Origin of the sequence: Brevundimonas sp. NPDC007368 (genome assembly GCF_042869015.1) — a bacterium.
GTDB lineage: Bacteria > Pseudomonadota > Alphaproteobacteria > Caulobacterales > Caulobacteraceae > Brevundimonas.
Genome location: NZ_JBIAFA010000001.1, coordinates 667,251 through 722,538 on the forward strand (window position 1 = coordinate 667,251; position 55,288 = coordinate 722,538).

The window sequence follows — 55,288 nt, forward strand, 5'->3', positions numbered from 1 at the left end:
GCTACGGCGTCGGCGATGCCGTCGCCCACGGCCTTCTCGTTCTTGTAGATCCAGGCCGTGTCGATGTGGCGATAGCCGATGCGCAGGGCCTCCAGCACCATGCGCCGGGCGTCGTCGGCTTCCAGCTGCCAGGTGCCGAAACCGAGAAGCGGAATCTCCACGCCCGAGGCGATGACGGTCGGCTGATCGGAATAGGGCATGGGAGGCTCCGGCATTAAGGAGCGCTCGATATAGGCGCTCGATCAGGCCTCGCCATTGTCCAGCCAGTGGAAAATCTGATCCCACAAAGGCTCCATGCCCTTTCGGAAGGCGCCCTCGTGGCCGATACGCCGCGCGCCGAAGTCGGCGGGGGCGTGGACACTGATCTCGGACGGGGCCTTGGGGTAAACCGTCAGCAGGTCGCGCGCGGTGCTCGGCGTGGCGATGGGGTCGTCGGTGAAGATCCAGGATCGGATGGGCGCGGTCACCGCCTCGTAATGATGGGGCCGCAAGCTCGTTTCCAGCTCGCGCGAGAAGTATGCCCGCTTCAGGCACCAGCGCCGCCAGGTGGTGAAGACGCCGCGCGGCAGGTCGGTCCCGCCCCACAGGCCGCCGCCCTTGATATAGCCGTGCCGCATCAGGCTGAACGGGCCGAAGCCCAGCCAGAAGAAGAGCTCCAGCGGATTGTAGCTGCGGTGGTGCCCGCCCCACCATCCGGTGCCGACCGAGACGAAGGCGTGGCGGTCGATCCGGTCCTGATTGGCCATGAAGCCCAGGAAATGCCCGCCGACGCTGTGGCCGACATGGACGACGCGCAGGCCCGGCGCCGCCGCGATCAGGGCGTCCAGGGCGGCGGGCATGTCCAGCCGGCCCCAGTCGGGGTAGTCCATCGCCATCGCCTTCAGGTCATCGGGCCGCGACCCGGCGATGCCGCGAAAATCATAGGTCAGCACCGCCGCGCCCTGGCTCGCCAGATGCCGCGCGAACCGCTCATAGAAGCCCTTGGGAAAGCCCGTCCCCGACGACACCAGCACGGCGATGCGCGGCTCCGCCGCCGACACCAGTCGCATCGACAGCGGATAGCCGTCGGGGGCCGGGGCGTGAAAGTCGCGGGTCACGAGCTCGGTCATAGGGTCCGTCCTGTTTGGAAACGAACTCTAGGCGATTGACGTGGCGTCAGGTCAAGGCTTGGCGGGTTCGGACGCGGTGGTCGGGCCGAGGGCGAGGACGCCGTCGAAGGCGCCGTTGCCATAGGGCTGGATGACGACGCCCCGCGCGGCGGCGTCGTAGGTCTCCGGCAAGGGATTGGCGCCGCAGGCTTCGCCTCTGCAGTTCCAGGCGGTTCCGCCCTGCGGAACCGCATAGAGGCTGACGACCTCGGCGGACGGTAGATGCACCACCGCCGGGGTCAGGTTGAAGCTCTCGATCATCTTTTTCTGCGCATGAATGTTGCCGACCAGGACCAGCATCCGGCTGTCCGGCGCCTTGCGCGCGGCGGTCGCCAGTCGATGACCCATGTCCAACTCGGAGTAGGATTGGTTGAAGCCCTGAACGCGCGGGCTGTCGGGGGCGAAGGCGACGACCTTGAGGCTGGGCGTCTCGCGCTGCATCGCCCGCAGGCGCAGCAACAGGTCCAGAACGGCGACGCTGCCGCGCCCGTCATGATGGACGAAGGGGCCGTGCGGATAGGCGGCCAGGATGGCGCGCGCTGCCTGCTCGCTTTCGGCCGCCATGAAGGCGTCCATCATGGGCTGCATGCCTTCCGAGAATTCGAGCGCGACCGTCACCGGTCCCTTGTCCCGCGCGGCGCAGACCATGTCGGCGAAAGCGGCGGGGGTCTCGGCCGTGCCGTGCATCTCGCCGACGACGACGTAGCGGATCTCGTCCTTCCACAGGGCTTCGACGCCGGGAACGGGCGTGCAGGCGGCGGGCGCAGCGAGGGCGGCGGCGGCCAGAAGGGCGGCGATCATGGCGTTCTCCTCAATAGGCCAGGGCGTTGCCGTCCTTGCGCATCTCGGTGGCCGCGCCGTAGGTCCAGCGGCCCTGTGCGTTTATCTGCTTCATGACGTTCTGATAGCCGCCGAAGCCGCCGTCGGGCGGGCCGAGGTCCCAGCCCATGGCGGTCAGCTGCTGCCTGGTGGCTTCGGGCACGCCGGTTTCCAGGTGCAGCTTGCCGACGCCCTCGGCGGGCTGGCCGGTCGGCTCGGACGAGCCATAGTGCTGCCAGCGCGGGCTGTCCCCAGCCTGCTGCGGGTCGAGGCCATAGTCGACCATGTTGATGATGATCTGGGCCTGCCCCTGGGGCTGCATCCCGCCGCCCATGACGCCATAGGCCAGCCAGGGCTCCCCGTCCTTGCAGGCGAAGCCGGGAATGATGGTGTGGAAGGGTCGCTTGCCCGGCGCATAGACATTGGGATGGCCGTCGGTCAGGGCGAACAGCTCGCCCCGGTCCTGGAACATGAAGCCCAGGGTCCCGCCGTCGGGACCATCCGGCGTCAGGCCCGAACCCATGCCGCGATAGTTGGACTGGATCCAGCTGACCATCATCCCGTCCTTGTCGGCCACGCTGAAATAGGTGGTGTCGCCTTGGGTCGGGGCGTCGCCGGGGAAGACCCGATCCATGACGCGATCCGGGTTGATCAGCCTGGCGCGCTCGGCGGCGTAGGCCTTGGAGTTCAGCCAGGCGGTCGGGGCCTTGGCGAAGCGCTCGTCGGCGAAGTAGCGGGCGCGATCCTCGAAGGCCAACCGCTTGGCCTCGGCCTGGACGTGGATCGAGGCGGCGGACTGGAAGCCCATGGCCTTGAGGTCGAACTGCTCGCAGATGTTCAGGATCTGGTTGGTCGACAGGCCCTGGGTGTTCGGCCCCAGGCTATAGACCTCGACCCCGCGATAGGTGGTCATCAGCGGCTCGACCCATTCGGTGCGGTGGGCGGCCAGGTCGGCGCGGGTCATCCAGCCGCCGATCCGCTTGAAATAGCGCTCGATATGATCGGCGATGGCCCCGTCGTAGAAGGCGTCGCGACCGCCTTCGGCGATCATCCGATAGGTGCGGCCCAGGTCCGGGTTGGCGAAAATCTCGCCCGTCTTCGGCGTGCGGCCGTCGGGGCGGTACACCTTCTTGCGGTTGTCGTTCTCCTCGATCTGGGCGCTGGCGCGGTCGAAGCCGGCCATGTTGCGTTCCAGATACCAGGCGATGACCTCAGGCACGGGCACGCCCTGTTCGCACAGTTCGGCGACGGGAATCAGGACGTCCTTCCAAGGCAGCTTGCCGTAACGCTGGTGCGCGCTCCACCAGGCGTCGACCGTGCCGGGCACGTTGACGGTCACGGCGCCGTACTTGGGCAGATAGCCGTCCACGGCCTTCGAGCGGGCGGTCGCCAGCGACAACGCGAGAGGACTATTCCCCGAACCGTTGAAGCCGACGACCTTCTTCTGGCTCGGGTCCCACATCAGGCAGAAGGCGTCGCCGCCGATGCCGTTGGCGGTTGGCTCCAGGAAACCGAGGGCGGCGTTGATGGCGATGGCGGCGTCGATGGCCGAGCCGCCGCGTCGCAGGGTGTCCAGACCGATCAGGGTGGCGGCGGGATGGGCCGTCGCTGCCGCGCCGTTTGCGCCCCAGACGGTCGAGCGGCCGACGAATTTCGGCCCTGTCACCCGGTCGCCGATGCCGACGCCGGCGTAGGGATCTGCGGGGCGAGACGAGGCGGAGGCGGCGGCTGCGGTGGCGGGCGCCGGCGTCGTCTGGGCGGCGACCGAGCCAGCCCCGGCCAGAAGGGCGCCCGCAGGCAAACTGGACAGGAAGGTGCGGCGACGCATGGCGGATTCCCCCGAAAACTGACGGTCTGCATCAAGGACCGGCATTGTCTCGGGGGCAAGCGGGGATGGCGTTCAGGCCAAGAAAAAGGGCCGCTCCCGGAGGAGCGGCCCTGATTCATTGAGAGCGGAGCTAAGTCCTACTCGATGTCTTCGTTCAGCAGACCGACCTTGTAGAAGCCGTTTTCCTGAAGCTTGTTCATGACTTCCATGAACTGGTTGTACTTCACTTCCGGCTGGGCGCGGACGAAGACGCGCTCTTCGCGGCAGTCCGTCGTCACGTTCTGCGCGGCGCAGACGTCGGCCGGGAGGGTGGCGACCGAGGTTTCTTTCTCGGCGATGTAGATGCTGCCCGACTCCTGGATCGTGACGTACACGGGTTCCTTGGGCTTTTCATTGGTTTCGCTGGGAACCGCCGGCGGCAGGTCCAGCTTGATCGACACGGTGGCCAGCGGCGCGGCGACCATGAAGATGATCAGCAGCACCAGCATGATGTCGACGAACGGCGTGACGTTGATGTCAGCGTTCTGTTCGATCGTTTTGCCACCCTGGCCCGCGGGACCGGAAAGTTTAGAGCCCATACGCCGTCGTCTCCATCACAGCTCGCATTCTCCGGCGAGCAGCACTCAAAGGTATGGATCGTCTCTTGGCGTCCCGCGCCGGGCTTGTAAAGCCGTCTTGCGTGACGAATTCGCGTCAAAGGGCAATAAGATTGCCAAATCGGTCGTTTCGCAGGTGCGAGACGACCGGATCAAACCCCTTGCGACTCAGCCTCTTGTCCTCAGCCCCTGGCCAGCTTGAGGAAGCGGTCGGCCAGGGCCGGGTCGTCCTTGAAGGCGCCGGTGAAGCGGGTGGTGATGGTGGTGACGTGGCGGTGATGAACGCCGCGCGTGGTCATGCACTGGTGCGCCGCATCGACCAGGACGGCCACGCCGCGCGGCTGCAGGTGCGATTCGATGGCCTCGATGATGTCGTTGGTCAGGGTCTCCTGGTTCTGCAGGCGACGGGCGAAGATCTCGACCACGCGCGCCAGCTTGGAGATGCCCACGACCTTCTCGCCCGGCAGGTAGGCGACATAGGCCTTGCCGAGGAAGGGGGCCATGTGGTGCTCGCAGTGGCTCTCGATCTCGATGTCGCGCAGGATGACCATGTCGTCATAGCCGGTCACGTCCTCGAAGGTGCGCGACAACTCCTTGCCCGCATCGGCGTCGTAACCGTCGAACCATTCGCCATAGGCGTCGACCACCCGCTTGGGCGTGTCGATCAGGCCGGGGCGCGAGGGATCGTCGCCCGCCCAGGCGATCAGGGTGCGCACGGCCTCCAGCGCCTGTTCGCGGCTGGGGCGCACGACGGCGGTCTCTTCGGTGACGAGGACGGGCTTGGCGGGCGAAGTGCTCATGAACTGATCCAGCGGGGCGGGGAGACCGCCAAGGCTACCTTTTACCAATCAAGTATGACTGTGTATCAGGCCGCTATATGGGACACGTCGTCCGTCCCGCAAGAAAACTCGCAAAAGACTGTCACCCATGCCGTTGCACATCCACGACACCCTTCGCCGTGAAAAGCGCGCCTTCACGCCGCGCGATCCGAACCGGGTGACGCTCTATGTCTGCGGTCCGACGGTCTATGACTACGCCCATATCGGCAATGCGCGTCCGCCGGTGGTGTTCGACGTTCTGGTGCGACTGCTGCGCCGGACCTATGGCCCGGACAAGGTCATCTACGCCCGCAACGTCACCGACGTGGACGACAAGATCAACGCCAAGGCCGCCCGCGAAGGCGTGGCCATAGGCGAGATCACGGCGCGGTACGAGGCGGCCTACCTGGCCGACATGGGCCTGCTGAACGTCAGCCCGCCGGACATCGCCCCCCACGTCACCGACTACATCGAGGCGATCACGGCCCAGATCCAGGCCATCATCGACGCCGGCAACGCCTATGCCGCCGAGGGTCATGTCCTGTTCGATGTCTCGAGCTATCCGTCCTACGGCGCACTGTCGGGCCGCAACCTGGACGACATGATTGCCGGCGCCCGCGTCGAGGTTGCGCCTTATAAAAAGAACTCGCACGACTTCGTCCTGTGGAAGCCGTCCAAGGCGGACGAGCCGTCCTGGCCGAGCCCGTGGGGCGAAGGGCGTCCCGGCTGGCACATCGAGTGCTCGGCCATGATCGAGCAGACCCTCGGCCTGCCCATCGACATCCACGGCGGCGGCATCGACCTGGTCTTCCCGCACCACGAGAACGAGATCGCCCAGGGCGTCTGCGCCCATGGTCACGCCCACGGCGACCAGGCCCACGACGAATACGCCCGCTACTGGATGCACAACGGTTTCCTGACGGTGGACGCCGAGAAGATGTCCAAGTCGATCGGCAACGTCCTTCTGCTGCATGATCTGGTGAAGGCCATGCCGGGCGAGGTGGTGCGCTGGGCCTTGCTGAGCGCCCACTATCGTCAGCCGCTGGACTGGAACCAGACCCTGCTGGATCAGTCGCGCAAGAACCTGGACCGCCTCTACGGCGTCCTGCGCGACGCCGACGCCCGGCTGGGCGATTTCGATCTCTCCGTCCTGGAAGAGGCCGAGATGGAGCTGGCCGAGAACGCCCTCGACCCGGTGCTGGACGCGCTGGAGGACGACCTCAACACGCCGGGCGCCATCGCCCAGTTGTTCGGGCTGGGCAACGCCCTGCGCGACCTGCTGAACGATGCTGAGGCCGACATCAACGACGTGGCCATGGCGCGCTGGAGCCTGGTCGAGGCCGCCGGCCTGCTGGGCGTGCTGGCCCTGACGCCGGACGAATGGTTCGAGGGCGGCGATCCGGCCTTGAAGGCCGAGGTCGAAGGGCTGCTGGAGCAGCGCGCCGTCGCCCGCGCCGAAAAGAACTGGGGCGAGGCCGACCGTGTCCGCGATCGCCTGAATGAACTGAACGTCGTCGTCATGGACGGCCCGCAAGGCGCGACCTGGCGGGTGAAGGGGTAAGGGGAGGCGGACGACGCGCGGGCTCAATCGCGGACCGGTGAATTCCGCATCCGCCCCGCTATCGTTTCCAACCGGTTAACCGTATTCAGGGCATAGGGGCGGGCTAGTAGTCGGATCGTCCCATGCGCGCGCCCCTGAACACTCTTCACGTCGCTGTCCTGATGGGCGGCCTGTCGTCGGAACGCGAGGTTTCGCTGTCCTCGGGCCGAGGCTGCGCCGACGCCCTGGAAGGGCAGGTCGCCAAGGTCACGCGTGTCGACGCGGGTCGCGATCTGGCCCAGGTGCTGACGGCCCTGAAACCCGACGTCGTCTTCAACGCCCTGCATGGCGAATGGGGCGAGGACGGCTGCGTTCAGGGCATCCTTGAGACCCTGCGCATTCCCTATACCCACTCCGGCGTCCTCGCCTCGGCCCTGGCCATGGACAAGGATAAGTCCAAGGCCGTGCTGCGCGCGGCGGGCGTTGTCGTCCCCGGCGGCGGCCTGTTCGACCGCAAGGCGGTGGCGGCGGATCACGTCATTCAGCCCCCCTATGTCATCAAGCCGAACGCTGAGGGCTCCTCGGTCGGCGTCTATGTCATCCAGCCGGGCGACGCGCCCTGCGCCATCGTCGGCGACGACAGCTGGACCTATGGCGACCTGGTTATGGTCGAGCCCTTCATCGCGGGCAAGGAACTGGCCGTCACGGTCCTGGGCGAGGCCAGCGGCCCGCGCGCCCTGACCGTCACCGACATCACCCCGACCAAGGGTTTCTACGACTACGAGGCTAAATACGCTCCGGGCGGCTCCAAGCATGTCCTGCCCGCTGAGCTGCCGGCCCACGTCTTTGATAAGGCTTTACGTCAGTCGGAACTCGCTCATACGGCCATGGGCTGCCGCGGCGTGTCCCGGGCCGATTTTCGTTATGACGATGTTAACGACGTTCTCGTTCTTCTGGAGGTCAACACACAGCCCGGCATGACGCCGACCTCGCTCAGTCCCGAGCAGGCGGCCTATGTCGGGATGGCATATCGTGATCTGGTTCGGTGGATGGTGGAGGACGCCTCATGCCCGCGGTAGTGCGTGGCGGTCGGCGACAGGGTTCGACGAAGGGGAGGGGGCAGGGCTCCCGCAACGCTCCGGCCACGCCGGGCAAGGTCGCCGCCATCGGTCGGCTGGACCTGTCGCCGCGCGCCGTTCTGATCTCCATCGTGGCGGGCGTCGTGGTGCTGGGCGGGGTCCTGGCCACCGGGGCGCGCGCCGAGCGTATTTCCAACTCGGTCTCCAACCGCTTCGACAGCGTCACGTCCAGCATGGGCCTGAAGGTCAGGAACCTGCACGTCACCGGCGCCTCGCCCGAGGCCAGGGCGGCAATCCAGCAGGCCGTCGGCGTCAGCGCCGACCAGCCTATCGTCAGTCTGGATTTGAACGCCGTGCGCGACCGGGTGCAGGCCGTGGGCTGGGTTAAGGAGGCGCGCGTGGTGCGCCTGCTGCCCGACACACTGATCGTCGACGTCAAGGAACATGACCGTCTGGCCGTCTGGCAGACCGGCGGCCACGCCTACGTCATCGACAGCCGGGGCCAGGTCATCCAGGGCGCCGACGCGGGCCGCTATCCCAAGCTTCCGCTGGTCGTCGGCAAGGGCGCCGATCAGACCGCCGCCGAGATCCTTCCGCTGTTGGCCCAGCGCCCGCGCCTGATGGCGCGCATTGAGGCCCTGGTCAGGGTGGACGAACGCCGCTGGGATCTGCGCCTCAAGGACGGCGCCCTGATCCAGCTGCCTGCCGTGGATCAGGACAGCGCCCTGATCCGCCTCGACGCGCTGGACCAGCGCGAACGCCTTCTCGATCTGGGCTTCGCCCGGGTCGATCTCCGCACGCCCGAGGAGGTCGCCGTCCGGCCCTCCGAAGGCGCTGTCTGACACGACTATTCAGGATACGAGCATCATGGCCGGACGCAGCCGAGACACGAACACGGATCAAGCCAAGGGCGCCCCGCGGGCTCCGGCCGTGGCCGCGCTCGACCTGGGCCAGTCCAAGGTCGCCTGCTTCATCATGAAGCCCGAGGGCGTGCGCCACGCCGACCGCACCATCCGCGTCGCGGGCGCCAGCCACGTCCAGTCGCGCGGCGTGCGCGGCGGGGCCATCGTCAACATGGACGAGGCGGCCCAGGCCATCGGCCACGCGGTCGAGCGCGCCGAGCGCGCCGCCGGCTCGCCCGTTTCCGGCGTCATCGTCACCACGGCCATCGGCCAGATGGCCAGTCACCGGGTCCAGGCCCGCGTGTCTCTGGGCGCTCATCCGATCAGCGATGGCGATCTGGCCCGCGCCATCGGCATGGCCCTGGCCCAGATCCGTCTGCCCAACCGCCGCCCGATCCACGTCCTGCCCATCGCCTGGTCGGTGGACGGGGCGCGCGGCGTCCATGATCCGCGCTCGATGCGCGGGGGCTCGCTGGGGCTGGACCTGCTGGTCGTCTCCATGTCTGAAGGCTCCTTCGGCGCCCTCAGCCACTGCCTCGAACTGGCTCACCTTGACCTGCAAGGCGTGGCCGCCGCCCCGGTCGTCTCCTCGCTCGCCGCGCTGGAAGAGGACGAGATGGAGCTGGGCAGCGTCTGCATCGACATGGGCGGCGGCTCGACCTCGGCGGCCGTCTGGGGCGGGCGCTCCCTGCTGCATATCGAAAGCCTCAACGTCGGCGGTGATCACGTCACCGCCGACATCGCGCGCGGCCTGTCGACTTCCAAGGTCGGCGCCGAGCGCCTGAAGACCCTGCACGGCTCGGCCATGGCCAGCGCCAACGAGGACCGCGAGATGCTGGAGGCCCCGCCGCGCGGCGAGGACCCGTCCGCCGGCCCCGTCATCGTCCCGCGCGCCATGCTCAAGACCGTCATCGCCCCGCGCGTCGAGGAAACCCTCGAACTGCTGCGCGACCGGCTCAAGCACGCCGGGGTCGGCATGGACCCGGGCGCGGGCATCGTCCTGACCGGCGGGGCCAGCCAGTTGAACGGCGTGCGTGAACTGGCGGTGCGCGTCTTCGACCGCCCCGTCCGCCTGGGCAAGCCGCAACGCGCGCCCCACCTGGCCGACGCCGCCTCCGGCCCGGCCTTCTGCTCGGCCTCGGGCGTCCTGCTGCGCGCCGCCTACGGCCCGCGCGAGGCCGTCTCGGCCCGCAAGCTGATGTCCCGTCAGATCACCGCCGCCGACGCCCCCAAGGTGCACCGCGGCGGCATGGTGGCCCGCGCCGCCGGCTGGCTGCGCGACAACCTGTAGGGCCTGAGTGGCTTGCAACAGCTCGGGGTTGCGGCTTTTCCGCGCAAATCGGCCGGTTGCAGTCCGCGTTGATCGCGTGAGCGACGATTAAATTGCGTCGCTCAAGGTGACCGACGGCCAGAATCCGAAAAATTTTTCCACCTAGGGCGCGTTCATTGCAAATGTTCACGCTCATCGAACGTTTTTCGGCGGTCTGTGACCTTAGTGTGTTCTGATTGTAACAGTTCTGGCGCGCAATCGCCTGATTTGGGTCGCAATCATTGTTCGCCGGGCGATTTCGATTAAACGGAGCAGTTAGGCACGTGGTCGTTCGGCGATCGCGGTGTTGTGTCATTTTCCATTTGGGGGTCCCGACTAATGCATCTGAAGCGCAATTTCCTGTTTGGGACGACTGTCCTTGCGGGTCTGATGGCGGCGTCGGCTCCGGCGTTCGCTCAATCGGCCCAGCCGGCGCAGTCGGAACAGGCTACGACGGTTGAGGAAATCGTCGTCACCGGTTCGCGTATCCGTCGCGACCCGACGACCGCTCCGACCCCGCTGATCCAGGTCAGCCGCGAGACCCTGCTGACCACGGGTCAGAACACGGTCATCGACTATCTGGCCACCATTCCGGCCCTGATGAACTCGCAGGTTCCGTCCGACACCACGGCGGGCGTCCTGAACGCCGGCGGCCTGTCGCTGCCGAACCTTCGCTCGCTGGGCTCGGGCCGCACCTTGACCCTGGTTGACGGTCGTCGCCACGTGGGTTCGCCGCAGGGCACTCTGGCTGTCGACGTCGACACCATCCCGCGCCTGCTTATCGAAAGCGTGGAAATCGTCACGGGCGGCGCCTCGTCGGTTTACGGCGCCGACGCCGTTTCCGGCGTGCTGAACTTCAAGCTGCGCAAGGACTTTGAAGGTCTGGAACTCGACGCGCGTTGGGCTCAGCTCAACGACGGCGGTCAGGATTCGGAACGCGTTTCGGTTCTGGCGGGCAAGAATTTCTTTGACGATCGTCTGAATGTCTACGGCTTCGCCGAATATGAGCGCCTGGACGAAGTCCTGGCCTCGGACATCGATTGGCTGGGAGAAGCCTGGGGCCTGGTCACGCGCGACACCGACACGGCTGCGCAGCCCTATGACGGCATCATGGATACGCAACTGTATCGTGACCGTCGCAGCCTGCAGATCATGAAGTGGGGTCAGGTTACCCTGGCTAACAACTACCAGCCCAGCGCCCTGAACAACCCGAACGTCATTCCGACCGGTCAGTGCACCACCACCTCGATCACCTCTGCTTCGTGCTTTGGCGTTGCTCCGGGCAAGACCTACGTCTTCAACGGCACCAGCGCGCGCTTGGCCGACTTCGGTAACTGGGTTCAGGTGAACGGCGTCAACCGCGTGACGAATGTCGGCGGCGACGGCGAGAACCCCAACACGACCTTCAACGTCGATTCCACCCTGCCGCAATCCGAGAACGCTCGCTTCCAGGTCGGTGCGAACTTCAAGATCACGCCCAACATCAACCTGTATGCTGAGGCCAAGTACGTCGACGAGACGACGAACCTGGCCACGGGTAACTCGTTCGGCGACATCTATATTTCGGACACGCTGAACGCCAACAACTCGATGCAGATCCTCAGCACGTCGGCCTATACGACGCGCACGGACAACGCCTTCCTGCCGGCTGAACTGGCCGCCGCCATCCGCAACAACCGCGCGACCACCTACGGCGCCGCCAGCGCGACGGCTCCTGGTGCGGTCACCGGCGATACGGCTGCTCCGTTCGCTCGTTACTCCGCCTGGCTGCTGGACCGCCCGCAGACCAACGAGAAGCAACTGCAGCGCTACGTTCTGGGTCTGAACGGCAACGCCGGCGATGTCAGCTTCGTCAAGAACCTGGACTGGGACATCGGCTACACCTACGGCCGTATGGACAACCTGAACGTCGAGCGCGGTCTGGACATCGAGCGTTTCTCGTACGCCATGGACGCCGTGCGCGACACGGCGGGCGTGCTCGGCCAGGCCGGCGCCATCGTCTGCCGCGTGCAGCTGCTGACTGCAAACGGTGGCACTGTGACCAACCGCAACCCGAACGTCGGCGGCACCCTGAACGCCAACTCGGACGTGGTGAAGAACTGTAAGCCGCTGAACGTCTTCGGCGCCGGCAACCAGAGCGCTGAAGGCCTTAACTACGTCCGCGCTCAACTGCAGATCGAGCAGGTCAACGAGCAGCACGACGCCGTGGCTTCGGTCTCGGGTCAGCTGTGGGACTTCTGGGGCGCCGGCCGTATCGGTCTGGCCCTGGGCGCCGAGTACCGCAAGGAGTACACGGAAGGACTGGGCCGTAGCCGCTCGTTGGGCACCACCTACGCCCAGCTGAACGGCGGCGCCGACTTCATGCCGGCCGAGTATGAGACGAAGGAAGCCTTCGCGGAGCTCTCGATCCCGCTGATGCGCGACTCCTTCCTGGGCGACTATGCTGAACTGAGCGCCAGCTATCGCTACAGCGACTTCTCGACCTTCGGCGAAAGCGACGTCTATGGCGTGAACCTGGTCTACCGTCCGATCCCGGACATCGCCTTCAAGACCAGCTTCAACACCTCGGTTCGTGCGCCGACCCTGTCGGAAACGAACTCGCCGTTCACGCAGACCTTCCTGAACTTCAACGATCCCTGCGCCACCCTGGCTATCCAGAACATGGCGGACCGTGAGAAGGCGGCCAACCGCGTCGTCAACTGCGCGGCCCTGGCGCAGCAGTTCGGCCTGACGTTCAACTTCACGGACCCGACGGCGGCCAACGCCTATCGTCCGGACTATGGTTCGAGCGTCGCGGGCAAGAACGGCGGCAACCCGTTCCTGAAGCCGGAAGAGTCGGAGTCCTTCACCTTCTCGACGGTTCTGAAGCCGCGCTTCATCCCGAACTTCTCGCTGGTGCTCGACTACTACGAGATCCAGATCGACAATGTGATCGCTGCTGTGACCGCCCAGGTCGCCGCCGAAAACTGCGTCAGCGGCCCGGGCCTGAACGCCAGCGCCTGCGCCACCCTGACCCGCACCGGCGTCAACGATCCGAACACGCCGCGCGACGACCGCTTCCTGCTGATCGACTTCATCCAGAGCTCGATCAACTACGCCAAGCGTAACGTTCGTGGTCTGGACTTCACGACGAACTACACGTTCGACACGGAAGAAATGATCGGTCGCAACTGGGGTCGTTTCACCCACAGCCTGAACGGTTCGTGGCTGATCGAGCAGAAGAACTTCAACAACATCGAGAACCCGTACGACTACACGGAACTCTCGAGCAACCTGTTCTATCCGCGCGTTCGCTTCTCGTCGACCCTGACCTGGCAGACGCCGATCGAGCCCCTGCGCATCAGCTGGGTGGCCGACTGGCAAACCGCCCAGGACATCGTGCGTGAACGTGACTTCGTGCAGAACGCCGACCAGCGTGAGACGAAGTACATGGACAGCGAGAACTTCCTGCGGAACGACTTCTCGGTCCGTTACCAACTGCGCGAAGACCTGACCGTGACGGGTACGGTCCAGAACGCCTTCGACGCCGAACAGGCGCGTTGGCTGGGCGCGACCCTGTACTCGAACTTCGACCCCTATGGTCGTCGCTACTCGATCAGCCTGAACTACCGTCCCTGGTAAGTTCGGTCTGAACTGAAACGGAAGGGCGGCTCGAAAGAGCCGCCCTTTTTGTTTGCGGGTTGAACGCCGTCGCTGAAAAATGAAGGAAATCTGCGGCCAAGCTGAGGATGCGGGCTTTCAAACCTTCCGACTCATATTACCGGAGTAACACTCCGTTAACTCAAAAGGGGTTTTCCTTAACACGCTCATAACCAATGCGATTCGGCGGGGATTTCGCATTGGGGTTAACGGGCAGGGTCGGAAAGTCGGAACAAGAACATGTCTCTCTCGCTGGTGAAGCCGCAACACACGGAACTGAAGCCCCGGATCGTCGTCTTCGGCGTCGGCGGCGCGGGCGGAAACGCCGTGAACAACATGATCGACGCCGGCCTTGAAGGGGTCGAGTTCGTCGTCGCCAACACCGATGCCCAGCACCTCAGCTTCGCCAAGACCGACCGCCGCATTCAACTGGGCGAGACCATCACCCAGGGTCTCGGCGCCGGCGCCCACCCCGAAGTCGGCATGAACGCCGCCGAGGAGAGCGCTGACGAGATTCACGCGCACCTGGACGGCGCGCACATGGTCTTCATCACCTGCGGCATGGGCGGCGGCACCGGCACCGGCGCGGCCCCCGTCATCGCCAAGTGCGCCCGCGACCGCGGCATCTTGACCGTCGGCGTCGTCACCAAGCCCTTCACCTTCGAGGGCCGTCACCGCATGCGTCTGGCGGACTCGGGCGTCGCCGAACTGCAGCGCTACGTCGACACCCTGATCGTCATCCCGAACCAGAACCTGTTCCGTGTCGCCAACGAGCGCACGACCTTCGCCGACGCCTTCGGCATGGCCGACCAGGTGCTGCACTCGGGCGTCCGCTCGATCACCGACCTGATGATCCTGCCGGGCCTGATCAACCTCGACTTCGCCGACGTCCGCGCCGTCATGTCCGAAATGGGCAAGGCGATGATGGGCACGGGCGAGGCCACGGGCGACGACCGCGCCCTGCTGGCGGCCCAGAACGCCATCGCCAACCCGCTGCTGGACGAAACCAGCCTCAAGGGCGCCAAGGCCGTGCTGGTGAACATCACCGGCGGTCTGGACATGACGCTGCTGGAAGTGGACGAGGCCGCCAACGCCATCGCCGCCGAAGTGGACGGTGACGCCAACATCATCTTCGGCGCCGCCTTCGACCCGGCCCTGGACGGCAAGATCCGCGTCTCGGTCGTCGCCACCGGCATGGACGAGGCCGTCATCCAGAAGATCGAACCCCAGGGTTCGGCCTTCTCGGACCGCCGCCCGACCGCTGCCGCGCCGCGTCAGCCGGAAGTCCGCATCGACCCGGTTCGCGAACCGGCCCGCGCGCCCGAGCCCGCTCCGGTCTATGAAGCCCCGGCCGCCCGCGCCGCGCCCGAACCGCGCCCGGAGCCCGTCATCCACGACGCGCCCCGCAATCTGGAGCCGATCGTCGATCCCTGGGTCGAGGAGTACGAATCCGGCGCCGTTCGCGCGGAACCCGCCGCCGCCTCGCAGGGCGATCTCTACTTCGACCGCGGTCAGCAACAGCAGCCGCAAGCCCGTCCGGCCCCGCGCCGCGAAGAGCCGGTCGCTGAAGAAGAATACTACGACGACCGTGATCACCGCCGCAGCGGCTGGAGCCTGTTCGGCAAGAAGCGCCAGCAGCCGCAACAGCAGCAGTCGCAGCCGTCCTATGCTCCGTCGCCGTCGTCCAACCGCACGACCCAGCAACTGCGCCAGTCCCAATCGGTCCAGCCGACCCTGGACTATCAGGCCGGCCAGGCTGAGGACGACGACCTGGAAATCCCGTCCTTCCTTCGCCGCCTCGCGAACTGATCGGACGAAACCCTGATTGAAACGCCCCGGAGCCCAGCTCCGGGGCGTTCTAGTTGTTAGGGCCTGTCGTCAGACCGAAACATTTCGAAACCCATCTTTCATTTCGCGCTTGAGCCGTCGTGGCTAAACGACAGGCGAGGCGAACTCCGCACGACTGCGCGGAGCCGCGCAGTACAGAGAGTTTCCATTGTCGGTCCGTAACGACCATCACGAACAGACCATCGTCGCTCCGGCCATCACAGCCGGCGTGGGCGTCCATACCGGCCAGCGCGTCAAGCTGGTCGTGCGTCCGGCTGCGCCCGGCGCGGGCATCGTCTTCGTGCGCACCGACATCACCGACCGCGACAACCGGATCCCCGTCTCGGGCGAGGCTGTCGTCGACGCCCGCCTGAACACCATGATCGAGAACGCGGCGGGCGTGCGCCTGTCGACCATCGAGCACCTGATGGCCGCCCTGTGCGCGCTCGGCGTCTCCAACGCCGTGATCGAGGTCGACGGCCCCGAGCTGCCGATCCTGGACGGCTCGGCCCTGCAGTTCGTGCAACTGCTGGACCGCGCTGGCTTCCGCCGTCAGGAAGCCCCGATCCGCTACATCGAGATCCTCAAGCCGATCCGGGTGGAGGAGGGCGACAAGTCCGCCGTCCTCAAGCCCTGCGACCGTTACGAGATGCGCTTCGAGATCGACTTCCCCACGCCGGTCATCGGCAATCAGGTGGTGGACTTCGTCGTGGACGAGGCGACCTTCCGCTCGGACATCATGGCCGCCCGCACTTTCGGCTTCGCCCATGAGGTCGAGGCCCTGCGTCAGGCCGGTCTGGCTCGCGGTGGTTCGCTGGAAAACGCCATGGTCATCGACGGTGACGAAATCCTGAACCCTGGCGGTCTGCGCATGGAACGCGAGTTCGTGCGCCACAAGGCCCTGGACGCCATCGGCGACCTCTATGTCCTCGGCGCGCCGCTGCTGGGCCGTTACGAAGGCGTCAAGGCGGGCCACGCCCTGAACAACAAGCTGGTCCGCGCCCTGCTGGCCCAGCCCGACGCCTGGCGCGAAATCACCCGCGTCCCCGACATGGCGATGGCGGGCTAATCAGCCCAGGCTGATCGTCGAGATCAACCGCCCGAAATCCGGCTCTTCCGCCAAGAAGGCGCGACGGTTCGAGTAGAAGCGGCCTGCGTCCGCGCGCGTGTCGTCGCCGGTCCAGGCGGCGTCGCCGACGCCGGACTGCTCCAGCCGCCACAGGACGAAGCCGGGCAGGTCGAACAGGCGCTTGTCCTCGGTCGCGCCGGGGGCGAAGAAGCGCTCGCTGCCCGGATCATGGCGGGCGAAGCGCTCTTGATAGTCAGCGCCGACCTCATAGCTGGCCTGGGCGATGCAGGGGCCGACGACGGCGACCATGCGCTCAGGCCGGGCGCCGAGGGCCTCCATGGCGGCCACCGTCGAGTGGATGATCCCGCCCAGCGCGCCCTTCCAGCCCGCGTGGGCCGCGCCGACCACGCCCGCCTCGGCGTCGGCGAACAGTACGGGTGCGCAGTCGGCGGTCAGGACGGAGGCGATCGGGCCGCGCACGGCGCTGACCACGGCGTCGCCCTCGGGCCGTTCGCCCTTCCAGCCGGCCTCGGCCACGCGGGCCACGGCGGAGTGGATCTGATAGCAGCCGCACAGGTCGTCATTCACCCCGCCCATCCACTCGGCCACGCGGCGGCGGTTCTCGGCCACGGCTGTGGGATCATCCTTGGACCCCACGCCTGCGTTCAGGCCCGCGTAGATCCCCTCGGACACGCCGCCCTGGCGGGTGAAGAAGCCGTGACGCACTCCGGCCTTGTCGAGCAGCGGGTGGGTGATGGGGTTCAGGCTCATGCGGCCTCCAGCGAGTTACGGGCGGCGTTGACGGCGGCCTCGACGGCCTTGCGGGCCTGAGGGCTGTTCTTCCAGCAGGTCGAGCCCAGGCTGACGGCGGCCCCGGCGCAGACCACGGCGGGATCGGCCTGGGCCAAACGTTCAAAGGCGCCCAGACCCTGCTCCTCGAGCCGCTCGACGACCTTGGGGCCGACGCCCTTCACGGCCAGAAGCACGGCCCGTTCCCGGTCGGAAAAACGCATCGTCACACTCCCTGCGGAAACAGACCGCAGACTTCAAAAGCCGGGCAGGGTCAGCGCGCGGGGCGAGAAGATCGCCGCCGCCTTGAACAGTTCGCCCATCTGGTCCGGCGCGGTCAGGCGGTCCAGCTGGCGCTGGATGACAGGGGCGGCGTCGGGGCGGGCCTGCATCAACCGCTGGGCGCGGGCTTCGATTCCCAGGGCCTTGAGGAAGGCGCCCTGACCGACGCAGCCGGTCACGTCGGCGCCGCTGCGCACGGCGGCCTCCAGCACCAGGGGATAGTCGGCCCATTGCGTCAGGTCGGCCTCGCCCGGGGTCGCCAGTGGATCGACCTTCTGGTGCCGCCGCAGGCCCTGCAGGGTGTCGCCCGGCCCCGGTTGGCTGCGGCCATAGTCGATCAGCAGGGCCGCGCCCGAGGCGGCCTTGACCAGGGTGGCCAGATCGCGAGCGAAGGCGGCCTGCTGCTCCGAAATCTCGACCACCTGGCCCGGCTCGACGTCATACTCGGGCCGGTCAAAGCCGCCGGAGATGGCGACCAGACCGAAGGTCAGCTCATTGTCGTCGGTGACGCCGACGCGGCGCTCGGCCCAGCCGCCCTCGGTCTTCATGAACTGACGCGCGGGCATGCAGTCCAGCACCTCGTTGCCGATCAGGATGACCGGAGCGTCGGTCTCTATCTGGTGCAGGGCGCTGAGCCAGCGGGGGTGGACGTCGGCGTCGGCCAGCCGCCGCGCCTGCTCGGCCCGCAGTGGTGCGCTGGGCTCGATCAGGATCAGGTCCACGGCCTCGAGGAAGCCGGGGACCAGCCGCGCGGCCCGCAGGGCGTCGGACATCAGCGTCCCGTCGCCCGGCCCGACCTCGACCAGCCGAACCCGCTCGGGCGCGCCCAGACGGCTCCAGGTCTCGACGGCCCACAGGCCGATTAGTTCGCCGAACATCTGGCTGACCAGGGGGGCGGTGATGAAGTCGCCGCCTTCGCCCAAGATCGTATGGTGGGCCGGTCGGGTCGCGTAATAACCGCTCTTGGGGTCGTGCAGGCAACGCGTGACATAGTCCGCCACCGTCATCGGCCCGGTCAGCACGATCTCGCGGACCAGACGGTCCTTGAGGGTCTCGGTCATGACGTCTTACGCCTCCGTGACGGCCGGCTTCTTCAGCGCCCGCCAGATCAGCCAGGCGCCGACCAGCATCATCGGGATCGACAGGATCATGCCCATGGTCAGGCCCAGCGGCAGGTGCTCGAACCCGGCGTCCGGCTGGCGCACGTTCTCCAGCGTGGCGCGGCAGACGCCGTAGCCCAGCAGGAACAGGCCGGTGACGAAGCCCGGACGCTTCAGCATCCGCCATTTCCAGATGGCCAGGGACAGGATGGCGAACAGCAGCAGGCCCTCCAGGCCCGCTTCATACAGCTGGCTTGGGTGGCGCGGCTCGTTGCCGGCGGGGCAGAAGCCGTACATCTGTTCGATGCGGGCGTTGCAGAAGCGGATGGCCCAGGGAACCGTCGTCTCGCGGCCCCACAGCTCGCCGTTGATGAAGTTGGCGATGCGGCCGAAGAACAGGCCCAGCGGCGCGACCGGCGCGATCAGGTCGCCCAGGCTCAGCGGATTGATCTTCTGGCGGTTGGCGTAGACCGCAATGGCGATGACGACGCCGAGGAAGCCGCCGTGGAAGCTCATCCCGCCGGTCCACAGTTGCAGCAGCTCCAGCCGCTCGCCCCAGCTGTCGCCGGTGAACAACTGGGCGAACATGGCCGGCTTGTAGAAGAGGGCGTAACCGAACCGGCCGCCCAGGATGACGCCCAGGGTGATCCACAGCACCAGGTCGTCCAGTTGCGGTCCCGTCACCGGCGGCTTGCCCGGCGCCCACAGGCGCTCCGTCTTGGCCAAACGCGAGGCGTACCACCAGCCCAGCACGATCCCCGCGACATAGGCCAGGGCGTACCAGCGAATGGGCAGGGGGCCGAGATGGATCAGGACAGGGTCGAATTCGGGGAAGGGCACAGGGCCTCCGTCAGCGCCGTTTGGGACCCGAAATCATCTAGCAAGCGAGACCGCATTCGTCGCGCGCTTTTCCCGCGAAGCAGTTTATAGCCGGTTCGGACGGCAAGGTTTCGTTCACCCAATTTACGACGCCATTAACCATATGCTGGTGTGGCAAAGACGCGAGAGTTCATCATGCAGACGCGCAATCCGATCCTCGACGAGTTCGCCAAGCTGACGACGGGCGCCATGGGTCTGGCCCAGGCCGCGGGCGACGAGGCCAAGGCCGCCTGGCGCGCCCAGACCGATCGTTTCGTCGCCGAGATGGACCTGGTCCGTCGTGACGAGTTCGACGTGCTGAAGGACGAGATCGCGGCCCTGCGCGCCGAGATCGCCGAGCTTAAGGCTCAGAAATCGCCCGCGAAAAAGACGCCGAGCGGAACGTCCACAGCCGCGAAGCCTGACGCTGACGCCGCCGGTTGAGCCGAATCTGCGAACACGTTTACCGTTCGTTTGCAGGTCGTGAGTCGCGACCCTCGAGTTAAGATTGTGAACCCCTGATGGATGCAGCCCGACCCGAAGAGGTCGACGTTCCCTACGACCCCCTGGATGTCGTGGAGCACGTCCTCAACGCGGAGAACCTGCCGTTTGACCGCACGGACGACGGCGACCTCGCCTTCGCCCTGGCCGGCGACTGGAAGGACTATGAGCTGTGGTTCGCCTGGCGGCCCGAGGGCGACTGCCTTCAACTGTGCTGCGCCCTGGACCTGCGGGTCATGAAGACGCGCCGCGCCGCCGCCTATGAACTGGTGTCGATGATCAACCAGCGCACCTGGCTGGGGCATTTCGAGGTCTGGCCGGATGAGGGCGAGATCGTCTTCCGTCATTCGCTGGCCCTGCCGCACAGCGAACGCCCGACCCTGGCCCAGGCGGCCTCCATGATCGACGCCGCCATCGAGGCCGCCGATCGCTACTACCCCGCCTTCGACTTCATGGTGCGCGGTTCCAAGAAGGCGCAGGAAGCCATCGACGCCTGCCTGTTCGAAACCGTGGGCACAGCCTAATGAGCCGCGCGGTCGTTCTGCAAGGCGTAGGGCGGCTGGGCTCGGCCATCCTCGAAGGCTGGCTGAAGACGGGAGCGGTCGATCCCGACGACCTCATCATCCTGACCCCGTCCGAGAAGCCCGCCGCCGAGGCGGCGCGGGCCCTGGGCGCGCGGATCAATCCGCCGCTGGAAGCCCTGGCGGACGCCCGCGCCTTCGTCATCGGGGTCAAGCCGGCCAAGTGGTTCGAGGCCTCTCGCCCGATCCTGCCGCACCTGTCGCCCGACGCCGTGATCGTCTCGGTCATGGCCGGGGTGAGAGGCGAGACCATTTCCGAGGGCTTCGACGGTCGTGCCGTCGTCCGCATCATGCCGACGACCGGTGTGGCCCAGGCCCAGGGCGTGGCGACCATCTGGGCCGCTGACGCCGCCGCCCGCACCGTAGGCGAGGCCCTGTTCGGCCCCATCGCCGAGACGGTTCATCTGGACGAGGAAGCCGCCATGCACGCCGCAACGGCTGTGTCCGGCTGCGGCCCGGCCTACTTCTTCGCCTTCACCCGCGCCCTGGCCCAGGCCGGGGTCGAGGAAGGTCTGACGCCCGAGGCCGCCGTGCGGCTGGCCCGCGCCACCCTGCGATCCGCCGCGGCGGGGGTTGAGGGAACCGAGGCTCTGGACGCCCTGATCGACCGCGTGGCCTCGCCCGGCGGCGTGACCCAGGCCGGCCTTGTGGCCCTGAATGCAAACGGCGCCCTCGACCGGGCGGTCGAGAGCGCCGTTCAGGCGGCTGTGGCCAAGTCGACTGAACTCAGCGGCTGATCGTTAGCGTTTGACGTAGCGGCCGTCGGCCAGGTTACGGGCCAGACGATCATAGGCGGTGCCGGCGTCCTGCCAGGTGCTGTAACCGCGCACATCCGCCAGACTGGTTGAATAATAGTCGTATTTCACCGGTTGTACGTCACCGTTGGCCATGGTCACCGTGCCTTCAATGGCGGCGCCGCCGATCGAGATGCTGCGGATGGGGTCCAGGCCCGGCTTGTCGCTGATCTGCTGCATCGTCGGCCGGTTGGGCTTCAGGTCGGTGATCGTCAGCTCAATCCGCGCCCCGTCCAGGGCATGGCGCTGCGTCAGGACGCGCGTGACCTTGGCCGTCAGGTCATCGACCTGTTGTTGAACATCGCGCTGTCCCAGTTCTTCAGCGGTCTTGGCAAAGTCGGGACTGACGGTGACGACCACGGCTGAAGGCTGGGCCGAGGCGGCGCCGGCCAGCAAGAGGGCGGCGGTCATTGGTGCAAGAAAGGCGAAGTTACGCATCATACGGACTCCTGATCCAGGCCCCCCTGGAACAGGTGCAAGATGGCGATGATTTTACAGCCACGCCAGAGGGAGGCGCGATTTATCCCGGCAGGCGGATCGAAGCCTTCAGTCCGCCCAGGTCGCTGCGGCTCAGGGTGATGTCGCCGCCGTGGCCGCGCGCCACGTCGCGGGCGATGGCCAGGCCGAGACCGACGCCCTTGCTGTTCTGATTGCGCGAGGCGTCCAGTCGGGAGAAGGGCCGGAAGGCCTCCTCGTGCATGTCTTCCGGGATGCCGGGACCGTCATCCTCGACCGCGATCTCGATCCCCCCCGAGGGAAGGGGGCGGGCCGACAACCGCACGTGTTCGCCGTGAGAGGCGGCGTTGCCGGCCAGATTGTTCAGGGCGCGACGGAAGGCGAGGGGACGCAACTGGGCGTCCAGTTCGTCAGGCGTCTCAAGCGTGACCTCGGCGCCGGCGCGGCGGGCGTCGTCGGCGGCGCGGCGCAGCATTTCGGGGATCGAGACCATTTGCATCGCTTCTCCGGCCTCGCCGCGCGCGAAGGCCAGGTACTCGTCGATCATGTGCTCCATCTCGTCCAGGTCGCCTTTCATCGCCTCGGCGCGCTTGAAGGGCGGGGCCAGGGCCAACTCCAGCCGCAGACGGGTCAGGGGCGTGCGCAGGTCGTGGCTCACCGAGGCCAGCAGGGCGGTGCGCTGGTCGATATGACGCTGGATGCGGGCGCGCATGTCGAGGAAGGCCGAGGCGGCCGCTCGGACCTCGCGCGCGCCGTGCGGCTTGAAGCGCGGCACGCTCTCGCCCCGGCCAAAGGCCTCGGCGGCGTCGGCCAGGCGCTCGATGGCGCGCACCTGGTTGCGGATGAACAGCACCGCCACGCCCAGCAACAGGATGGTGGCGATCATCAGCCACAGGACGAAGATGTGCGCCTGGGTCGCCACGGCCCGTTCGCGCGGGGCGATGACGCGCAGCACGCCGTCGGGCTCCTGCACGCGGATGTCGACATAGGCGGGGTAGCGGGTCGTATCGAACCAGAAGGGCTGGTCCAAGCGCGAGGCCAGGGCCTTTTCCATGGTGCGGTCGACCACGCCGATGGCGCCGCGCCGCTGTTCCCGGGGCAGGCTGGCGCCTTCCTGGAAGGCGACCGACAACTGCATGGAGCGCTCGGCCCGGTCGGCGATGACGGACAGATTCTGCGCGGTGGGCTCGTCGCGATAGCTCTCGGCGGCCCAGGCCACGTCTCCGGCCAAGCCCTCGGACAGGCGCGCGGTCACGGCTTGCCAGTGGGCGTCGAAGAAGGCCCAGGTCACGGCCCCCTGCATGATCAGCACCGGCAGGACGATGATCAGCAGCGACCGGCCCCACAGCGAGGTCGGCAGGCGGCGCTTGATCACTCGCGCCCAGACGTTGAACGGCAGCAGCCGCATGACGCGATCAGTCCGGCGCCAGCATGTAGCCGACGCCGCGCACGGTCTGCAGATAGCGCGGGTTCTTGGGATCGGCTTCCAGCTTGCGGCGCAGGCGTGTCACCTGGACATCCACGGCGCGGCCGGTGATGTCGGCGGTGTCGGGCGACAGGTTCATCCGCTCGACCGGCGAGTGGGCGTGGATGGCCAGGGTCTTCAGCAATTGCGCCTCGGCCTCGGTCAGGCGCTGCAGTTCGCCGTCGCGGGTCAGCTCAAGCCGCTCCATGTCGAACACCGCCGGTCCCATGTGGATCTCGCGGGGCGTCATCGGCTTGCCGCCGGTGCGGCGCAGGATGGCCTCGACCCGCAGCGCCAGTTCGCGCGGATCAAAGGGCTTGGACATATAGTCGTCGGCCCCGCGCGACAGGCCCTCGATCCGGTCGTTGGGGTCGCCCTTGGCGGTCAGCAGCAGGACGGGGGTCTTGGACAGCGAGGCCTGGCTACGGATCCAGCTGGTCAGGTCAAAACCGCTCTCGCCCGGCATCATGACATCCAGCACGATCAGGTCGAACTCGATCAGCTCGACCAGACGCCGCGCCGCGCCCGCGTGGGCGGCGCCGGTGACGCGATAGCCCTCGCGCGTCAGGAACTCTTTGAGCAACTCGCGGATTCTGTCGTCGTCATCGACGACCAGCAGGTGGCGGCCGGCGCCGGGAGCAGCGATAGGGCCGGAGCGGCCGTTCGAGCGCGTATCAGTCATGTCTTAGGCGATCCTGCCGAACGCAAAGGCGTTGACGGCGGCGGGAGAGAAGAGTGTAACCGGACCACATCCCGAGGAGACGTTATTCAATGGCCTTCGTTCCTTTCGACGATCGTGACGGCTGGATCTGGTTTGACGGCGCGTTCGTGCCCTGGAGGGACGCGAAAACGCACGTTCTGACCCATGGCCTTCACTACGGCTCGTCGGTGTTCGAGGGTGAGCGTATGTATGGCGGCGAAATCTTCAAGCTGACGGCGCACAGCCAACGGCTGAAGCGCTCGGCCGAGCTGCTGGACTTCGACATTCCCTACAGCGTGGCCGAGATCGACGCCGCCTGCAAGGAAACCTGTGAAAAGAACGGCCTGACGGACTGCTACATCCGTCCGGTGGCCTATCTGGGCGCCGAGCAGCTCAGCGTCTCCTCGCTGAACAGCAAGGTCCACCTGGCCATCGCGGCCTGGGAATGGCCCAGCTATTTCGACCCCGAGGTCAAGAAGAAGGGCATTCGTCTGGAGTGGGCCAAGTGGCGCCGTCCCGACCCCGCAACGGCGCCTTCCACCGCCAAAGCCGGCGGCCTCTACATGATCTGCACCATGTCCAAGACGGCGGCCGAGAAGCGCGGCTTCGCCGACGCCATGATGCTGGACTGGCGCGGCTATGTCGCCGAGGCCACCGGCGCCAACGTCTTCTTCGTCCAGAACGGCGCTCTGCACACGCCGCGCGTGGACCACATCCTGGACGGCATCACCCGCCAGACCGTGATCGAGATGGCCCAGGCCAAGGGCATCGAGGTGGTGATCCGCGACATCCTGCCGGAAGAACTGGCGGACTTCTCGGAGTGCTTCCTCACCGGCTCGGCCGCCGAGGTCACCCCGGTCAGCGAGATCGGCGACTATCGCTTCACGCCGGGCGAGCTGTCGCTGACCCTGATGGACGACTACGGCAAGCTGGTCCGCGGCCAGCTCTGATCGGAACAAGCGGAGGGCTCACCCTCCGCCTTTTTCTTGCGCGCCTTCAGCGCGGGAGCCGAGGCCGGGCGCGGCAGGACGCCGCATGTGCTCTTGACCAGAGGGCGCACGGTAGCGTTCAAGCAGATTTCAAGGGCGGCTGCTGGCCGTCGGCCGGTCGCGGAGCCGCCTTTTCCATGTTCAGCCTTCTGAACCTGCAGAGCCTGTTCGGCCTGATCGTCATCATCGCCGTCTGCTGGGCCCTGTCCGAGAACCGCAAGCTCTTCCCCTGGCGGCTGGCCATCGGGGCGGTGCTGGTGCAGGCGGCGCTGATCCTGGCGACCTTCGCCATTCCCGGCTCGCAGGTGGTGCTGGACGGCATCAACAACGCCGTGAAGGGGCTGGAGCTGGCGACCGAGGAGGGGACCAAGTTCGTCTTCGGCTTTCTGGCGGGCGGGGATCAGCCCTACGCCGTGGCCAATGAAGGTGCCCTGTTCACCTTTGCCTTCAAGGTTCTGCCGCTGATTCTGGTGATCTCGGCCCTGTCGGCCCTGCTGTGGCACTGGAAGATCCTGAAGTGGATCACCCTGGGCTTCGGCTTCCTGTTCCAGCGCACCATGGGTCTGGGCGGCGCCTCGGCCCTGGCGGTCGCGGCCAATGTCTTCCTCGGCATGATCGAGAGCCCCATCGTCATCCGCGCCTATCTGGACAAGCTGACCCGCTCGGAACTGTTCCTGATGATGGTGGTGGGTCTGGCCACCGTCGCCGGCTCGACCATGGTGGCCTACGCCACCATTCTGTCGCCGGTGCTGACCAATGCGGCGGGCCACGTCCTGGTCGCCTCCATCGTCTCGGCCCCGGCGGGCGTCCTTCTGGCCCGCGTCATGATCCCCGAGAAGCCGGGCGAGGGCGGGGCGGTCGCCGACTACAACTCGGCGCTGAAGTACGACAGCGCCATCGACGCCATCGTCAAGGGCACGTCCGACGGCCTGATGGTGGTGCTGAACATCTCGGCCGTGCTGATCGTCTTTGTGGCCCTGGTGGCCCTGGCCAATGTCATGCTGGGCGCCTTCTGGATCGGCGGGGAACCGTTGAGCGTCGAGCGCATCCTCGGCGTGGTCTTCGCCCCCGTCGCCTGGCTGACCGGGGTGGAATGGGCCGACGCCCATACCGCCGGCTGGCTGCTGGGCGTCAAGCTGACCCTGACCGAGTTCGTCGCCTTCATCAAACTGGGCGAGGTCCCGGCCGGCGACATGAGCGAGCGCACCCGGATGCTGATGACTTATGCGCTGTGCGGCTTCGCCAACATCGGCTCGGTCGGCATCACCGTCACCGGACTGTCCGTGCTGATGCCCGAGCGCCGCGAAGAAGTCCTGGGTCTGGTGTGGAAGGCCCTGCTGGCGGGCTTCCTGGCCACCCTGATGACCGCCTGCATTGTCGGGGCCTTGCCCGCATCCGTCTTCGGACAGTAGCCTTCCGGACGATCATCCGAGGGGCGTTCCATGAAGCTTTACGAAAGCCGCCGTGCCCCCAATCCGCGCCGCGTTCGATGGGTCATGGCGGAAAAGGGCGTGACCGACGTCGAAGGGGTCGAGATCGACCTGCTGGCGGGCGAGCACCGCACCGCCGCCTATCGTGACAAGGTCGGCGTGCCGCACGTCCCGGCGCTGGAGTTGGACGACGGGACCTGCATCTCCGAATCCATCGCCATCTGCCGGTATCTGGAGGCCCTTTATCCAGAGCCCAACCTGTTTGGGCGCGACCCCAGGGAACAGGCGATCATCGAGATGTGGACGCGCCGGTGCGAAATGTATCTGGCCAACCCCATGATGCTGAACGTGCGCTTCAGCCACCCGGCGCTCGCCGCGCTCGAAGCGCCCCAGCCCCAGGTGGCGGAGTACAGCCGCCTCGGCGCCGAAAAGTTCATGCGCACTTTGGATCGGCAACTGGCCGAGCACGAGTTCATCGCCGCTGATCGCTTCACCATCGCCGACATCGTCGCGGCGGTCGGACTGGATTTCGCCAGGCTGGTCAAGTACCGCCCGCCCGCAGAGTTTGTCCATCTGGCGCGCTGGCTGGAGGCCTGCCGCGCCCGCCCGGCCGCGAAGGCCGGGGTCTAGCCTGCGTGCGCACCCTGGCTCCGTCAGAGCGGGGCATGGCGGTGCTGCTGGCGGCCCTGGCCGGCTATGTCGACAGCCTGGGCTTCCTGCAACTCGGCGGCCTGTTCGTCTCCTTCATGAGCGGCAACTCGACCCGGATGGCGGTCGGGGTGTCGATGGGCGACTGGCGCACCGTGGGCGTGGCGGCGGCCATCCTGATCCTGTTCGTCCTGGGCGCGGCTGTGGGCGCGCTGGTCGCGGGCGGCGAGGGGATGCGGTCGCGCAGCCGCGTGCTGGCGGTAGAGGCGACGCTTCTGGCGGGGGCCGCGTTGGCTGTGCCTCTGGGGTCGATGTCGCTTGCCGTCGGCCTGATGGTCCTGGCCATGGGCATCGAGAACGCCGTCTTCCTGCGTGACGGCGAGGTCGGGGTCGGCCTGACCTATATGACCGGGGCCCTGGTCAAGCTGGGCCAGGCCCTGGCCGGCGCCGTGCGCGGCGGGCGCCGCACGGCCTTCGCCCCCTATCTGCTGTTGTGGGTCGGCCTGTTCGGCGGGGCGGTGGTCGGCGCCTTCAGCTATGGCGCGCTGGGGTTGAACGCCCTGTGGCCGGCGGCGACGCTGGCGGCGGGTTTGGCCGTCTTCGCCCGCGTCAGTCGCGAGGCGTGAACTTTCGGATCACGCCCGAGAAGGTCATCAGCAGCCGCTCGCCCGTATTGATCTGGCCGCGCACGAAGATCAGGCTCTTGCCCGCCTTGGTGACCTGGCCGGTCGCCTCGATCAGTTCGCCCACATAGGCGCCGTCGATAAAGGTGGAATCCAGTTGCACCGTCACGCCCGACGCCCCCTCCATCTCCTGATAGGCGATCTGGAACATGGCGATGTCGGCGAAGGTCATCAGGCAGCCACCGTGCATCCGGCCGCCGGCGTTCATGTGCTTCTGCTCGGCGCGGAAGGCGCAGCGCATATGTCCGTCGGGGTCCAGCTTGCCGTAGAAGGGGCCGACCACCACGTCGAAGGTGTCGTGAAGGTCATAGGTCTGCCAGCCGGCGAACTCGCCTTCCGTGATGGTGATTTTCGCGACCATGCCGATTACGCCTTCTTTCCGATCTTGCGGTGCAGCATATAGACCCGATGAGCGATCCAATCGAAGCGGCCATTTTCGAAAAACTGGCCAAGGCCGACCCCAAAAACGTCGGCGGCAAGAGCATTGAACCCTCGGACGTGGCGAAAGAGCTGCAGCCCGAGCAGTGGCAGCGCATGCTGCCCAAGGTCCGCGCCACGGCCCTGGGCCTGATGCGTCAGGGCAAGCTGACCATCACCAAGAAGGGCAAGGCGGTCGATCCGAACGCCTTCAAGGGCGTGATCCGCCTGCGCCTGCCGACCGAAGCCGAGACGGCTGCGGCCCTGGCTGCCCTGCCGCCGGTCGAAGCTTCGGATGACGATTTCGACTGAACCGGAAAGCGATCTGGACAATGTCCTGGCCGAGATCCGCGCCTGCCGGGCGTGTCTGGGACAACTGCCCCACACGCCGCGCCCGGTGGTCATGGTCGCCCCCGAAACACGGCTGCTGATCTGCGGTCAGGCGCCCGGGCGGCGGGTGCATGAAAGCGGTCTGCCCTTCACCGATCCGTCCGGCGTTCGTCTGCGCGACTGGATGGGCGTGGATGAGGCGACCTTCTACAGCGATCCTCGCTTGGGCGTCGCGGCTCAGGCCTTCTGTTTTCCGGGGACCGACCCGAAAGGCGGCGACTATCCGCCGCCGCGCCGCTGCGCCGAGCTGTGGCGGCCCGGCCTGCTGGCCGAGCTGCCGAACGTCGAGCTGACCCTGCTGGTCGGCGGCTACGCCCAGACCTGGGCCTTGGGCGACCGGGCCCGATCCAACATGACCGAAACCGTCCGCGCCTGGCGCGACTATGCCCCCGCCATCCTGCCCTTGCCGCACCCGTCCTGGCGCAATACCGCCTGGCTGAAGAAAAACCCGTGGTTCGAGGCTGAGATTCTGCCCTACCTTCGCCAGAGGACAGCGGAGATTCTGGCGTGAGCATCTGGCGGAGCGGACTGACGGCGGGTCTTTTGGCCCTTTCGCTCGCCCTGTCCGCCTGCGCCACGCCGCACCTGCAAGGACCGCAGGCGCCGCCCAACGGCTTCCACGGCCCGCGTATCGAGGCGGGGACCGAAGGGCGGGGCGCCTTCGTGGTCCAGGACGGTGCCCGTCTGCCCTATCTGCGCTGGAGTCCGCAGGACCAGCAGCCCTGGGCCGTCATCGTCGCCCTGCACGGCTTCAACGACCATTACGCCTCATTCCGGCTGGCCGGGCCGTGGTGGGCGACGCGCGGCATCGAGACCTGGGCCTATGACCAGCGCGGTTTCGGCCTGTCGCCGCATCGCGGCGAGTTTGCGCCCGAAAGCCTGACCAGCGCCGACCTGCGCACCATCGTCTCACTGGTGCGCGCCGAGCGCCCCAATGCGATGATCGTTGTGGCGGGTGAAAGCATGGGCGGCTCTTCGACCATCGCCGCCTTTGGAGGCGAGGCTCCGCCCGACGCCGACCGGGTGATCCTTCTGGCCCCCGGCGTCTGGGGCTGGTCCAGCCAGAGCCCGTTCAACCGCGCGGGGCTCTGGGCCGCCGCTCGCCTGATGGGCGGCAAGGCGGTCGAACCGCCAGCCTTTGCGGTGCGCAACATCCGCGCCTCGGACAATACCCTGGAGTTGATCCGCAACGGCCGCGATCCGCAAAGCATCATCTCGACCCGCTTCGATTCCATGCACGGCCTGGTCGATCTGATGGAGGCGGCGTCGCTGCGCCTCGGCGCGGTCCAGAAGCCGACCCTGCTGCTCTACGGCGCCCACGACCAGATCGTGCGCAAGGGGCCGATGCGCCTGGCGCTGGAACGGGCGGGCGAGCGGCCCGATTTGCGCACGGCCTATTATCCGGACGGCTGGCACATTCTGAACCGCGACCTTCAGGGCGAGGTCGTCTATCGTGATGTCGAGGCCTGGTTGCGCGACGCCGCCGCCCCCTTGCCGTCCGGCGCCGGACCGGTGCTTCCGGCCCTGCGGGCTGACCCGAAAGCGCGCTGAACGCGCCTTTTCCTGACGCGAAACCGACACGCTTGCCCTGTAGGCGGGCGCGGCGTATCTCCACGCGCATAAAAAATACCCCAGGAAAGGCCTGTCATGGGCAAGACGCTGTTTGATTCCCCCTCTTTCGCGAACCATGAGGGCGTTCACGCCTTCCACGACGAGAAAACCGGCCTGAAGGCCATCGTCGCGGTTCACTCCACCGCGCGCGGCCCCGCCGTCGGCGGCACTCGCATGTGGAACTACGCCACCGCCGCCGAGGCGCTGGAGGACGTCCTGCGTCTGTCCAAGGGCATGAGCTACAAGAACGCCGTGGCGGACCTGGAAATGGGCGGCGGAAAGTCGGTCATCATCGGCGACAGCCGCACCCAGAAGTCGCCGGAACTGTTCCGCGCCTTCGGTCGCGCCCTGAACGGTCTGGGCGGAAACTACTACGCCGCCGAAGACGTCGGCACCTCGGTCGAGGATATCGCCGAAGCCCGCAAGGTCACCGAATATGTCCTGGGCCTGAAGGACGGCCCGGAAGCCTCGGGCGACCCCAGCCCCGTCACCGCCGAGGGCGTGTTCCGCTCGAACCTGGTCGTCGCGCGGCGCCTGTTCAAGCAGAACGACATGACCGGCCTGACCGTCGCCATCCAGGGCGTGGGCCACGTCGGCGCCTATCTGGCCGAGAAGCTGCACAAGGCCGGCGCCAAGCTGATCATCACCGACGTCAACCAGGCCAATCTGGAAGCCGTCGCCGCCGCGACCGGCGCCGAGATCGTCGCCCCTGACGCCATCTATGACGTCGCCGCCGACATCTATGCGCCCTGCGCCCTCGGCGCGACGCTGAACCTGCAGACGCTCGACCGCCTCAAGGTCAAGGCCGTCTGCGGCGCCGCCAACAATCAGCTGGCCACCGCCGACATCGGCGACGAGCTGTTCCGTCGCGGCGTGCTGTATGCGCCCGATTACGTCGTCAACGGCGGCGGCATCATCAACGTCGCCTCGGAAATGAACGCCCGCCAGTCGGGCGGCGCCTATGACGCCTCGTGGGTCGAAGGCAAGCTGTCGCGCCTGATGGACACCTTCGAGGAAATCCTCGAGCGTTCGGTGGTCGAGAACAAGCCGACCCACCTGATCGCCGACGCCATCGCCGAAGCCCGCATCAAGGCGGCCGCGGATCAGAAGGCGGAGCTGCTGAAGGCGGCATAAGTAATATTTCTCCCTCCCCTTCATGGGGAGGGTGGCGGAGCCCGCAGGGCGAGGCCGGGTGGGGGGCGGTGTGTCGAAAGATGCGCCGCCCTTTGTCCTTCCGGCCCTCCCCACCCGGTCGCTTCGCGACCAACCTCCCCATGAAGGGGAGGGAGAGCCACCCGGATTCCCTCAATCTTTAACGCATCTTAACGCGGCGTTTACCATCCAGGCGGCAGTTTCTGCCTAGCGGGATCAGTTCATCCCGTTTGTGGATGGGCGGGGACGCGTGGGCGGCTTCACGGCGGCGTTGCAGAAGTTCGGTATCGGCCGTCTGGCCGCGGTGCTCGGCGTCGCCGCCGGCGTGGCCGCGGTGCTGGTCGCCGTCATGCTGCGCGTGGGCCAGGCGCCGGACGCCTTGCTCTATTCCAACCTCGACCTGCGCGAAGCCTCCGAGATCAGCGCCGCCCTGGATCAGGCGGGCATCAAGTACAGCTCCAAGGGCGACGGCTCGACCATCTTCGTCAGCCGGGACGAGGTCGGCACGGCGCGCCTGATGCTGGCGGGCAAGGGGCTCGTGACCTCGGGCAGCGTCGGCTACGAGATCTTCGACAACCAGTCGGTTCTGGGCCAGACCGAGTTCCAGCAGAATCTGAACGAGCAGCGCGCCCTGCAAGGCGAGCTGTCGCGCACCATCATGTCGATGCGCGGCATCACCTCGGCCCGCGTTCACATCACCATGCCGCGCCGCGAGATGTTCCAGGCCGCCGCCACCGACCCCACCGCGGCCGTGGTCGTCGGCGTCGGCGGTCGCGACCTCAGCGCCGACCAGGTCCGCGCCATCCGCAACGTCGTCGCCTCCTCGGTGCCGAACTTGAAGCCGGACAAGGTCACGGTGACGGATCAGTCCAACCGCACGCTGGCCGCCGGTTCGGAAGACACCGGCTTCACCTCGGCCAACGCCGAGGCGGCCAAGGCCACGACCGAGTCCCAGCTCCAGACCCGCATCAAGGATATCGTCGAGGGCGTCGTCGGCGCCGGCGCGGCCCGCGTCCAGGTGACGGCCGACATCGACCACAGCCGCTCGACCACCCAGGAACAGAAGTTCGATCCCGACGGTCAGGTCGTCCGCTCGACCTCTACCAACGGCTCCCAGTCGCAGGACACGACGGGTCAGGCCGACGGCGGCGTCACCGCCACCAACAACATCCCCGGCGGTCAGGCCCCGAACACCACGCCGATCGGCTCGACCAACTCGGAAAACACCGAGACGACGAACTACGAGATCTCCAACACCACGACGACGACGGTGAAGGAGCCTGGCGAGGTCAAGAAGCTGTCGGTCTCGGTCGCCGTGGACGGTAAGTACACCCCCGCCGCCGATGGCAAGGGCGAGCCGACCTACGCCCCGCGCACGGCGGAAGAAGTGCAGCAGATCAAGACCCTGGTCGCCGCCGCCGTCGGCATCGACGAGACGCGGGGCGACAAGATCGAGGTGGTCAACGTCCGCTTCAACCGCGAACCCTCGGCGGCGCCGGGCGCGGACGAAGGCTCGTCGATGTTCAACTTCGACAAGAACGACATCATGCGCGGCGTCGAACTGCTGGTCCTGCTGGTGACCGGGCTGCTGCTGATCTTCTTCGTCGTGCGTCCGCTGCTGAAGACGGCCACCGGCGGCGCCGGTGCGCCCGCCCTGGTCGGCGCCGACGGCGTTCCCGTGACCCCGCTGGACGCCCAGATCGTCGGCGGCGTCCTGCCGGGCCAGCCCCAGATGCTGGCGGGGCCGACCGACATGGAGCAGCGGCTCGACATCGCCCGCATCGAGGGCCAGGTGAAGGCCTCCTCGATCAAGAAGGTCGCGGACTTCGTCGACTCCCACCCGGAGGAATCCACCGCCATCCTTCGCTCCTGGGTGCATGAAAGCTAATGACCCGTCTCGTGAGCAAAAAGGGTCCGATCGACGACATCCGCAAACTGACGGGGCCTGAGAAGGCGGCCGTCGTCCTGCTGTCTCTGGGCGAAGAGCACACCATCCTCTGGCAGCAGCTGGACGAGGAGGAGATCAAGGAGGTCTCCCAGGCCATGGCCGGTCTCGGAACCGTGGCCGCTTCGGTGGTCGAGGAAGTCCTGGTCGAGTTCGTCTCGGGCATCGGCGGCGCCGGCGCCCTGATGGGCAGCTACGAGCAGACCCAGCGCCTGCTGGCCTCCTTCATGCCGGGCGACCGCGTGGACGCCCTGATGGAGGAAATCCGCGGCCCGGCCGGGCGGACCATGTGGGACAAGCTCGGCAATGTGAACGAGGCCGTCCTCGCCAACTATCTGAAGAACGAATACCCGCAGACGGTCGCCGTCATCCTGTCCAAGGTGAAGCCCGACCACGCCTCGCGCGTGCTGACGGCCCTGCCTGAAGATTTCGCCCTGGAGTGCGTCCAGCGGATGCTGCGCATGGAGCCGGTGCAGCGCGACATCCTGGACAAGATCGAGCAGACCCTGCGCACCGAGTTCATGTCCAACCTGGCCCGCACTTCCAAGCGCGACAGCCACGAACTGATGGCCGACATCTTCAACAGCTTCGACCGCCAGACCGAGGCCCGCTTCATCGGCGCCCTGGAGGAACGCAGCCGCGACTCGGCCGAGCGCATCCGCTCGCTGATGTTCGTCTTTGAGGACCTGTCGAAGCTGGATCCCGGCGGCGTGCAGACCCTGCTGCGGGCGGTCGAGAAGGACCAACTGGGCCTGGCGCTGAAGGGGGCTTCGGATTCACTGCGCGAAATGTTCTTCTCCAACATGTCCGAGCGCGCCTCGAAGATCATGCGGGAGGACATGGAGTCGATGGGCCCTGTCCGCCTCAAGGACGTCGACGCCGCCCAGATGACCATGGTCCAGGTGGCCAAGGACCTGGCCGCGCGCGGCGACATCATGCTGGCCGGCCAGGGCGCTGACGACGAGTTGATCTACTGACATGACCGGCATCCCCTCCACCGCACGCCCCTTCATCTTCGACACCGAGTTCGACGCCTCGGGCGACGTCGTGCGTCCATCGGCCTGGCAGCCGGTCAAGCGCTCCTTCGCCCCCGCAGAGGTCGACGCCCTGATCGCTCAGGCGCGACTGGAGGCCCGTCAGCAGGCTCTTGCCGAGGTCGAGGCCCTGCGCGCCGACGCTCTGTCGACCCTGGCCCAGCAGGCGGCTCATGCCGCCGGCGCTCTCAGCACCATCGCCGAGGCCCATCGTCACCAGTCGGCCGAGCTGGCGGTCGCCTCTGCTCGCGTCCTGGCCTCCGCCGCCTTCGACCGTTTCCCGCGCCGCCCGCTGGAAGCCGCCATCGAGCAGCTGGCTCAGGAGATCGACGCCTCGCCGCGTCTTCTGGTGCGGGCCGCCGGTCTGGACGAGACGACCCGCGCCCACATCGAGGCCCTGTGCGCCGACGCCGGTTTCACCGGTCTGATCGCCTTCCGCGAGGATGTCGGCGCGCCCGCCGCCGCCTTCGCCCTGGAATGGGCCGACGGCCGCGCCGAGTTCGATCCCGAGGGCGTCGCCGCCCGCGTTTCCGCCGCCCTGGAGGCCGCGCTCGCGGGCGAGGCCGGCCATGCTGAATCCCTCGACAGGAGCGCCTTCTGATGGCCACCGACGATCTCTCGCTGGAAGAGTTCGGCGACTCCACCGCCCTGACCCTCGCCGACGAGGGGGGGGACAAGTCCGCCGCCGACCTGGCCACGGTCTTCGACGTGCCGGTCAACATCTCCGCCGTGCTCGGCAAGGCCCATATGTCGGTCGCCCAGCTGCTGAAGCTGAACCGCGGCAGCGTGCTGGAGCTGGACCGCAAGGTCGGCGAGGCCATCGACATCTTCGTCAACAACCGCCTGGTCGCCCGCGGGGAGGTCGTCGTCGTCGAGGACCGTCTGGGCGTGACCATGACGGAAATCATCAAGACCGAGGATTCTGGCGCCTGATCGGCCGCCGGATCCTGATGCAGAATTAGAGGAGAAGACCCATGCGGCTTCTGGTGGTTGGCAGGCTCAGCGGACAGCTGGCGACGGCGGTGAAGATGGCCATGGCGCACGGCGCCAAGGTGCAGCACGTCGAGCGCGCCGATCAGGCGACCGAGCAACTGCGGCGCGGGCAGGGGGCCGACCTGATGATGGTCGACTACCGTATCGACATCGCCGCCCTGATCGCCGCCAACGACGCCGAGCGCATCCACGTCCCGGTCGTGGCCTGCGGCGTGGACGCCGACGCCCGCGAAGCCGCCGACGCCATTCGCGCCGGGGCCAAGGAGTTCATCCCCTTGCCGCCCGAAGCGGACCTGATCGCCGCCGTTCTCTCGGCTGTGGCCGACGACGAGCGTCCGATGATCTCGGCCGATCCGGCCATGAAGGCCGTCATCAGCCTGGCCGACCAGGTGGCGCGTTCGGAAGCCTCCATTCTGATCACCGGTGAAAGCGGTGTCGGTAAGGAGGTGATGGCCCGTTACCTGCACACCGGGTCCAAGCGGGCGGACAAACCCTTCATCAGCGTCAACTGCGCCGCCATCCCCGACAACCTGCTGGAATCCGAGCTGTTCGGCCACGAGAAGGGCGCCTTCACCGGCGCCGTGGCGCGCCGCATCGGCAAGTTCGAGGAGGCCGACGGCGGCACCCTGCTGCTGGACGAAATCAGCGAGATGGACGCTCGCCTGCAGGCCAAGCTGCTGCGCGCCATTCAGGAACGGGTCATCGACCGCGTCGGCGGCTCCAAGCCCGTGCCGGTCAACATCCGCATCATCGCCACCTCGAACCGCGACCTGGCCAAGGCCGTGGCCGAGGGGACCTTCCGCGAAGACCTGCTGTACCGCCTGAACGTGGTGAACCTGCGCCTGCCCAGCTTGCGCGAGCGTCCGGGCGACATCGCCGTCCTGTGCGACCACTTCATCCGTAAATACGCCGCCGCCAACGGCGTGCCGCCCCGTCCGATTTCGGTCGAGGCCCGCCGCGCCCTGGTGGGCCACCGCTGGCCCGGCAACGTGCGCGAGCTGGAAAACGCCATGCACCGCGCCGTCCTGCTGGCGACGGGGACCGAGATCGACGTCGACGCCATCCGCCTGCCGGACGGCCGTCCTCTGCTGGAAGGCGGCGCGGCGGCCCCGTCGCCCATCGCCTCGACCTATGACGCCGGCGTCGCCGGTCATGCGGCCCAGATGGCCGACGCCATGACCCGCAGCTTCGTCGGTCAGACCGTGGCCGAAATGGAAAAGACCCTGATCCTCGACACCCTGAACCACTGCCTGGGCAACCGCACCCATGCGGCGACTATCCTGGGCATCTCGATCCGCACCCTGCGTAACAAGCTGAACGAATACGCCGACGAGGGCACGGCCATCCCGGCGCCGCAATCGGGCGTTGCCGCCGCCTATGGCGCGGCGGGCTAGACCCATGCGCGCCGACCGCCGGACGGTTCTGCTGGGCGCAGGCGCGTTGATGCTGGCGGCCTGCTCGCGCGAGGTGAAGTCGGCCGAGGCCGATCTGGACGCTGATGTTGAGGACGCCGGAGCCCTGGATCTGGACCTGTCAGATCTGGAAGCCCGACATGGCGGCCGTTTGGGCCTGGCCGTCGCCTCCGGCGGCGTCAACGCCGCCTGGCGCGGCGACGAGCGTTTCGTCTATTGCTCGACCTTCAAGATGTATCTCGCCGCCGCCACCCTGCTGCGGGTCCAGGCGGGGCAGGAGCGGCTGGATCGCGCCGTCCCGATCACCGCCGCCGACATGATCGACCACGCACCTGTGACGGAAAAGGCGGTTGGTTCGACCCTGACCGTCGAGCAGTTGATGAAGGCTACGGTCGAGGTCAGCGACAATCCTGCCGCCAACATCCTGATCCGCGAGATGGGCGGGCTGGAGACCCTGCGCGCCTTCTATCGCGGCATCGGCGATGACAGCACCCGCGTCGACCGTCTCGAGCCCGAGATGAACCGTCTCGATGGCGACAAGGACACCATCACACCGATCCAGTCGGTGCGGAACATCAGCCGTCTGCTGGTCGCGTCCGACACCCCGCTGAACCCGGCGTCCAAGGCCCTGTTGATGCGCTGGATGACCGAGACGCCGACGGGCCAGGGGCGGATCAAGGCGGGCGTCCCCGCCGGCTGGACCGTCGCGCACAAGACCGGCACCGGCGGCTATGGACCGACCAACGACATCGGCCTGATCCAGCATCCTGACGGCGGCGCGCCTGTCGTCATCGCTGTCTATTTCCACGCCACGCGGGATTCGACGGACGACCAGCGTGAAGCCGTCATCGCCGACGCCACCCGTCTGGCGCTCAAGGCGCTGGGGCATGGCTGAGACCGCGCGAATCCTGTCATCAGGCGGGATGACCTTCGTCCGCCGCCATGGCTGATGCGCCGATCCTGATGAAGGACGGCTACGCGCGCCCCACCGGGCGCGACGCGCTCGGCTGGCTGCTGCGCGGCGACGTGGGGTTGGCGGTTGGCGTGATCGCGGTCATCATGCTGCTGATCCTGCCGATCCCGAAGATGCTTCTGGATCTGCTGCTGGCCATCTCGCTGGTGTCCAGCGTGCTGATCCTGATGACGGCCGTGATGATGAAGCGGCCGCTGGACTTCGCCATCTTCCCCACGGTCCTGCTGGTCTCGACGCTGTTCCGTCTGGGGCTCAACCTGGCCTCGACGCGCCTGATCCTGACCCACGGTCAGGAAGGTCACGACAGCGCCGGTCAGGTCATCAACGCCTTCGGCGAACTGATGATGGGCGGCAACTTCATCATCGGGGTGATTATCTTCGCCATCATCCTGGTGGTGAACTTCGTCGTCATCACCAAGGGGTCGACCCGCATCGCCGAGGTCTCGGCCCGCTTCACCCTGGACTCCATGCCGGGCAAGCAGATGGCCATCGACGCCGACCTGTCGTCGGGCCTGATCACCGAGGACCAGGCCAAGCTGCGCCGCAAGGAGCTGGAGCAGGAATCCACCTTCTTCGGGGCCATGGACGGCGCCTCCAAATTCGTGCGCGGCGACGCCGTGGCGGGCCTGATCATCACCTTCATCAACGCCATCGGCGGCCTGCTGATCGGGGTGACGCAGCACGGCATGCCGGTGGGCGAGGCGGCCAACACCTATGTCCAGCTGACGGTCGGCGACGGTCTGGTGACCCAGATTCCGGCCATCATCGTGTCGGTCGCCGCCGGCTTCCTGGTGTCGAAGGCGGGCGTGGAGGGCTCGGCGGACAAGGCCCTGGTCAGCCAGCTGGCCAGCAACCCGGTGTCGCTGGGCGTGGTGTCCGGCGCGGCGGGCCTGATCGGCCTGATCCCCGGCATGCCGCTGATCCCCTTCGCCGCGCTGGCTCTGGGCTCGGGCTTCATGGCGTGGAAGCTGGGCCGTGATCGGCTGAAGCCCGCCCCGGTCGAGGGGGCCGTGGACCTGGGCAAGCCCAAGGAGGACGTCGAGGAGCCGATCTCGACCGCCCTGACCATCGACGAGGTCAAGATCGAGCTGGGCTACGCCCTGCTGTCCCTGATCAACGACCTGGAAGGCCGCCGCCTGACCGATCAGATCCGCGCCCTGCGCCGCTCGCTGGCCCAGGAATACGGCTTCGTCATGCCCAGCGTGCGCATTCTCGACAACATGCGCCTGCCCAATCAGGGCTACGCCATCCGCATCAAGGAGATGGAGGCCGGGGCCGGCGAGGTGCGCCTGTCGTCGCTGATGGCCATGGACCCGGCTGGCCGTCAGGTCGAGCTGCCGGGCGAGCATACGCGCGAGCCCGCCTTTGGCCTGCCCGCCACCTGGATCGACGAGAGCCTGCGCGAAGAGGCTACGTTCCGAGGCTACACCCTGGTCGATCCCTCGACGGTGCTGACCACGCACCTGACCGAGATCCTCAAGGAGAACATGGCCGAGCTGCTGTCCTACGCCGAGGTGCAGAAGCTGCTCAACGAACTGAACGGCGAAGAGAAGAAGCTGGTCGAGGAACTGATCCCGACCGTCGTCACCGTCACCACCCTGCAGCGCGTGCTGCAGAGCCTGTTGCGCGAAAAGGTCTCCATCCGCGACCTGCCGGCCATCCTCGAAGGTCTGGCCGAAGCCGCGCCCCACACCACCAGCGTCACCACCCTGGTCGAGCATGTCCGCACCCGCCTTGCGCGCCAGCTGTGCTGGGCCAACCGCGGCGACGACGGCGCCCTGCCCATCGTCACCCTGTCGCCCGACTGGGAGCAGGCCTTCGCCGAGAGCTTGATCGGCCCCGGCGAGGACAAGCAGCTGGCCATGGCCCCCAGCCGCCTGCAGGACTTCATCCGCAACGTCCGCGACGTTTTCGAGCGCGCCGCCATGGCGGGCGAGAACCCGGTCCTGCTGACCGGCCCCCAGGTCCGCCCCTACGTCCGTTCGATCATCGAGCGCTTCCGCGGCCAGACGGTCGTGATGAGCCAGAACGAGGTTCATCCGAAGGCCCGTCTGAGGACCGTCGGCTCGGTCTGATCAGGATCGAGGTTAACGACTGGACTCAAGGGGTTCGGGCGATAAGCTGGCCCTTATGAAACGCATCCGGCCGGCCCTTCGGACCTTTGGCGCCTTCCTGCGCACGCCGACCCTCAGTCGTTCGATCATCGCCCTGCTGGCCCTGGCCATCCTGCTGCTGCTGGCGGTAAACGCGGCCACCTTCGTGATGATCCGGCGGACGTCGGCCTATAATGACACGGTCGATCACAGCCAGCAGGTGCGTCTGGCCTCCAAGGACGTGCTCAGCCTTCTGGCCGACGCCGAGACGGGACAGCGCGGCTTCATGCTGACGGCCCGGGCTGAGTATCTGGGCGTCCACAATCGCGCCGTGGCCGAGCTTCCCGCTGTGCTGGCGCGGCTGGAGGACCTGATCGGCGACGACGAGGAGTTGAAGCCCCGCATCGCGCGGGTCGAGACCCTCTATCACCAGCGCATGACCCTGATGGACCATACCATCGCCCTGACCCGCACGGGTCGGATCGGCGAGGCGGTGTCCCAGATCCGCAGCGGCCAGGGCAAGGCCCTGATGGACGCCATGCGAGTCGAGCTGACCGCCATCGACGCGGTCGAGGCCCGGCGTCTGGTCGAGCGCACCCGTCAGTCCGAGCGCGCCTCGGCTGTGACGGTGTCGGTCAACGCCCTGGCCGCCTTGCTGATCCTGATCCTAGCCGGGATCAGCGTCTGGCTGGTGCGGCGGTATGTCGAGGAGATCGAGAGCGCCCGCATGGAGCTGGATCGGCTCAACGCCGGTCTGGAAAACCAGGTCCGCGACCGCACCGCCGAACTGACCCGCGCCAACGAGGAAATCCAGCGCTTCGCCTATATCGTCAGTCATGACCTGCGCGCGCCCCTGGTCAACGTCATGGGCTACACCTCCGAGCTGGAGCAGGTCGGCAAGATCTTCGACCATCAACTGACCACCCTGGCCCAGCGCCATCCCGAGGATATCGAGCCCGAGGCCATCCGCGCCGTGCGCGAGGATGTGCCCGAGGCGGTCGGCTTCATCCGCGCCTCGACCGCCAAGATGGACGGCCTGATCAACGCCATCCTGAAGCTGTCGCGCGAAGGCCGCCGGGCCCTGGTCCCTGAGGTTCTGCCGATGACGGCCGTGGTCCAGTCCATCGCCGACAGCCTGCACCATCAAGTCGCGGAGAGCGGGGGCGAGATCATCGTGCGCGACCTGCCGCCGCTGGAGAGCGACCGTTTGTCGATTGAGCAGATCTTCGGCAACCTGCTGGACAACGCGGTCAAGTACAGGCAGCCGGATCGGCCGGTCCGCATCGTCGTCGAGGGCGACATGACCGACGACGGCCGCGTCCACTACCGCATCACGGACAACGGACGGGGCGTCTCGGCGCGCGACCATGAACGAATCTTCGAACTGTTCCGTCGGGCCGGAAAGCAGGACCAGCCGGGCGAGGGTCTGGGCCTGGCCTTCGTGCGCAATAGCGTGCGCCGCCTCGGCGGGATCATGGAGCTGGAGTCCGAGCTGGGACAAGGCTCGACATTCCATTTGAAATTCCCCACACGCTTGATCGTGTCGGGGGATGCAGGAGACCGTCTATGAGCCACTCGGTGAAGATCGTCATGGTCGAGGACGACCACGGCCACGCCAAGCTCATCGAAAAAAACATCCGCCGCGCCAATATCGCCAATGACATCGTTCACTTCGATCACGGCGACGCGGCGCTGGACTATCTGTTCAGCGATGAAGTGCGCGCTCACGGTCCGCTGCTGATCCTGCTGGATCTCAACCTGCCGGACATGTCGGGCACCGACATTCTGGAGAAGGTGAAGTCGGACGAACGTCTGCGCCGCGCGCCCGTCGTCATCCTGACCACGACCGACGACAAGATCGAAATCCAGCGCTGCTACGACCTGGGCTGCAACGTCTACATCACCAAGCCGGTCGATTACGAAGCCTTCGCCGGCGCCATCCAGCAACTGGGCCTCTTCCTGTCCGTCATGCAGGCGCCCGAGGTTTGAGCGAGGCGAGCGACATGGGGGCCGCCATCCGCCTGCTCTACATCGACGACGACCGCGGCCTTTCGCGGCTGGTCCAGAAAGAGCTCGGCCGCCACGGCTATGAGGTGACCTGTGCGCCCGACGCCGACGCGGGCTATGAGGCCCTGCAGGCGGGCGAGTTCGACGTCTGCGCCCTGGACCACTACATGCCGGGCCGCGAGGGGCTGGACGTCCTGCCCGACATCCTGGCCCTGCCCAGCCCCCCGCCGGTCGTCTATGTCACCGGGGCCCAGGACGGGCGCATCGCCGTGGCCGCCCTGCGCGCCGGCGCTGCCGACTATGTCATCAAGGACGTGTCCGAGGACTTCACCGCCCTGCTGCGCTCGGCGGTCGAGGACGCCCTGCTGCGCCGCCGACTGGAGCGCGAGAACGAAGCCGCCCAGGAAGAGGTCCGCCTGGCCCGCGACCGCGCCGAGGCCATGCTGCGCGAGGTCAATCACCGCGTCGGCAACTCCCTGCAACTGGTGTCCAGCTTCATCTCCCTGCAACTGCGCCAGCTGGCCGACGAGGGGGCCCGCTCGGCCCTGCGCGAGGCACAGGTGCGGATCGAGGCCGTGGCCCATGTCCACCGCCGTCTCTATACCTCCTCGGACATGGCCACGGTGGCCATGGACGAATACCTGACCGGCCTGGTCGAGGAACTGGGCAAGTCGGTTGGCCCGAGCGAGACCTCGCCGCACCTGACCCTGCGCGCCGAGCCGATGCGGGTGACGACGGATCAGGCTGTGTCGCTGGGTGTCATCGTCACCGAACTGGTCACGAACGCCGTCAAATACGCCTATGCGCCTGGCGAGGGCGGCGAGATCCGTGTGGTGCTGGAAGCCGCCGCCGATGGGCGGGCCATCCTGACCGTTGAGGACGACGGCCCCGGCTTGGGCGATGGAACCCCCAAGGGAACTGGTCTGGGCGGCAAGATCGTCTCGGCCATGGCCGGCGGCCTGCGCTCGGCGGTTGAATTCGACGCCGATCACCCCGGCGTTCGGGCGAAGCTGGTCTTCGATCTTTAGGTCTATCGCTGGGACTTCGGCGCGCGTTAGTCTGCCTTGATGAAGCTTCAGTTTGGAACGGCCCGTCCCGGCCTCGACTACCTCCACCGCGCCGCGACCTTCGGTCTGGTCGAACGAGACGGCAAGCTGGCCTGCGTGCGCGTGGATCGCGGCGAGGGCAGCTATTTCGACCTGCCCGGCGGCGCTGTCGACGGCGAGGAAAGCGAACAGCAAGCCCTGGTGCGCGAGTTCGCCGAGGAGACCGGGCTGATCGTCGAACCCGAGGACCGCCTGACCGAGGCCGCCCAGTATTTCCGCAAGACGGACGGCTCGCCGGTCAACAACGCCGGCGGCTTCTGGACCGTGCGGATCACCGGCTTCGACGCCTCGACCCAGTGCGAGCCCGATCACGAACTGGTCTGGCTGGACCCGCTGGACGCCGTCTCCCGTCTGCGCCACGAAGCCCACGCCTGGGCCGTGGTGAAATGGTTGCGGTCACGAATTCAGGGAACCTGAACCAACGGGAACGGTTGTTTCTGTCGAAGCGCCGTCAGTCCGGCGGCGTCAGCACAGAGGGTTCCCATGCCTGATCATGACCGTATCGAAGGCGCCGCCAAGAACATCGGCGGCAAGATCAAGGAGGCCGCCGGCAAGGTGACCGGCGACGAAAAGCTGAAAGCCGAGGGCCGCGCCGATCAGGTGGCCGGCAAGGTTCAGAACGCCGTCGGCGGCCTCAAGGACACCTTGCGCGACACGCGCAACTAACCGCTCCCGTTTGCACCGATCAGGCCGCCGTTCCCGAAAAGGAGCGGCGGCTTCTTCATACGCTCAATCGCCGCCTATCCGGATGCGCAGGCCTCTTCGTGCCAGCATCGGTCGCGGCCGAAAACTTGAGGGCGCTTATTATTGCCAAGTTTGCTGAACCCTCTAGGCTGACCGTCAGGTGAAGTGTCGGGAGAGGCCGCGCGATGGTGCCGCGTCGTACTGTGTTGCTGGCGGCCGCAGGTATGGGGCTCGCCTGTGGGGCGCCGGCGATCGCGCAGGAAGCCCTGTCGAATAGTGATCGCTTCTACTCCGAGGGGCGATACCTGCCGACCTATCTGGACCTGAAGGCCAAGTCGGAAGCGGGGGATGAGGCGGCGCGCCAGATGCTGAGTCAGTTCGCGTCTTTTTTGGGCGACGAAGCCACAGCCGTGGGGACGATGGAACGTCCCCCGCATCCTTCGCTCGCTCGCCCCGATCTCGATGACGCCGCGGCGCGCGATGCGATTGAGGCCATTGTGGAGGCCGCGCGCGACACGCGCATCGTCATTCTCAACGAGGCGCACAATGTTTCGGGACACCGGGCCTTCGCCGCTCAGGTGATCCGGGCTCTGCGTCCGCTCGGCTATGATTGGTTCGCGGCCGAGACCTTCACCTCGCCGCAGCCCGAGCCCTATGTGCGGATCTCCAGCTACGCCGAGGGCGCGCCCTTCCTGGCGAGCTATGGCTACTACACCCACGATCCGGTCTTTGCCGAGACGGTGAGAGAGGCGGCGCGGCTCGGCTATCGTTTCGCGGACTATGAACAACGCTTCGATCAGAACGCGCCCGATGACGCTGACGGCGCATCGCGGATCGCCGCGCGGGAAGAGGCCCAGGCCGACAACCTGATCGAGAACATCCTGTCCAGCCACCCCGAGGCGCGCGTTTTTGTGTTTGTCGGCTACAGCCACGCCATGGAGAAGCCGGGCCGGGGCGGTACCTGGTTCGCCGCGCGTCTCAAGGCCAAGACCGGCATTGATCCGCTGACGATCGAGCAGTCGATGAATTGGCCGGCGATCACCCCCGAAAATGATGCGCCGCATGTGGCGGCGGTTCTCGACCGGTTCGCGCCCGAGAAGCCCGTCGTGGTGTCCAGCGGAGCCGAGAGCGTGGCTTCGCCCGCCTATGTCGGCAAGATGGACCTGTCGGTCTTCCATCCCCGCGTGGCGCCCGTCGCGGGGCGCCCGGGCTGGCTGGCGGCGGACCCCGAACGCCGCCGCGTCAAGATTTCGGTGCCCCCGCTGGACGAACTGGTGCTTGTCCAGGCTCTGTCGCTGTCCGAGGGGACGGCAGGGCCCCCGTCGGACCATTATCTGCTGCCGCCGGGCGCGACAGAGGCGACGTTCTTCCTCCGCCCCGGTCGCTACTTCTTCCGGCAGGAGACGGTAGGGGGCATCCGGCCAGCCTTCGGCGTTCTGAGCGTCGACTAGCCGGCAGGCGACACGGTCCGCGAACCTTCAATCGCCGCCCAGGCGTATGCGTAGGCCGTCCTGCGCGCGCGCGTCTCCCGGCGCCGGGCGGCATTCGCTGTTGAAGGCTATGGCGCCGCTGGGCGTACGCTGGGGGCGGCTGTCGCAGACCTTTTCCTGGGGCGGCGGCGCGCCCAGGGCCGCCACCGGGCGTGGCCCGCACTGCATGGCGTAGCCATTGGCCGCGTTGCCGGGCGTGCAGTTCTCCAGGGCCTTGGACGGGCGCAGGCCGTCAGGAAGGCGGTCGCCCATGACGGCGGCCAGCGTCACCCGCACCCTGGCCTGGCAATGCTCCAGCGGCTCGTCCTTGCGGATGAAGGGGCTGCACTGCGACCGCTCCCAGCCATAGGGATCGGCCAGAGCGTGGGCCGGTAGGACGGGAACGGGCGCGGCGACGGCGACCTCTTCGACGGGGGCGGGCGGATCGTCCGACCAGACCACGCCGGGCGCGGCCTGTTGCAGAACCAGAGCGAAAAGCAGAGCCGTCGTCATCGCGTCCCTCCTTGATCGGGGGCTCCCGGATCAGACCTCTACCGTGTCAGCGCGCGCATGGCCTTGTCCAGCCCGTCCAGCGTCAGGGGATACATCCTCTGGTCCATGACCTCGCGTATCAGGCTGACCGACTGGGTGTAGCTCCAGTAGCGTTCGGTCACGGGGTTCAGCCAGACCGACTTGTCCCACTGTTGGCGAGCGCGTTTCAGCCAGACGGCGCCGGCCTCCTCGTTCCAGTGCTCGACCGAGCCGCCCGGCATACTCACTTCATACGGAGACATGGTGGCGTCGCCGACGAAGATGGCGCGCCAGTCGCCGGGGTATTTGTTCAGCACGTCCCAGGTCGGGGTCTTTTCATTGTGACGCCGCCGGTTGTCCTTCCACACGCCTTCGTAGAGGCAGTTGTGGAAGTAGAAGAACTCCAGGTTCTTGAACTCGGTCTTCGCCGCCGAGAACAGCTCTTCGCACAGCTTGATATGCCCATCCATCGACCCGCCGATGTCGAGGAAGAGCAGGACCTTGATCGTGTTGCGCCGTTCCGGCCGCATCTGGATGTCCAGCCAGCCCTGGCGCGCCGTGCCGTCGATGGTGCCGTCCAGATCCAGTTCCTCGGCCGCGCCCTCGCGCGCAAACCGACGCAGACGGCGCAGGGCCACCTTGATATTGCGGGTGCCCAGTTCGACCGTGTCGTCCAGGTTCCTGTACTCGCGCTTTTCCCAGACCTTGACCGCGCGGCCATGCTTGCCCGGTCCGCCGATACGCACGCCCTCTGGATTATAGCCGCCGTGGCCAAAGGGGCTGGTTCCGCCGGTGCCGATCCAGCGGTTGCCGCCCTCGTGCCGGCCCTTCTGCTCCTCCAGACGCTGCTTCAGCGTCTCCATCAGCTTGTCGAAACCGCCGAGGGCCTCGATCTGGGCCTTCTCCTCGTCGGTCAGGAACTTCTCGGTCAGCAGCCGCAGCCAGTCCTCGGGAATGTCGGCGGTCAGGTCTTCGCCCGCCCCGACCGTCTCCAACCCCTTTAACACCTTGCCGAACACCTGATCGAACCGATCATAGTGCTTCTCGTCCTTGACCAGCACCGCCCGCGACAGGTGGTAGAAGGCCTCGACGTCGCGCCCCGCCACGTCCTTGTCCATGGCCTCCATCAGATGGAGCCATTCCTTCAGCGAAACAGGAACACGGGCTTCGCGCAGAGCGGTGAAGAAGGGCAGGAGCATGGGATCAGACTGAGCCGGGATCAGCCCCGCCGCAAGATGAACTCGTGGTCGTTCCAGGCTCCCACCGGATAGTCGTACTCGCCGGCCTTCTCGAAGCCGTAGGCGGCGTAGAGTTTCTGGGCCTTTTCATTGCCGCTCCAGACGCCGACCCACAGGGGGCCGTCGGTGTTGGCCTCCATCCATTCCAGAGCCAGCGTCAGCAGCCGGGTGCCCAGACCCAGGCCTTGCGCGTCGCGGCTGATGTAGAGGCGGCGCAGCTCGGCGTGGCCGGGCCGAGCTTCGGGATGGGGCAGGGTGTTCGGCCCGGTGTTGGCGAAGCCCAGGATCTCGCCGTCGCGGTCGGCTACCCACCAGGCGGCGCCGGGTTCGGTCAGCTTGGTTTGGATGGTCTCGACGCTGAAGCTCTTGTCGAGGAAGGCGGCCAGGTCGGCGGCGGGGTAGGGGATGCCAAAACCTTCGACGAAGGTGTCCACGAAGGTCTGTCGGCCCAGCGCGGCCAGGGCGACGGCGTCGTCGGGTCGGGCGGGGCGGATCAGGGCTTCGGTCATGGTCTCGGCCATAGCGCCGCGCGTCCCTGCGGTCGAGGCCGCACAGGCCGCTCGCGAGGCTGTCATCGCTTGGTGGTTGCAGGGGCGCGCGGCGAGAGCTACCACCATCTTCCAAGGGGCCGACGAAGCGCTGGCCCCGTCAACCGCAATCGGGGGGATTGAGGGACGCCAAAGCCTTGATTTCAAAGGCTGCTCCCCGTGCTATGACGTCTCCCGCACTCATGACTCACACCGAATCCGCCGCATCGACGCCCAGTGAGGCGCCTCGCGCCGTCCAGGCGGCGCCGGCCTTCGGCGCCATCATTCTGGCTCGCCACGGCGAGCCGGCCCTGTCGCGCAAATGTCTGATCACCTCGGACGAATATCGTGACTGGTGGGGCCGCTACGAGGTCGGCGGCCTGCGCGCGGGCCAGACTCCGCCGCAGACCCTTCTGAGCGCCGCCGAGGGTGCGGGGGCCATCTACGCCTCTTCGCGCCGTCGCGCCCAGGAAACGGCCCAGGCCGTGGCCCGCGACCGCGAGGTTCTGGTCGACGCCCTGTTCATCGAGGCGCCCCTGCCGCCGCCGCACTTCCCCGCGTGGATCAGGCTGTCGCCGCGCTACTGGGGCGTGATCTCGCGTTTCTGGTGGCACGTCTTCAACCACCACGAAGGCCAGGAAACCCGCGCCGAGGCCGAGGTCCGCGCCGACCAGGCCGCCCGAATCCTGATCGCCCGCGCCGGCGAAGGTCAGGACGTTCTGGTCCTGGCCCACGGCTACTTCAACCACATGGTCGGCCAGCGCCTGAAGGTCCACGGCTGGCGTCTGGCCCACAACCAGGGCTTCAAATACTGGTCGCAACGCCGCTACGAGAAACGCTGATAGGCAAGGTCGCCGCATCGTGCGGAGATGCAGAGGTTCCTCTGGAGGGCTTTGATGTTCGGCGTGATTCCTGACCTCGTCATGATCGCTGTCTTGGCTACTGTGGCCCTGTTGCTAGCGCGCGCCATATCTCGACGCGCGCAGAAGTAGCTTCTGGGCTGCCTCCACGCCTTTCGTCGTTGATGCGCCGCGCGGGCGTCTCTAGGTTGCCCGCATCATGACCGACGCCTCCGCTTCCCCCGCCGTTTCCGCCGATCTCAGCTTCGAGGACGCCCTGTCGCGTCTGGAGGGCATCGTCTCGCGACTGGAGTCGGGCCAGGCCCCGCTGGAAGAATCCATCGCCCTGTACGAAGAGGGGGCGCGCCTGAAGGCTCACTGCGAGGCCCGGCTGAAAGCCGCCCAGCTGCGGGTCGAGAAGATCGTCGTCGGCGCCGACGGCCAGGCCAAGGGCGTTGAACCGGCCGAGTTCGGCTGATGTCGGACGCCGACCTCGCGCCGCCCATCGGCTTCGATGACTTTCTGAAGGTTGATGTCCGCATCGGCCAGATCGTCAAGGCCGAGCCTTCTCCCGAGGCGCGCAAGCCCGCCTACAAGCTGACCATCGACTTCGGCCCCGCCATCGGGATCAAGAAGTCCTCGGCGCAGATCACCCATCACTACACCCTGGACCAGTTGCAGGACCGCAAGGTCGCCGCGGTGGTCAACTTTCCGCCGCGCCAGATCGGGCCGATGAAGTCCGAGGTGCTGACCCTGGGCTTCCCCGATGCCGAGGGCGAAGTCGTTCTGGTCGGCGTTGATCGCGACCTGCCGCTGGGCGGGAGGCTGTTTTGACCATGCTCGCCGCCAATTCCCCGGAACAGGCCGTCATCGACCGGGTGGCCGAGATCGCCGATCTGGTCACCGTCGCCCTCGACGAGCTCCTGCCCCGCGCCGACGGCCCGGAGTCGCGTCTGACCGAAGCCATGCGTTACGCCGCGCTGGGCCCCGGCAAGCGTCTGCGCCCCTTCTTCGCCATTGAGGCGGGCCGGATGCTGGAGGTCGATGAACAGGCCGTTCTGCGCGCCGCCTGCGCCCTGGAATGCGTCCACGCCTATTCCCTGGTGCATGACGATCTGCCGGCCATGGACGACGACGACGTGCGTCGCGGCCGTCCGACCCTGCACATTGCCTATGACGAAGCCACCGCCATCCTGGCCGGCGACGCGCTGCAGACCGCCGCCTTCGACATCATTCTGGACGAGGACACCCACGACGACGCAGGCGTGCGCTGCGAACTGGCGCGGCGCCTGTCCTTTGCGTCCGGCGCACGCGGCATGGCCGGCGGCCAGATGATCGACCTGCTGGGCGTCCGCGACGACCTCGGCGGCGTCGCCCGGATGCAGCGTCTGAAGACCGGCGCCCTGTTCGCCTACGCCTTCGAGATCCCGCTGATCATCTCGCGCGGCAGCGAAGACGCCTGGCACGCCCTGACGAGCTTCGCCCACGACGTGGGTCTGGCCTATCAGATCATCGACGATGTTCTGGACGCGGAGGGTTCGGCCGAGGAGATGGGCAAGGCCGCCGGCGGCAAGGACGCGGCCCTCGGCAAGACCAATTTCGTCACCCTGCTGGGCGTCGAGGCGGCGCGACAGAGGGTCGCGCACCTGGCCGATCAGGCCCGCTCGCACCTTGACCTGTTCGGTCACGAGGCCGAAATCCTCAAGGCCAGCGTGGACTTTGTGCTTAAACGCCGGTCCTGATAGGAAACGCGCCCGCCTCCCGCGGGTTAGAATATGACGTCCTGCGTCAAAGGCCTCCGATACCCATGCCCCACACCCCGCTTCTCGACACCGTCAAGTTTCCCGCCGACACGCGGGGCTTGGACGTTCACCAGCTGAAGCAGCTGGCGGACGAGGTGCGGGCCGAGACCATCGACGCCGTCTCGGTCACCGGCGGCCACCTGGGCTCGGCGCTGGGCGTGGTCGAGCTGACCGTGGCCCTGCACCATGTCTTCGAGACGCCGAAGGACATCCTGATCTGGGACGTCGGCCATCAGTGCTATCCGCACAAGATCCTGACGGGGCGACGCGACCGCATCCGCACCCTGCGTCAGGGCGGCGGCCTGTCAGGCTTCACCAAGCGGGCCGAGAGCGAATACGACCCCTTCGGCGCGGCCCACGCCTCGACCTCGATTTCGGCGGCCTTGGGCTTCGCCGCCGCCCGCGACGCCAAGGGCGAGAAGAACCGCGTCGTGGCCGTCATCGGCGACGGTTCGATGTCGGCGGGCATGGCCTATGAGGCGATGAACAACGCCGCCGAGGCCACCAGCGGCCAGCTGATGGTGGTGCTGAACGACAACGACATGTCGATCGCCCCGCCGGTCGGCGGCATGAGCGCCTATCTGGCCAAGCAGGTCTCGGGCGGCGCCTATCAGAACATCCGCAAGGTCGGGAAGAAGTTCGTCGACCACATGCCGCGCCCCTTCCGCGACGCGGCGCGCAAGGCCGAGGAATACGCCCGCGGCATGATCGTCGGCGGCACCTTCTTCGAGGAGCTGGGCTTCTACTACATCGGGCCGATCGACGGTCACGACATGGAGAACCTGGTCCCGATCCTGAAGAACGCCGCCGCCATCACCGACCGTCCGGTGCTGGTCCACGTCGTGACGCAAAAGGGCAAGGGCTACGCCCCCGCTGAGGACAGCGCCGACAAGTACCACGGCGTGGTCAAGTTCGACGTGGTCTCGGGCAAGCAGGCCAAGGCCGTCTCCAACGCCCCCAGCTACACCAAGGTCTTCGGCACCGAGCTGATCAAGCACGCCCACAATGACCCCAGCATCGTGGCGATCACCGCCGCCATGCCGACCGGCACGGGGCTGGACCTGTTCGGTCAGGCCTTCCCCGACCGCACCTTCGACGTCGGCATCGCCGAGCAGCACGCCGTCACCTTCGCCGCCGGTCTGGCCGCAGACGGGATGAAGCCGGTCTGCGCCATCTATTCGACCTTCCTGCAGCGCGGCTATGATCAGGTCGTCCACGACGTCGCCATCCAGTCCCTGCCGGTGCGCTTCGCCATGGACCGGGCCGGTCTGGTCGGCGCCGACGGCGCCACCCATGCGGGCAGCTTCGACATCGGCTTCATGGGGGCTCTGCCCGGCATGGTGCTGATGGCCGCCGCCGACGAGGCGGAACTGGCCGCCATGATCTCGACTTCGCTGGCCATCGACGACCGCCCCAGCGCCTTCCGTTATCCGCGCGGCGACGGCGTCGGCGTCGAGATTCCCGAACTGGCCGCCCCGCTGGAGATCGGCAAGGGCCGCATCGTCCGCGAAGGCGCCTCGGTCGCCATCCTGTCGCTGGGCACCCGTCTGCAGGAATCGCTGAAAGCCGCCGACCTGCTGGCCGCGCGCGGCGTCTCGGCCACCGTTGCCGACGCCCGCTTCGCCAAGCCGCTGGACGCCGACATGATCCTGCGTCTGGCGCGCGAGCATGAATGCCTGATCACAGTGGAAGAGGGCGCCATGGGCGGCTTCGGCGCCTTCGTCCTGCAACTGCTGGCCGAGAAGGGCGCGCTGGACGCCGGCCTCAAGATCCGCACCCTGACACTGCCCGATGTCTTCCAGGACCAGGACAAGCCCGAGATCATGTACGCCCAGGCCGGCCTCGACGCCGACCACATCGCGGCGACCGCCCTGACCGCCCTCGGCGTCGACGCCAGCCGGGCTGTTCGGGCGTAATCCACCGTCGTCGCTCGGGAGGGCGGCGGCCGACGTCGAGACTGCGGGCTCTTGCGAGGGCGCTGCGGCGCGACTCGTCGTCGCGCACGCAACTTTGACGGTTCCAAATCGGTTTCATCCCGGTAAAACTAGTGCGAAAGCCTTGCCGTGGCGGCCTCGCGCCCCCAGATTAAGGCTTCCAGCCCCAAGGAAACCCTTCACCGACGCAGGAGCGCCGATGCCGCATGCCGACAGCCTGATTATCACCCTGGTCGGAGGCTTCGTCCTCGCCTTCGTGTTCGGCATGTTGGCCAATCGGCTGAAGCTGTCGCCTTTGGTCGGTTATCTGGTGGCGGGGGTCGTGGTCGGCCCCTACACGGGCGGCTTCGTCGCCGACACCGAGCTGGCGCCCCAGTTGGCCGAGATCGGCGTCATCCTGCTGATGTTCGGGGTCGGGCTGCACTTTTCGCTGGCGGACCTGATGAAGGTGCGCAAGGTCGCCATTCCCGGCGCCTTGGTCCAGATCGCCGCCGCCACTGTCCTGGGCTGGGTCTTGGGCCGGTTCCTGCTGGGGCTCGGCGACGTCGAGGCCCTGTTGCTGGGCTTCTCTCTGTCGGTGGCCTCGACCGTGGTACTGCTTCGGGCGCTGGAAGAGCGCAAGCAGCTCAAGACCGACGCCGGCCGCATCGCCATGGGCTGGCTGATCGTCGAGGATCTGGTGATTGTCATCGCCTTGGTCATGCTGCCGTTGCTGATCATCGCGCCGGGCGAGACGCTGAGCGGCGCCGAACTGGCCAAGTCCATCGGCTGGACCCTGGTCAAGGTCGCCGGTTTCGTCAGCGTCATGCTGGTCGTCGGCGCCAAGGTCCTCCCCTGGGTTCTGGTGCGGATCGCCCACACCAAGTCGCGTGAACTCTTTACGCTTGGCGTTCTGGCCATCGCACTGGGCATCGCCTGGGTCGCCTATTACCTGTTCCACTCCTTCGCCCTGGGCGCCTTCCTGGCAGGTCTGGTCCTGAACAGCTCTCCGCTGGGCCACAATGCCGCCGAGCGCTCGCTTCCGCTGCGCGACGCCTTCGCCGTGCTCTTCTTCGTCTCGGTCGGCATGCTGTTCGATCCGATGATCCTGGTGCGCGAGCCTCTCGCCGTTTTGGGCGTCCTGGGCATCGTCATCATCGGCAAGTCCCTGGCGGCCCTGGCCATCACCACGGCCTTCAAGCTGGACCGCCCGACCAGCCTGACAGTCGCGGCCAGCCTGGCCCAGATCGGCGAGTTCTCCTTCATCCTGGCCGCCATCTCGGTGTCCCTGGGCGCCATGAGCCGCGAAACCCACGACCTGATCCTGGCGGCGGCCCTGCTGTCGATCTCGCTCAATCCCTTCGTCTTCGCCCTGATCGACCGGATGGGCGGGCGGATCGTGACGCCGCCCAAGAAGGAAGAACCCAAGGCCGCCCTGGCCGACGTCATGTAAATGAAAAGAGGCCCGGAGATCGCTCTCCGGGCCTCTTCCGAATCGGCCGCCTGACAGGGGGGCTTACAGGACGCCGATCATGCTGGCGACCAGGGGGTGACGCACGATGTCGCGTTCAGCCAGACGAACCACGGCGATCTCTGGAACGGCCTCCAGCCGCTCGGCGATGTCCGACAGGCCCGACACGCCGGGCAGCAGGTCCGACTGTTGCGGGTCGCCCGTCACCACCATGGTCGAGTGCCAGCCCAGCCGGGTCAGCAGCATCTTGAGTTGGACGTAGGTGCAGTTCTGGGCCTCATCCACCACGATGAAGGCGTTGTTCAGCGTGCGGCCGCGCATGTATCCGATGGGGGCGATCTCGATCAGACCCTCGGCCATCAGGGCCTTGACCCGCTTCATGCTGAGCCGGTCCGACAGGGCGTCGTAGAGGGGGCGCAGATAGGGGGCCAGCTTGTCCTCCATGTCGCCGGGCAGGAAGCCGATCGACTCGCCGGCCTCGACCGCCGGGCGCGACAGGACGATGCGGCCGACCTTGCCGGCCTCCAGCGCTTCGACCGCCTTGGCCACGGCCAGATAGGTCTTGCCGGTCCCGGCCGGGCCCAGGGCCAAGACCAGGTTGGCGTGGTCGATGGCGGCCATCAGTTCGGCCTGACCGTCCGACTTGGGCTTCAGCGTCTTGAGGTAGCCCTGGTCGCGTTCGTCGTTGGAGGGATAGGGCGACCAGCCGTTGCGCGGCGGCAATCGCCGGACCTTGGCGTCTTGCAGGAACTCCCGCGAGTCCAGCACGCCTTCGCGGACCTGATGCTTGATGGCCGAACGCTTCGTCATGAACGCCTCCAGGGCATGAAAAAAGGCGCGCCCGGCAGGGACACGCCTTGGTCGTCGGTGGGGGAGGAGGGGACCGGAGCCACGCAGCAGCCGCCCGGATCAGCTGCAGGATCGTCGCCGCAGCAGAGGCGTCGTCCCGGAACCGGTCGCGAACACGCCATGCGCATTCTCCAGCATCTGACCGGACCGGGCTTGATCCGGCTTCGGATCCGGGGCCGAAATGGCGACCTCGAATCGCATCAACAGAATGATGCTAACGTAGTTTATGAGGGCTTAAAGCCATCATTTTCTGAAACATAAGGCGTGTTCGGATGAGTGTTTACAGTCTTGGCGACAGCAAGCCCCAGCTTCCGCCGGAGGGCGAATACTGGATCGCGCCGAATGCAACGGTTCTAGGGAATGTGATTCTGCATCCCGGCGCCAGCATCTGGTTCAACACGGTTTTGCGAGGCGACAATGATCCCATCGTGGTCGGTCGCGACAGCAATATTCAGGACGGCAGCATCCTGCATACCGACATCGGCGCGCCGCTGATGATCGGCGCGGGGGTGACCGTGGGGCACAAGGCCATGCTGCACGGCTGCACCATCGGCGACAACAGCCTGGTCGGCATCGGGGCGGTGATCCTGAACGGCGCGCGCATCGGTAAGAACTGCCTGATCGGCGCCAACGCCCTGATCACCGAGGGCAAGGTCATTCCCGACAACAGCCTGGTCATGGGCCAGCCCGGAAAGGTGGTGCGAGAACTGGACGAGGGGCAGATCGAGGCCCTGCGCATCTCCGCGCAGCACTATGTTCAGAACTGGCAACGCTATGTGCGGGATTTGCAGCCTTTGACCTAGCTTCGAGCCTGACGCGTCAGGATGGCACAGCTTGTCGGTCGTCGGCGCGTAATCGGGCAACGGAAACGCAAGGCTTTTGCGCTTTCATGCAGCATTGAACCGGCCCGCGACTTGCAAGGCGTGGGGCAAGAACAATGCAGGAGCCCAGCCGATGCGGGTGCGGATCAAGACTTTGCTGG

General features: G+C 67.0%; 56 protein-coding genes and 1 pseudogene (2 of these 57 only partly in view). 39 read left to right on the plus strand and 18 right to left on the minus strand.

Features of this window, described 5'->3' with window-relative positions:
• The 6 genes from ACFYLW_RS03330 to folE all read right to left on the minus strand — a co-directional run.
• Positions 1–200 carry the 5' end (the start) of an aldo/keto reductase gene (locus tag ACFYLW_RS03330; protein WP_390182821.1) on the minus strand. It extends 655 nt beyond the left edge of the window, so only the first 200 of its 855 coding nucleotides appear in the window; it begins with the start codon at positions 198–200; its stop codon lies beyond the left edge, outside the window.
• A 42-nt stretch (positions 201–242) separates the two neighbouring features.
• Positions 243–1,109: an alpha/beta fold hydrolase gene (locus ACFYLW_RS03335; protein WP_390182822.1), complete on the minus strand. Its 867-nt coding sequence runs from the start codon at positions 1,107–1,109 to the stop codon at positions 243–245.
• A 51-nt stretch (positions 1,110–1,160) separates the two neighbouring features.
• Positions 1,161–1,949, minus strand: a complete 789-nt coding sequence (locus tag ACFYLW_RS03340) for a hypothetical protein (RefSeq protein ID WP_390182823.1) — start codon at positions 1,947–1,949, stop codon at positions 1,161–1,163.
• Positions 1,950–1,959: 10 nt separating this feature from the next.
• Positions 1,960–3,795, minus strand: a complete 1,836-nt coding sequence (locus ACFYLW_RS03345; RefSeq protein ID WP_390182824.1) for a gamma-glutamyltransferase family protein — start codon at positions 3,793–3,795, stop codon at positions 1,960–1,962.
• 137 nt (positions 3,796–3,932) lie between these two features.
• Positions 3,933–4,373 carry a biopolymer transporter ExbD gene (locus ACFYLW_RS03350; RefSeq protein ID WP_292083928.1) on the minus strand — a complete coding sequence of 147 codons (441 nt, stop codon included), beginning with the start codon at positions 4,371–4,373 and terminating at the stop codon, positions 3,933–3,935.
• Positions 4,374–4,573: 200 nt separating this feature from the next.
• A complete protein-coding gene (gene folE / locus ACFYLW_RS03355) occupies positions 4,574–5,191 on the minus strand; it encodes a GTP cyclohydrolase I FolE (RefSeq protein ID WP_313472044.1) in 618 nt (205 codons plus the stop codon).
• Positions 5,192–5,318: 127 nt separating this feature from the next.
• Here folE and cysS point away from each other — a divergent pair, with 127 nt between their 5' ends.
• The 7 genes from cysS to lpxC all read left to right on the plus strand — a co-directional run bounded on the left by cysS (position 5,319) and on the right by lpxC (position 16,574).
• On the plus strand, positions 5,319–6,770 hold the full coding sequence (cysS, locus tag ACFYLW_RS03360) for a cysteine--tRNA ligase (RefSeq protein WP_390182825.1): 1,452 nt from the start codon (positions 5,319–5,321) through the stop codon (positions 6,768–6,770).
• A gap of 122 nt (positions 6,771–6,892) precedes the next feature.
• Positions 6,893–7,828 (plus strand): D-alanine--D-alanine ligase, encoded by a 936-nt coding sequence (locus ACFYLW_RS03365; RefSeq protein WP_390182827.1) that lies wholly within the window; start codon positions 6,893–6,895, stop codon positions 7,826–7,828.
• A complete protein-coding gene (locus tag ACFYLW_RS03370; RefSeq protein WP_390182828.1) occupies positions 7,816–8,670 on the plus strand; it encodes a cell division protein FtsQ/DivIB in 855 nt (284 codons plus the stop codon). The genes ACFYLW_RS03365 and ACFYLW_RS03370 overlap by 13 nt, the downstream gene beginning before the upstream one ends.
• A gap of 25 nt (positions 8,671–8,695) precedes the next feature.
• Positions 8,696–10,021, plus strand: a complete 1,326-nt coding sequence (gene ftsA, locus ACFYLW_RS03375; protein ID WP_105563928.1) for a cell division protein FtsA — start codon at positions 8,696–8,698, stop codon at positions 10,019–10,021.
• A 408-nt stretch (positions 10,022–10,429) separates the two neighbouring features.
• Entirely contained in the window at positions 10,430–13,660 is a 3,231-nt protein-coding gene (locus ACFYLW_RS03380; protein WP_292083922.1) for a TonB-dependent receptor domain-containing protein, read from the plus strand.
• A gap of 258 nt (positions 13,661–13,918) precedes the next feature.
• Positions 13,919–15,487, plus strand: a complete 1,569-nt coding sequence (gene ftsZ / locus ACFYLW_RS03385) for a cell division protein FtsZ (RefSeq protein WP_292083921.1) — start codon at positions 13,919–13,921, stop codon at positions 15,485–15,487.
• Positions 15,488–15,674: 187 nt separating this feature from the next.
• Positions 15,675–16,574: a UDP-3-O-acyl-N-acetylglucosamine deacetylase gene (gene lpxC, locus ACFYLW_RS03390; protein ID WP_390182829.1), complete on the plus strand. Its 900-nt coding sequence runs from the start codon at positions 15,675–15,677 to the stop codon at positions 16,572–16,574.
• Here lpxC and pgeF read toward each other — a convergent pair whose 3' ends face one another.
• Genes pgeF through lgt form a run of 4 tightly spaced genes read right to left on the minus strand, consistent with a single transcriptional unit; the run spans position 16,575 to position 19,585 of the window.
• On the minus strand, positions 16,575–17,345 hold the full coding sequence (pgeF, locus tag ACFYLW_RS03395; RefSeq protein WP_390182831.1) for a peptidoglycan editing factor PgeF: 771 nt from the start codon (positions 17,343–17,345) through the stop codon (positions 16,575–16,577).
• Positions 17,342–17,587 carry a helix-hairpin-helix domain-containing protein gene (locus ACFYLW_RS03400; RefSeq protein WP_390182833.1) on the minus strand — a complete coding sequence of 82 codons (246 nt, stop codon included), beginning with the start codon at positions 17,585–17,587 and terminating at the stop codon, positions 17,342–17,344. Before ACFYLW_RS03400 ends, pgeF begins: the two co-directional genes overlap by 4 nt.
• Before the next feature lie 33 nt (positions 17,588–17,620).
• Positions 17,621–18,706 carry a class I SAM-dependent methyltransferase gene (locus ACFYLW_RS03405; RefSeq protein WP_390182834.1) on the minus strand — a complete coding sequence of 362 codons (1,086 nt, stop codon included), beginning with the start codon at positions 18,704–18,706 and terminating at the stop codon, positions 17,621–17,623.
• Positions 18,707–18,712: 6 nt separating this feature from the next.
• On the minus strand, positions 18,713–19,585 hold the full coding sequence (gene lgt / locus ACFYLW_RS03410; RefSeq protein WP_313472036.1) for a prolipoprotein diacylglyceryl transferase: 873 nt from the start codon (positions 19,583–19,585) through the stop codon (positions 18,713–18,715).
• A 174-nt stretch (positions 19,586–19,759) separates the two neighbouring features.
• On the opposite strand from lgt, the gene ACFYLW_RS03415 reads away from it, so the two are divergent.
• The 3 genes from ACFYLW_RS03415 (at position 19,760) to ACFYLW_RS03425 (ending at position 21,422) form a co-directional block, all read left to right on the plus strand.
• On the plus strand, positions 19,760–20,047 hold the full coding sequence (locus tag ACFYLW_RS03415) for an accessory factor UbiK family protein (RefSeq protein ID WP_292083914.1): 288 nt from the start codon (positions 19,760–19,762) through the stop codon (positions 20,045–20,047).
• Positions 20,048–20,124: 77 nt separating this feature from the next.
• Positions 20,125–20,628, plus strand: a complete 504-nt coding sequence (locus ACFYLW_RS03420; RefSeq protein WP_292032930.1) for a YbjN domain-containing protein — start codon at positions 20,125–20,127, stop codon at positions 20,626–20,628.
• Positions 20,628–21,422: a pyrroline-5-carboxylate reductase family protein gene (locus ACFYLW_RS03425; RefSeq protein WP_390182835.1), complete on the plus strand. Its 795-nt coding sequence runs from the start codon at positions 20,628–20,630 to the stop codon at positions 21,420–21,422. Before ACFYLW_RS03420 ends, ACFYLW_RS03425 begins: the two co-directional genes overlap by 1 nt.
• 3 nt (positions 21,423–21,425) lie before the next feature.
• Here ACFYLW_RS03425 and ACFYLW_RS03430 read toward each other — a convergent pair whose 3' ends face one another.
• From ACFYLW_RS03430 to ACFYLW_RS03440, 3 genes are all read right to left on the minus strand, one after another.
• On the minus strand, positions 21,426–21,917 hold the full coding sequence (locus ACFYLW_RS03430; protein ID WP_390182836.1) for a hypothetical protein: 492 nt from the start codon (positions 21,915–21,917) through the stop codon (positions 21,426–21,428).
• 82 nt (positions 21,918–21,999) lie between these two features.
• Positions 22,000–23,343: an ATP-binding protein gene (locus ACFYLW_RS03435; protein ID WP_390182837.1), complete on the minus strand. Its 1,344-nt coding sequence runs from the start codon at positions 23,341–23,343 to the stop codon at positions 22,000–22,002.
• Between the two features lie 7 nt (positions 23,344–23,350).
• Positions 23,351–24,082, minus strand: a complete 732-nt coding sequence (locus ACFYLW_RS03440) for a response regulator (protein ID WP_292083910.1) — start codon at positions 24,080–24,082, stop codon at positions 23,351–23,353.
• An 89-nt stretch (positions 24,083–24,171) separates the two neighbouring features.
• On the opposite strand from ACFYLW_RS03440, the gene ACFYLW_RS03445 reads away from it, so the two are divergent.
• The 4 genes from ACFYLW_RS03445 (at position 24,172) to ACFYLW_RS03460 (ending at position 27,793) form a co-directional block, all read left to right on the plus strand.
• Positions 24,172–25,050: a branched-chain amino acid aminotransferase gene (locus ACFYLW_RS03445; RefSeq protein ID WP_390182838.1), complete on the plus strand. Its 879-nt coding sequence runs from the start codon at positions 24,172–24,174 to the stop codon at positions 25,048–25,050.
• 176 nt (positions 25,051–25,226) lie between these two features.
• Complete coding sequence (locus tag ACFYLW_RS03450) at positions 25,227–26,501, plus strand: NupC/NupG family nucleoside CNT transporter (RefSeq protein WP_390182839.1); 1,275 nt, start codon at positions 25,227–25,229, stop codon at positions 26,499–26,501.
• 30 nt (positions 26,502–26,531) lie between these two features.
• A complete protein-coding gene (locus ACFYLW_RS03455; RefSeq protein ID WP_390182841.1) occupies positions 26,532–27,149 on the plus strand; it encodes a glutathione S-transferase family protein in 618 nt (205 codons plus the stop codon).
• A gap of 35 nt (positions 27,150–27,184) precedes the next feature.
• A complete protein-coding gene (locus ACFYLW_RS03460) occupies positions 27,185–27,793 on the plus strand; it encodes a YoaK family protein (RefSeq protein ID WP_390182842.1) in 609 nt (202 codons plus the stop codon).
• Here the strand turns inward: ACFYLW_RS03460 and ACFYLW_RS03465 are convergent.
• On the minus strand, positions 27,777–28,211 hold the full coding sequence (locus ACFYLW_RS03465; RefSeq protein ID WP_312063911.1) for a PaaI family thioesterase: 435 nt from the start codon (positions 28,209–28,211) through the stop codon (positions 27,777–27,779). The two genes, ACFYLW_RS03460 and ACFYLW_RS03465, sit on opposite strands and share 17 nt — an antisense overlap.
• 47 nt (positions 28,212–28,258) lie before the next feature.
• Here ACFYLW_RS03465 and ACFYLW_RS03470 point away from each other — a divergent pair, with 47 nt between their 5' ends.
• The 17 genes from ACFYLW_RS03470 to ACFYLW_RS03550 all read left to right on the plus strand — a co-directional run bounded on the left by ACFYLW_RS03470 (position 28,259) and on the right by ACFYLW_RS03550 (position 45,118).
• A complete protein-coding gene (locus ACFYLW_RS03470; protein ID WP_292083903.1) occupies positions 28,259–28,579 on the plus strand; it encodes a DUF3253 domain-containing protein in 321 nt (106 codons plus the stop codon).
• On the plus strand, positions 28,563–29,168 hold the full coding sequence (locus ACFYLW_RS03475; protein ID WP_390182843.1) for a uracil-DNA glycosylase family protein: 606 nt from the start codon (positions 28,563–28,565) through the stop codon (positions 29,166–29,168). Before ACFYLW_RS03470 ends, ACFYLW_RS03475 begins: the two co-directional genes overlap by 17 nt.
• On the plus strand, positions 29,165–30,208 hold the full coding sequence (locus ACFYLW_RS03480) for an alpha/beta fold hydrolase (protein ID WP_390182845.1): 1,044 nt from the start codon (positions 29,165–29,167) through the stop codon (positions 30,206–30,208). The genes ACFYLW_RS03475 and ACFYLW_RS03480 overlap by 4 nt, the downstream gene beginning before the upstream one ends.
• A gap of 96 nt (positions 30,209–30,304) precedes the next feature.
• Positions 30,305–31,402, plus strand: a complete 1,098-nt coding sequence (locus ACFYLW_RS03485; protein ID WP_390182846.1) for a Glu/Leu/Phe/Val dehydrogenase — start codon at positions 30,305–30,307, stop codon at positions 31,400–31,402.
• Positions 31,403–31,670: 268 nt separating this feature from the next.
• A complete protein-coding gene (gene fliF, locus ACFYLW_RS03490) occupies positions 31,671–33,308 on the plus strand; it encodes a flagellar basal-body MS-ring/collar protein FliF (protein WP_390182847.1) in 1,638 nt (545 codons plus the stop codon).
• Positions 33,308–34,342, plus strand: coding sequence for a flagellar motor switch protein FliG (gene fliG, locus ACFYLW_RS03495; protein WP_390182848.1), 1,035 nt, complete (start codon positions 33,308–33,310; stop codon positions 34,340–34,342). The genes fliF and fliG overlap by 1 nt, the downstream gene beginning before the upstream one ends.
• Before the next feature lies 1 nt (position 34,343).
• Positions 34,344–35,000, plus strand: coding sequence for a flagellar assembly protein FlbE (locus ACFYLW_RS03500; protein ID WP_390182849.1), 657 nt, complete (start codon positions 34,344–34,346; stop codon positions 34,998–35,000).
• Positions 35,000–35,332: a flagellar motor switch protein FliN gene (fliN, locus tag ACFYLW_RS03505; RefSeq protein ID WP_292083895.1), complete on the plus strand. Its 333-nt coding sequence runs from the start codon at positions 35,000–35,002 to the stop codon at positions 35,330–35,332. Before ACFYLW_RS03500 ends, fliN begins: the two co-directional genes overlap by 1 nt.
• A 41-nt stretch (positions 35,333–35,373) precedes the next feature.
• On the plus strand, positions 35,374–36,786 hold the full coding sequence (locus ACFYLW_RS03510) for a sigma-54 interaction domain-containing protein (protein ID WP_390182850.1): 1,413 nt from the start codon (positions 35,374–35,376) through the stop codon (positions 36,784–36,786).
• A 4-nt stretch (positions 36,787–36,790) separates the two neighbouring features.
• Entirely contained in the window at positions 36,791–37,699 is a 909-nt protein-coding gene (bla, locus tag ACFYLW_RS03515) for a class A beta-lactamase (RefSeq protein WP_390182851.1), read from the plus strand.
• Between the two features lie 47 nt (positions 37,700–37,746).
• Positions 37,747–39,852 carry a flagellar biosynthesis protein FlhA gene (flhA, locus tag ACFYLW_RS03520; protein ID WP_390182852.1) on the plus strand — a complete coding sequence of 702 codons (2,106 nt, stop codon included), beginning with the start codon at positions 37,747–37,749 and terminating at the stop codon, positions 39,850–39,852.
• A gap of 55 nt (positions 39,853–39,907) precedes the next feature.
• The gene (locus tag ACFYLW_RS03525; RefSeq protein ID WP_390182853.1) at positions 39,908–41,440 is read left to right on the plus strand and encodes a CHASE3 domain-containing protein; all 1,533 of its coding nucleotides are present in this window, start codon (positions 39,908–39,910) and stop codon (positions 41,438–41,440) included.
• Positions 41,437–41,859 (plus strand): response regulator, encoded by a 423-nt coding sequence (locus ACFYLW_RS03530; RefSeq protein ID WP_313472021.1) that lies wholly within the window; start codon positions 41,437–41,439, stop codon positions 41,857–41,859. The genes ACFYLW_RS03525 and ACFYLW_RS03530 overlap by 4 nt, the downstream gene beginning before the upstream one ends.
• A 14-nt stretch (positions 41,860–41,873) precedes the next feature.
• Positions 41,874–42,905: a sensor histidine kinase gene (locus ACFYLW_RS03535; protein ID WP_390182854.1), complete on the plus strand. Its 1,032-nt coding sequence runs from the start codon at positions 41,874–41,876 to the stop codon at positions 42,903–42,905.
• A gap of 39 nt (positions 42,906–42,944) precedes the next feature.
• On the plus strand, positions 42,945–43,400 hold the full coding sequence (locus ACFYLW_RS03540) for an NUDIX domain-containing protein (protein WP_313102658.1): 456 nt from the start codon (positions 42,945–42,947) through the stop codon (positions 43,398–43,400).
• Between the two features lie 66 nt (positions 43,401–43,466).
• A complete protein-coding gene (locus ACFYLW_RS03545; RefSeq protein WP_313102659.1) occupies positions 43,467–43,649 on the plus strand; it encodes a CsbD family protein in 183 nt (60 codons plus the stop codon).
• 203 nt (positions 43,650–43,852) lie between these two features.
• On the plus strand, positions 43,853–45,118 hold the full coding sequence (locus ACFYLW_RS03550) for a hypothetical protein (protein WP_390182856.1): 1,266 nt from the start codon (positions 43,853–43,855) through the stop codon (positions 45,116–45,118).
• 27 nt (positions 45,119–45,145) lie between these two features.
• Here ACFYLW_RS03550 and ACFYLW_RS03555 read toward each other — a convergent pair whose 3' ends face one another.
• From ACFYLW_RS03555 to ACFYLW_RS03565, 3 genes are read right to left on the minus strand one after another with little or no spacing between them, the layout of a single operon-like run.
• Positions 45,146–45,649, minus strand: coding sequence for a hypothetical protein (locus ACFYLW_RS03555; RefSeq protein WP_390182857.1), 504 nt, complete (start codon positions 45,647–45,649; stop codon positions 45,146–45,148).
• Positions 45,650–45,687: 38 nt separating this feature from the next.
• Positions 45,688–46,866, minus strand: a complete 1,179-nt coding sequence (locus tag ACFYLW_RS03560; RefSeq protein ID WP_390182858.1) for a VWA domain-containing protein — start codon at positions 46,864–46,866, stop codon at positions 45,688–45,690.
• A gap of 20 nt (positions 46,867–46,886) precedes the next feature.
• Positions 46,887–47,426 carry a GNAT family N-acetyltransferase gene (locus tag ACFYLW_RS03565; protein ID WP_390182859.1) on the minus strand — a complete coding sequence of 180 codons (540 nt, stop codon included), beginning with the start codon at positions 47,424–47,426 and terminating at the stop codon, positions 46,887–46,889.
• A gap of 209 nt (positions 47,427–47,635) precedes the next feature.
• Here ACFYLW_RS03565 and ACFYLW_RS03570 point away from each other — a divergent pair, with 209 nt between their 5' ends.
• The 6 genes from ACFYLW_RS03570 to ACFYLW_RS03595 all read left to right on the plus strand — a co-directional run bounded on the left by ACFYLW_RS03570 (position 47,636) and on the right by ACFYLW_RS03595 (position 53,439).
• Positions 47,636–48,274, plus strand: coding sequence for a histidine phosphatase family protein (locus tag ACFYLW_RS03570; protein WP_313472014.1), 639 nt, complete (start codon positions 47,636–47,638; stop codon positions 48,272–48,274).
• A gap of 217 nt (positions 48,275–48,491) precedes the next feature.
• On the plus strand, positions 48,492–48,749 hold the full coding sequence (locus ACFYLW_RS03575; RefSeq protein ID WP_105563889.1) for an exodeoxyribonuclease VII small subunit: 258 nt from the start codon (positions 48,492–48,494) through the stop codon (positions 48,747–48,749).
• Positions 48,749–49,105 carry a tRNA-binding protein gene (locus ACFYLW_RS03580; protein ID WP_390182860.1) on the plus strand — a complete coding sequence of 119 codons (357 nt, stop codon included), beginning with the start codon at positions 48,749–48,751 and terminating at the stop codon, positions 49,103–49,105. Before ACFYLW_RS03575 ends, ACFYLW_RS03580 begins: the two co-directional genes overlap by 1 nt.
• Positions 49,106–49,107: 2 nt before the next feature.
• Positions 49,108–50,013, plus strand: coding sequence for a polyprenyl synthetase family protein (locus ACFYLW_RS03585; protein WP_390182875.1), 906 nt, complete (start codon positions 49,108–49,110; stop codon positions 50,011–50,013).
• 65 nt (positions 50,014–50,078) lie between these two features.
• Positions 50,079–51,989, plus strand: a complete 1,911-nt coding sequence (dxs, locus tag ACFYLW_RS03590) for a 1-deoxy-D-xylulose-5-phosphate synthase (protein ID WP_390182861.1) — start codon at positions 50,079–50,081, stop codon at positions 51,987–51,989.
• 217 nt (positions 51,990–52,206) lie between these two features.
• Complete coding sequence (locus ACFYLW_RS03595) at positions 52,207–53,439, plus strand: cation:proton antiporter (RefSeq protein WP_390182862.1); 1,233 nt, start codon at positions 52,207–52,209, stop codon at positions 53,437–53,439.
• A gap of 63 nt (positions 53,440–53,502) precedes the next feature.
• Here ACFYLW_RS03595 and ACFYLW_RS03600 read toward each other — a convergent pair whose 3' ends face one another.
• On the minus strand, positions 53,503–54,279 hold the full coding sequence (locus ACFYLW_RS03600; protein ID WP_292084259.1) for a PhoH family protein: 777 nt from the start codon (positions 54,277–54,279) through the stop codon (positions 53,503–53,505).
• 521 nt (positions 54,280–54,800) lie between these two features.
• Between ACFYLW_RS03600 and ACFYLW_RS03605 the strand changes: the two are divergent.
• Together ACFYLW_RS03605 and ACFYLW_RS03610 are read left to right on the plus strand one after the other, a co-directional pair.
• Positions 54,801–54,974: pseudogene (locus ACFYLW_RS03605) on the plus strand (gamma carbonic anhydrase family protein); the annotation flags it as partial.
• Between the two features lie 286 nt (positions 54,975–55,260).
• Positions 55,261–55,288 carry the 5' portion of a hypothetical protein gene (locus tag ACFYLW_RS03610; protein WP_313103032.1) on the plus strand. It continues 872 nt past the right edge of the window, so only the first 28 of its 900 coding nucleotides appear in the window; it begins with the start codon at positions 55,261–55,263; its stop codon lies beyond the right edge, outside the window.

Bases quoted from the DNA above. Each gene is read 5' to 3' on its own strand.
- ACFYLW_RS03335 (WP_390182822.1), bottom strand. From the start codon at position 1,109: ATGACCGAGCTCGTGACCCGCGACTTTCACGCCCCGGCCCCCGACGGC.
- ACFYLW_RS03340 (WP_390182823.1), bottom strand. From the start codon at position 1,949: ATGATCGCCGCCCTTCTGGCCGCCGCCGCCCTCGCTGCGCCCGCCGCC.
- ACFYLW_RS03345 (WP_390182824.1), bottom strand. From the start codon at position 3,795: ATGCGTCGCCGCACCTTCCTGTCCAGTTTGCCTGCGGGCGCCCTTCTG.
- ACFYLW_RS03350 (WP_292083928.1), bottom strand. From the start codon at position 4,373: ATGGGCTCTAAACTTTCCGGTCCCGCGGGCCAGGGTGGCAAAACGATC.
- folE (WP_313472044.1), bottom strand. From the start codon at position 5,191: ATGAGCACTTCGCCCGCCAAGCCCGTCCTCGTCACCGAAGAGACCGCC.
- cysS (WP_390182825.1), top strand. From the start codon at position 5,319: ATGCCGTTGCACATCCACGACACCCTTCGCCGTGAAAAGCGCGCCTTC.
- ACFYLW_RS03365 (WP_390182827.1), top strand. From the start codon at position 6,893: ATGCGCGCGCCCCTGAACACTCTTCACGTCGCTGTCCTGATGGGCGGC.
- ACFYLW_RS03370 (WP_390182828.1), top strand. From the start codon at position 7,816: ATGCCCGCGGTAGTGCGTGGCGGTCGGCGACAGGGTTCGACGAAGGGG.
- ftsA (WP_105563928.1), top strand. From the start codon at position 8,696: ATGGCCGGACGCAGCCGAGACACGAACACGGATCAAGCCAAGGGCGCC.
- ACFYLW_RS03380 (WP_292083922.1), top strand. From the start codon at position 10,430: ATGGCGGCGTCGGCTCCGGCGTTCGCTCAATCGGCCCAGCCGGCGCAG.
- ftsZ (WP_292083921.1), top strand. From the start codon at position 13,919: ATGTCTCTCTCGCTGGTGAAGCCGCAACACACGGAACTGAAGCCCCGG.
- pgeF (WP_390182831.1), bottom strand. From the start codon at position 17,345: ATGAGCCTGAACCCCATCACCCACCCGCTGCTCGACAAGGCCGGAGTG.
- ACFYLW_RS03400 (WP_390182833.1), bottom strand. From the start codon at position 17,587: ATGCGTTTTTCCGACCGGGAACGGGCCGTGCTTCTGGCCGTGAAGGGC.
- ACFYLW_RS03405 (WP_390182834.1), bottom strand. From the start codon at position 18,706: ATGACCGAGACCCTCAAGGACCGTCTGGTCCGCGAGATCGTGCTGACC.
- ACFYLW_RS03415 (WP_292083914.1), top strand. From the start codon at position 19,760: ATGCAGACGCGCAATCCGATCCTCGACGAGTTCGCCAAGCTGACGACG.
- ACFYLW_RS03420 (WP_292032930.1), top strand. From the start codon at position 20,125: ATGGATGCAGCCCGACCCGAAGAGGTCGACGTTCCCTACGACCCCCTG.
- ACFYLW_RS03425 (WP_390182835.1), top strand. From the start codon at position 20,628: ATGAGCCGCGCGGTCGTTCTGCAAGGCGTAGGGCGGCTGGGCTCGGCC.
- ACFYLW_RS03430 (WP_390182836.1), bottom strand. From the start codon at position 21,917: ATGCGTAACTTCGCCTTTCTTGCACCAATGACCGCCGCCCTCTTGCTG.
- ACFYLW_RS03435 (WP_390182837.1), bottom strand. From the start codon at position 23,343: ATGCGGCTGCTGCCGTTCAACGTCTGGGCGCGAGTGATCAAGCGCCGC.
- ACFYLW_RS03440 (WP_292083910.1), bottom strand. From the start codon at position 24,082: ATGACTGATACGCGCTCGAACGGCCGCTCCGGCCCTATCGCTGCTCCC.
- ACFYLW_RS03445 (WP_390182838.1), top strand. From the start codon at position 24,172: ATGGCCTTCGTTCCTTTCGACGATCGTGACGGCTGGATCTGGTTTGAC.
- ACFYLW_RS03450 (WP_390182839.1), top strand. From the start codon at position 25,227: ATGTTCAGCCTTCTGAACCTGCAGAGCCTGTTCGGCCTGATCGTCATC.
- ACFYLW_RS03455 (WP_390182841.1), top strand. From the start codon at position 26,532: ATGAAGCTTTACGAAAGCCGCCGTGCCCCCAATCCGCGCCGCGTTCGA.
- ACFYLW_RS03460 (WP_390182842.1), top strand. From the start codon at position 27,185: ATGGCGGTGCTGCTGGCGGCCCTGGCCGGCTATGTCGACAGCCTGGGC.
- ACFYLW_RS03465 (WP_312063911.1), bottom strand. From the start codon at position 28,211: ATGGTCGCGAAAATCACCATCACGGAAGGCGAGTTCGCCGGCTGGCAG.
- ACFYLW_RS03470 (WP_292083903.1), top strand. From the start codon at position 28,259: ATGAGCGATCCAATCGAAGCGGCCATTTTCGAAAAACTGGCCAAGGCC.
- ACFYLW_RS03475 (WP_390182843.1), top strand. From the start codon at position 28,563: ATGACGATTTCGACTGAACCGGAAAGCGATCTGGACAATGTCCTGGCC.
- ACFYLW_RS03485 (WP_390182846.1), top strand. From the start codon at position 30,305: ATGGGCAAGACGCTGTTTGATTCCCCCTCTTTCGCGAACCATGAGGGC.
- fliG (WP_390182848.1), top strand. From the start codon at position 33,308: ATGACCCGTCTCGTGAGCAAAAAGGGTCCGATCGACGACATCCGCAAA.
- ACFYLW_RS03500 (WP_390182849.1), top strand. From the start codon at position 34,344: ATGACCGGCATCCCCTCCACCGCACGCCCCTTCATCTTCGACACCGAG.
- fliN (WP_292083895.1), top strand. From the start codon at position 35,000: ATGGCCACCGACGATCTCTCGCTGGAAGAGTTCGGCGACTCCACCGCC.
- ACFYLW_RS03510 (WP_390182850.1), top strand. From the start codon at position 35,374: ATGCGGCTTCTGGTGGTTGGCAGGCTCAGCGGACAGCTGGCGACGGCG.
- bla (WP_390182851.1), top strand. From the start codon at position 36,791: ATGCGCGCCGACCGCCGGACGGTTCTGCTGGGCGCAGGCGCGTTGATG.
- flhA (WP_390182852.1), top strand. From the start codon at position 37,747: ATGGCTGATGCGCCGATCCTGATGAAGGACGGCTACGCGCGCCCCACC.
- ACFYLW_RS03525 (WP_390182853.1), top strand. From the start codon at position 39,908: ATGAAACGCATCCGGCCGGCCCTTCGGACCTTTGGCGCCTTCCTGCGC.
- ACFYLW_RS03530 (WP_313472021.1), top strand. From the start codon at position 41,437: ATGAGCCACTCGGTGAAGATCGTCATGGTCGAGGACGACCACGGCCAC.
- ACFYLW_RS03535 (WP_390182854.1), top strand. From the start codon at position 41,874: ATGGGGGCCGCCATCCGCCTGCTCTACATCGACGACGACCGCGGCCTT.
- ACFYLW_RS03540 (WP_313102658.1), top strand. From the start codon at position 42,945: ATGAAGCTTCAGTTTGGAACGGCCCGTCCCGGCCTCGACTACCTCCAC.
- ACFYLW_RS03545 (WP_313102659.1), top strand. From the start codon at position 43,467: ATGCCTGATCATGACCGTATCGAAGGCGCCGCCAAGAACATCGGCGGC.
- ACFYLW_RS03550 (WP_390182856.1), top strand. From the start codon at position 43,853: ATGGTGCCGCGTCGTACTGTGTTGCTGGCGGCCGCAGGTATGGGGCTC.
- ACFYLW_RS03555 (WP_390182857.1), bottom strand. From the start codon at position 45,649: ATGACGACGGCTCTGCTTTTCGCTCTGGTTCTGCAACAGGCCGCGCCC.
- ACFYLW_RS03560 (WP_390182858.1), bottom strand. From the start codon at position 46,866: ATGCTCCTGCCCTTCTTCACCGCTCTGCGCGAAGCCCGTGTTCCTGTT.
- ACFYLW_RS03565 (WP_390182859.1), bottom strand. From the start codon at position 47,426: ATGGCCGAGACCATGACCGAAGCCCTGATCCGCCCCGCCCGACCCGAC.
- ACFYLW_RS03570 (WP_313472014.1), top strand. From the start codon at position 47,636: ATGACTCACACCGAATCCGCCGCATCGACGCCCAGTGAGGCGCCTCGC.
- ACFYLW_RS03575 (WP_105563889.1), top strand. From the start codon at position 48,492: ATGACCGACGCCTCCGCTTCCCCCGCCGTTTCCGCCGATCTCAGCTTC.
- ACFYLW_RS03580 (WP_390182860.1), top strand. From the start codon at position 48,749: ATGTCGGACGCCGACCTCGCGCCGCCCATCGGCTTCGATGACTTTCTG.
- ACFYLW_RS03585 (WP_390182875.1), top strand. From the start codon at position 49,108: ATGCTCGCCGCCAATTCCCCGGAACAGGCCGTCATCGACCGGGTGGCC.
- dxs (WP_390182861.1), top strand. From the start codon at position 50,079: ATGCCCCACACCCCGCTTCTCGACACCGTCAAGTTTCCCGCCGACACG.
- ACFYLW_RS03595 (WP_390182862.1), top strand. From the start codon at position 52,207: ATGCCGCATGCCGACAGCCTGATTATCACCCTGGTCGGAGGCTTCGTC.